Genomic DNA, 56,422 nt, shown 5'->3' on the forward strand with positions numbered 1-56,422 from the left:
TTTTCTGGGACAAAGCCGCTATTGGGTTTTGAAACCAGCCTCGAAACTGAGGGCAGACACAATACCGATTCATGGCATTACCCATTCCGATATTGCGCAAGCCCCCGATTTGATGGATGTGTTGCCGTGCCTGCTCGAGATGATGACGAACCGTGTGGTGGTGGCCCACTGCGCAGGCATTGAGTCGAGTTTTCTAAGCGCTGCGCTTCAATACCGGATCGGCGAGGGCATCGTATTTCCGGCCATCGACACCATGGGCATCGAACGGCATTTTTCAAACAATCAGCACTTGGGTCTCTTTGCCCGCATGTTCAGAAAAAACCAGGCGGGTTCCTTGCGCCTTGCCGATGTACGCAGCCAATACAAGCTTCCTTTTTACAGACCACACAACGCCTTGCTGGATGCGTTGGCCTGCGCCGAATTGCTACAGGCACAGATTCAATACCATGGCCTTGACGCACGCCCGGTCAGCCAGATTTTGCCATTGAGATAAGGAGAACAACACCAATGACCACCTCTTTAAAGCCGATACGCTGTGCAGCTGCACTGATGTGTTTGTCCCTGAGTTTGCCTGCGGTGGCCCAGGAAAGTGCCGCCGAGTTGAAAGAGCGGATCCGAGTACTTGAAGCACAGCTTGAAGAAAGCAAACGTGCCTTGGCCAAGGCTGAGCAAGAAAATAAGGTGGCTGAAACCGCCTCGACTGAGCCCGACACCGACATGGCTTTTGACCTGGCGGGTGGCCGATTGAAAGTGGGCGGCGCGGTGCGCGTGAATTACACCGCAGGCACTTACCCGAAAGACACTGGAGGCGGTGAAAGCAGCCGTGCCTTCCCCGATGGTGGCAATGTGGGGTTGGACACTGCACGCATTAATCTGGATTACGAGAACGGCAACGTGCTGGGCAAGTTCGAGTATCGCTTTTACGATGGCTATGGTGGATTTGGAACGGGCTATCACATGTTGCACACCGCCTGGTTGGGCTACAACTATGCCAACGGCAGCCAGGTGCAAGTGGGCGTGAACAGGGTGCCGTTTGGTCCCGGTCCCTATGGCGTTTCGCAAAGTTTTTTCTTCGATCAGCACTACTATGTGGGCCTGTCTGATGACATGGACTTGGGCGTGAAGTATTCATGGACCACAGGCGACTGGAAATGGGACGCCGGGTATTACCTGCAGGATGAAGGCTCTTACAAAGGCGGATCCAAAAAAGCAGACCGCTATTCCTATGATGTGATTACCGACGGTGCGGGCAATGGTTATGCCGAAGAAAACCAGTTGAACCTGAGGGGGATTTACTCCACCAAGCTGGCCGGTATTGATTCTGATTTGGGTTTCTCGACCCAGTATGGCCAGCTTCGCGGCGAGGGTGTCAATGCCCTGGGCAATCCAACGCAAGATGGCGACATGTCGGCCTATTCACTGCACATGGTGAACAAGTGGAACAACTTCACCTTGGCCACACAGGGCACCTATTATGACTACGATGTACAGCAGGCGGGGGTGCCCAATCAGGGCGAGATTTTGATGGGAGCATTTGCATTTCCCACCGCTGTAGCGCAGAAAGCATTCATACCGGCAGTGTCACTAAGTTATTACCTGGAAACACCCTCGATTGGCTGGTTGAACTATGTGATTCCGTTTGCAGAATACAGCTCGATCGTGAAGGATGAAGCCGGTTTCAACGACAGCGAGCTGTACACCATTGGTGCGGCGTTTGGCACTGCTGGGGGCTGGTACACCTATGCGGAATATGCCACCAGCAACGGCAACGATTTTATTGGCGGTGACGGTGGTTTCAACAGCCGCTTTGGTGCTAACCCGGACCAGAAGCGAAACCACCGGTTCAACATCAATTTTGGATACTACTTTTAATCAAAGGTCCTCGAGCGGATGCCTTCCTTGGAATCTTGGTGTCAGAATGTCTTCGATCACAGCGTGGTCGATTTCGCGCAACGATGCCGGTTTCCACTTCGGAGACTTGTCTTTGTCCACCAACAGCGCACGCACACCCTCTGGGAAATCAGGGTGTGCGCAGCAACCCACTGATGCCTGATATTCCAGCCTGAGTACGTCGGCCAAATCGGCGTTGGCATGGCGTTCCATGAGTTCATACGACAAGGCCGCCGAGGTGGGTGAGCCGTGTGCATACGCCTGTGCGGCTTTGGCCAGCCAGGGTTCAGAATGGGTTTGCATGACCCGCAATTCGGTGTCGATGTCGTAAAGGTTGTTGTGGTTCATTACATCGTCGATTGCTTCAGCATGCGTGTGTAATAAGGGCTCTATGGGCTGCGTGGCGAATGACTTCAGCAATGCAGTCAGCAATTCGCTGTCTGCGTTTCTATTGCCTTGCCAAGTGGTTTCTTCAATTGCTTTCAGCACTTCGGAAAACTGACCGTGTTCAATCACCGCGTCTGCCCAATCACCAATCATGGCATCACCTGCATTGATCATGGCGCCAGTCAATGCCAGGAATAAACCGGTTCGTTTGGGCATACGGTGTAAAAACCAGGTGCCTGCAACATCCGGGTACAAACCGATGTGAATTTCCGGCATGGCGATTCGTGCGTTGGGGCTGACCACGCGGTGCGATGCACCCACCATCAGGCCCACGCCGCCGCCCATTACAATGCCGTGCGCCCAACACAACATCGGTTTCGGGTAGGTGTGAATGCGGTAGTCCAGGCGGTATTCACGTTCGAAAAATGCTTCTGCTTCGGGTGGTACCACACCTGCTTCGACCCGCTTGCTGGCGTGGTGCAAACTCACCACGTCGCCACCGGCACAAAAAGCTTTGTCGCCCGCTGCGCTCAGTATCACGCCTGCGATTGAGTCGTCTTCGGCCCACGCCTTTAACTGCGGATCGAGCAGGTCGATCATCGGCAGCGTGAGTGCATTCAGGGCGGCTGGGTTGTTCAATACGGCATGGCCAAATACATGGCCACTGGCGGTTTTGAAGGTGCTGAAGAGTACAGGTGCGGACATGCTGGTAAAGCCAGGTGAGTTGAAACAGGACTGCAAAAGATACACCCATTCCGAGTGCAAATAAAAAAAGCCCGGTGTTTTCACACCGGGCTTTTTTACTGTTGGATCAAATTAATGGTGCAGATCAAAACGATCGGCATTCATCACTTTGTTCCAGGCGGCCACGAAGTCGTTCACAAACTTCTTCTCGGCGTCGGCACCTGCATAGACTTCACACAGGGCACGCAGTTGCGAGTTGGAACCGAAGCACATGTCGGCCAGGGTACCTGTCCACTTCACTTCGCCTGTCTTGCGGTCACGACCTTCCAGCACGCCATCTGCACTGGTTGACTTGCTCCACTTGGTGCTCATGTCGAGCAGGTTGGTGAAGAAGTCGGTGGTCAGTGCTTCGGGGCGCTTGGTGAACACACCATGCTTGGCACCGCCCACGTTGGCGTTCATGGCGCGCAGGCCACCCACCAACACAGTCATTTCAGGTGCAGTCAAGCCAAGCAGGCTGGCCTTGTCGATCAAACGCTCAGCGGCTGTGCCTTCCAGACCCTTGCGGGCATAGTTGCGGAAGCCGTCAGCTGTGGGCTCCAATACTTCAAAGGAATCCACGTCGGTTTGGTCTTGCGTTGCATCGGTGCGGCCCAAGGCAACAGGCACTTTGATGTCATGACCAGCCTTCTTGGCCGCGGCTTCAACACCAGCGGCACCAGCAATGATGATCAGATCAGCAAGTGAAATTTTCTTGCCGTCTTTCGCAGAATCGTTGAATTCGGCTTTCACTGCTTCAAGCTGCTCCAACACTTTGCTCAATTCAGCTGGGTTGTTCGCTTCCCAGTTTTTGTGAGGTGCCAGGCGAATGCGTGCACCGTTGGCACCGCCACGCTTGTCACTGTTGCGGTAAGTCGATGCAGAAGCCCATGCTGTACGCACCAGTTCTGCAATGCTCAAGCCACGGCTCAACACTTTGGACTTCAGCGCGGCAACATCAGCGTCATCAGCCAGCTTGTGGTCCACTGCGGGCACTGGGTCTTGCCAAATCAAATCTTCTTTCGGCACCAGTGGGCCGATGTAACGGCTCTTTGGACCCATGTCGCGGTGAGTCAGCTTGAACCATGCGCGGGCGTAGGCATCGGCAAACTCGTCTGGGTTGTTCAGGAAGTGACGAGAAATTTTCTCGTAGTCCGGGTCCATGCGCAGTGCCAAGTCGGCCGTGGTCATCATGGGCGCGTGGCTCTTGTTGGGGTCGTGTGCATCTACAACAGTGCCTGCGCCTGCGCCACCTTTTGGCTTCCACTGGTGTGCACCAGCCGGGCTCTTGGTCAGCTCCCAGTCGTATTTGAACAGGGTTTCCAGGTAGCCCATGTCCCACTTGGTGGGGTTGGGTTTCCAGGCACCTTCAATGCCGCTGGTGGTGGTGTCGCCCGCTTTGCCCGAACCGTGCTTGTTGATCCAGCCCAAACCTTGCTCTTCAATTGGTGCGCCCTCGGGGGCAGGACCAACCAGTGCGGGGTTGCCCGCACCGTGGGCTTTACCGAATGTGTGGCCACCGGCCACCAACGCTACAGTTTCATAGTCGTTCATCGCCATGCGGGCGAATGTGGTGCGAATGTCGTGTGCAGACAGCTTGGGGTCGGGGTTGCCGTCCGGACCTTCGGGGTTCACGTAGATCAAGCCCATTTGCACAGCGGCCAAGGGGTTTTCCAGGTCGCGCTTGCCGCTGTAACGGCTATTGGCTTTGTCGCTGGTGGCGAGCCATTCTGCTTCGGGGCCCCAGTAGACTTCTTCTGGCTCGTACACGTCTTTGCGGCCAAATGCGAAACCAAAGGTTTTGAAACCCATGGTGTCCATACAGTAGGTACCGGCCAAGGTAATCAGGTCAGCCCATGACAACTGCTTGCCATATTTCTGCTTGATGGGCCACAACAGGCGGCGCGCTTTATCCAGGTTGCCGTTGTCAGGCCAGCTGTTCAAAGGTGCAAAACGCTGCATGCCGGTGCCAGCACCACCACGGCCATCGGCGATACGGTAGGTACCTGCGGCGTGCCATGTCATGCGAACGAAGAATGGACCGTAGTGGCCGTAGTCGGCAGGCCACCAGTCTTGCGAATTGGTGTACAGCGCTTCCAGGTCTTTCAGAAGGGCAGGTACGTCTAGCTTTTTGACTTCTTCAACGTAGTCGAACTCTTCTCCCATGGGGTCTGTCAATGGGGAATTCTGGTTCAACAATTTAATGTTCAAGGCGTTGGGCCACCAGCTTGCGTTAGTGGGTGTGCCGGCAATCGCTGTTTTAGGACCGTCGCCCGTGAAGGGGCACTTTGCATCATTTGACATACTTCTCTCCTTTGTTGCCGTTAATTATTAACTGCTCAATTGAGTGTAGGGGGCTAAATCCTATCAATCAAGTTGTTTTTATAAATTTGCTCTATAGGCACTGACAATTGATATTTTCGACCGCCCGCATGTCTTCCATATTAATCCTGAAAAAAAAGTCGGTCACTCCTCCTCAAATGAATCATATTTTTCAGACAGGAAGTCAATCAATGCGCGCACGGCGGGCAGCATGCCGCGCCTGGAAGGAAACACCACATGAATGATTTCCCGCCGGGGCGACCATTCAGGAAGCAATTTGATGAGTTGTCCCTTGGCCACCTGCTCGGGCACCATCAGGTTTGGCAACTGAACCACGCCCACCCCAGCCATGGCGCTGGCGCGCAGGGCAGTCATGTCGGTGGTGACAAGCCGGGGTGAAAAAGGCACCACCACCCGTTCGCCATTGGCATGCGTCAGGCACCATTCAAAACTGGTTTGCACATGGCCTTGGGTTTGCCCCAAGCCAAGGCTGGGCCATTCGAGTAAATCCTTGGGGTGTTTCGGCACGCCCATTTTTCGGACCAGACGCGGCGAGGCCACCAGGCAAAGCCCCCGGTCGGACAACACTTTGAGCACGAGGTCGCTGCTGTCCAGGGGCAAGGGCCGAACACGTATGGCGAGGTCAACGCCTTCTGCAACCACATCCACCCGTCTGTTGCTGGCCTCCATGTGCACAGTCACTTTCGGATACTTCACCAGAAACTCGGCCAGCATGTCGCCAATGTGAGCATGCAGTAAGGCAATGGGGCAGGTCATGCGGATCAGGCCACGTGGCTCGGAATGATTCTGCTCGATCAGTTCCTGGGCGCTTTCTGCCTCGATCAACATGGCTTTGCAGTGCTGGTAGTAGGTTTTGCCAATTTCGGTGATGTGCAGTTTGCGCGTGGACCGATAAATCAACTGGGTATTCAGGCGTTTTTCCAGTTCGGCTATGCGCCGGCTGACTTTCGATTTCGGCACACCCAAGGCACGCGCAGCCGCCGAGAAGCCATGGTGTTCAACCACCTTGGCAAAGTAATACAAGTCGTTAAGATCCATGGGTATTGTCCTTTAGCGTTCTACTGGCGAAACAATCTGTTGAATTTTTGATGTCTTATCGATAACTGTTCACTTTGCTAGCATATTGCCATTATTCACTGTCAATATGTAAAGGAAACAATCATGAGCAAGCCTTACGTTCGCCTTGATAAAAACAATGCTGCAGTGCTGTTGGTCGATCACCAGGCTGGCCTGCTTTCGCTGGTGCGGGACATCGACCCCGATCGTTTCAAAAACAATGTGTTGGCATTGGCTGACCTGTCGAAATATTTCAACTTGCCCACCATTTTGACCACCAGTTTCGAAACTGGCCCGAACGGCCCGCTGGTGCCCGAACTGAAAGAAATTTTCCCCGATGCGCCTTACATTGCCCGCTCTGGACAAATCAACGCATGGGACAACGAAGAATTTTTGGCGGCGGTTAAAGCCACTGGCAAAAAGCAGTTGATTATTGCCGGTGTGGTGACTGAGGTGTGTGTGGCATTTCCCACCTTGTCTGCCTTGGCCGAGGGCTATGAGGTGTTTGTGGTCACCGACGCATCGGGCACATTCAATGAGCTGACCCGCGATTCCGCCTGGGAGCGCATGACAGCCGCCGGCGCACAACTGATGACCTGGTTTGGCGTGGCCTGTGAATTGCACCGCGACTGGCGCAATGACATTGAAGGTTTGGGTGCGCTGTTCTCGAATCACATTCCGGACTACCGCAACCTGATTACCAGCTACACAGCACTGACGAAGTAAGCGCAAAGCGGTATGATTTTGGAATGAATCCAATCAAACGCATTGAACTTCGAAGCGCCGATTTGGGCGAAGGCATGTTGGTGAAACGTGCCTTGCCCAGTCGCCATCAGCGCATGGTGGGGGCGTGGTGTTTTCTGGACCATGCAGGCCCAGTGAACTTTGCGCCCGGCAAAGGCATGCATGTGGGTGCCCACCCGCACACTGCTTTGCAAACTTTCACCTGGCTGATTGATGGTGAAGTGCTGCACAAAGACAGCTTGGGCAATGAGTTGATTATTCGCCCAGGCCAGGTGAATTTAATGACGGCAGGCCGAGGTATTGTGCATACCGAGGATTCGGTGGTGAACGGTGGCCGCTTGCATGCTGCGCAATTGTGGATTGCATTGCCTGAAGCCCTGGCCGATTGCGATCCTGATTTTGCGCATTATTCCGAGTTGCCGGTTTGGCATTGCGACGGTGTTCAGTTCACACTGTTGGCGGGCAGCTATGGCGATGTGCAGGCACCCACTGCAGTGCATTCGCCCATGCTGGGCATGGATTTGTTCAGCTTGACTGGTGGTGCAGTCACTCTCGATTTGAATCCTGAATTTGAGTACGGATTTTTGCCATTGACTGGGCAGGTGAGTGTGCAAGGCGAAACCTACACACCTGAAGAATTCGCTTACCTTGAGAAAGGTTCAGAAGGCCTAGAGATAATACTTGGCGCCGATACGCGCGTGTTGTTGCTGGGCGGCGAGCCGTTCAAGCAGCCCGTGCAAATGTGGTGGAATTTTGTGGGTCACAGCAAAGAAGCCATTGCCCAGGCCCAGCGGGCTTGGGAGCAGGGCGATGCGCGTTTTGGTGATGTGGGAGAAGCTCCGCGTTTGAAAGCCCCGACCTTGCCCTGGTAATAAATCATTTTTCAGGGTTATCCATGAGCCGGGCTGGCTGTTCGCATTTGAGCCACCATGCTGAAGTCGATTACAGTAGAAGAATCGACTGACACGGAGTGCCCCATGGATTTTTCCCTGACCCCTGCGCTGAAATCACTTCAAGACGAGGTGAGAACTTTCATCGCAGAACAAATCATTCCACTTGAAAAAGACGCACGCCAAACAGCGCACGGTCCCACCGAAGCGCTGCGCGAAGAATTGGTGAGTTTGGCCCGCAGTGCCAGTTTGCTGACCCCCCATGCATCCGTGGAATTGGGTGGTCGGGGCTGGAGCCACATTCAAAAAGCAATTGCGTTTGAAGAGGCGGGCTACTCCACCTTAGGCCCCACGGCCATGAATATTCATGCGCCCGATGAAGGCAATATTCACTTGCTGGAAGTAGTGGCCACGGATTCGCAAAAAGAGCGCTGGTTAAAACCCATGGTGCAGGGAAAAATTCGCTCGTGTTTTGCCATGACCGAGCCTGCACCTGGCGCTGGTGCTGACCCTTCGATGATGCAAACCACCGCTGTGAAGGACGGCGACCACTATGTGATTAACGGCGACAAATGGTTTATCACCGGGGCGGAAGGCGCAAGCTTCGCCATCATCATGGCGAAGATGGAAGACGGCAGCGCCACCATGTTTTTAAGCGACATGAACGCCCCCGGCATTGAGTATGTGCGCACCATGGACGCGATGGATGCCTGCTTCACTGGTGGACACGGAGTGTTGAAGTTCAACAATTTGCGTGTGCCTGCCACCGATGTATTGGGTGAAATTGGCAAGGGTTTTCGGTATGCGCAAGTGCGCCTTGCGCCCGCCCGTTTAACCCATTGCATGCGCTGGTTGGGGCAAGCCCGCCGCACGCACGACATTGCACTGGACTATGCCCGAAAGCGGCAGGCCTTTGGTGTGCAACTGGGTGCGCATGAAGGGGTCAGTTTTATGTTGGCCGACAATGAAATGGATTTGCACACTGCGCGTTTGCACATTTGGCACACCGCCTGGATGCTGGACCAGGGCGAGCGTTGTAATTTTGAATCCAGCCGTGCCAAGGTGGTGTGCTCAGAGGCCGAATGGCGTGTGGTGGATCGCAGTGTGCAAATTCTGGGTGGGCAGGGTGTGACCGGCGAAACCATTGTGAGCCGAATTTTCACCGACATGCGCGCCTTCAGGATTTACGACGGCCCCAGTGAAGTGCACCGATTCAGCATGGGCAAAAAATTGATTGCGGGGTTGCATTGAAATGAACCACACAGATTTGTTTTCAATGCAGGGCAAGCTGGTGCTGGTGACAGGTGCTTCCAGCGGGCTGGGCAAGCATTTTGCACATGTACTGGTGCAGGCCGGTGCAACCGTGTTGCTGAGCGCACGCAGCGTGGACAAGTTGCAGCAGGTGCTTGCCCAAATTCAGGCAGAGGGCGGCAAGGCATTTGCGGTGGCCATGGATGTGAGTAGCTCAGCTTCGGTAAACAATGCCATGGCACACCTGGTTCAAATGTACGGAGTGCCCGATGTGCTGGTGAACAATGCAGGGCAATCGATTGCCAAACCCATGCTGGAGCAGACCGAAGCGGACTGGGACCAAATACTGGACACCAATTTGAAAGGTTGCTGGCTTGTGGCCACTGAACTTGCGCGTGCACTGGCTGCAGCGGGTAAACCGGGTGCCATTGTGAACATCGCCTCCATTTTGGGCGAGCGGGTGGGGGGCTCAGTGGGGCCGTATGCCATTTCAAAAGCTGGTTTGGTGCAGGCCACCAAGGCCATGGCGCTTGAACTGGCCCGCTACAACATTCGTGTGAATGCCATTTTGCCTGGCTATGTGGCCACCGACATGAACAGCGATTTTTTGCACAGCGAACTGGGCGACAAATTGCGCAAGAGAATTCCCTCCCGGCAGTTTTGTGAACTCAGCGATTTGACCGGGCCACTGCTGTTGCTTGCTTCGAATGCAGGTGCAGGCATGACTGGCGCGTGTGTTGCAGTGGACCGTGGCCATTTGGTCAGCGCATTGTAGGGCGGTGGAATGAACGAAACACAGAAGGCATCACTACAAGGTTTTTTGGCCACAGCACTGGCTGCGGACACTGTGAAAATCGTGAAAGCCGCACTGCTTTCAGGCGGTGCCGTGCAAGAGAATTGGGCGCTTGATTTGCAGGTGAGTGGTGGAGAATATTCCGGGCTGCTGAATACCGTGTTGCGCTGTGATTCACCCACCGCAGGTGTGGCGATTAGCCATGGTCGTGCTCAAGAATTTGCATTGTTGCAAACCGTGTTCAATGCCGGGGTGGCTGTGCCTCAACCGCTGTGCCTGTGCACAGACACCGCAGTGTTTGGCCGCCCGTTTTTTATAATGCGAAGAGTAGGTGGTACGGCGGCGGGTCATGTGCTTGTGAAAAACCTTGCTTATGCGCCGGATCGCACCGAGCTTGCACGCCGCCTTGGGCGAGAATTGGCACGCATTCATTCGGTAAAGCCACCTGTTGATGCGCTTGGCTTTTTGCATGCTTACACCGAGTCGCCTGCGCAGTACCGAATCAACACCCACCGTGCTTTTCTGGATCAACACCACACCGCCTACCCAGCTTTGGAGTGGGGTTTGCGCTGGCTGGAACGGCACGCGCCACCGCGCAATTTGATCGCATTGGCACATGGTGATTTTCGCACTGGCAATTACATGGTGGATGAGCAAGGCCTGACCGGTATTCTGGATTGGGAATTTGCCGGGTGGAGCGATCCGCTGGAGGACATTGGCTGGTTTTGCGCCAAGTGCTGGCGTTTTGGTCAAAACGATTTGCAGGCTGGCGGCATCGGCGAGCGTGCGCATTTTTACGAAGGTTATGAAGCAGAGTCGGGTCGCAATATTGATCGCGATCAAATTCATTACTGGGAAGTGATGGCCCATGTGCGTTGGGCTGTAGTGGCCATTGAACAGGCGCAGCGCTTTACTTCGGGTCAGGAAAACTCTTTGCTGCTGGCCTTGACCGGACACATTGTGCCTGAACTGGAATGGGAAATTTTGAACATGACGGAGCACAACCATGCGTGAACAACCCACCGGTGAATCGCTGTTGCAATGCGCCCGCGATGTGTTGAAAAACAATGTGCTGCCCATGCTGCAGGGCGACGCCAAGCGAGACGTGTTGATGGTGATGAACGCGATGTCCATTGCGCAGCGTGAACTGCAGCAAGGTACGGCACCTGATGAACGCGAACAGCAGGCGCTTGCGCAATTGCTGGGGGAACCTGTGTTTGATGTGGCGCAGGCCAATCGTGAACTTGCGGCTCGCATTCGTGCAGGGGTTGCAGACCCGGAAAGCACTGAACGTGCGGCGGTGCTGAATCATTTGCGTGAAGTGGGCAAAAGCCGCTTGTTGGCCAGCAACCCCAAAGTATTGAAAGGCGAATCCGCATGAGTACCTTGGTGTTGATGCGGCACGGCCAGGCTTCCTTTGGCGCGGCGCGCTACGATGCATTGTCGGAAGTGGGGCAGGCGCAGGCACGTGCCACCGGGCAGTGGATGAAAGCGCATGGCGTTACACCGGACAAAGTGTTTCATGGCCCCCGTCAAAGGCAGGCGCAGTCTGCCTCTTTGCTGTTGAGTGAAGCTGGTTTCAATTCACCTGCGTTAGAAAACCCGGCGCTCGACGAGTTTGCCGAAGGCGAAGAAATTTTCAATGCTGCAGAACAATTCTTGGGTCGGTCCATGGCCTTGAATGCAGGGCGCGAACGAATCGAGATATTGCGCGATTACGATGCAACTTGCCGTGCCTGGGGCAATGGTGAGCTGGAAATTCCCGGGCGACTCAGCCTGGTGGATTTTCGTGAACGTCTTGGCGATTGGCTGAATGATTGCACCAGTGGACAACAAGCCTCGGGACAAACCCAACTGGTTGTGACTTCGGCGGGGTCGATCGCCGCGCTGGTGTGTGAAGTGATGAACCTTCCCAACGCCAGTTGGTACAGCCTGTTGCGCGTCATTCGAAATGCATCGCTCACTGAAGTGTTGTATTCGAAGGGCAAATTGAGCTTGTTAAGTTTCAATGGCGCAAGCCACTTGCCCCCGCATTTGAGCACGTCAATGTAAATTCATTGTTGCGTGTCTTTGTTTTAGTCTGCCTGCTCACCCCCCGCTGCATTGCCATGGCTGACAAGCTCCCGTGCAGGTCGCACTTCAATGGAGCCATAACGGGCAGGTGGAATTTTCTCGGCCAATTCAATGGCTTCGTTCAGGTCTTTGGCTTCCAGCATGTAAAAACCGGCGAGTTGCTCTTTGGTCTCGGCAAAAGGACCATCTGTGGTGTGCGTCTTGCCGTTTCGAACCCGAACCGTGGTTGCAGTGTTCACGGGTAACAAAGGGCTGCCCGTGATGAAATGCCCATTGCGGCTCAAATTTTCGACACAGGCGATGCATTCGTTGTTCAGCGAATCCCATTCTTGCTGCGACATGCGGTTCATGATGTTTTCGTCGTAGTACACCAATGCCAGGTATTTCATGTTGGGTCTCCGTAGCGAGAGTCTTCGCGAAGTGATTCTTCGATTGGTCGCACCTCGATTGTGCCCAATCGTGCAGATGGCCATCGAGCCGCAATTCGCAAGGCCTCGTTAAAATCATGGGCTTCGATCAGAAAGATTCCACCCAACTGTTCTTTGGTTTCGATGAACGGGCCATCGGTGGTGATCAGCCGGTGATCCCTGATTCGCACCAGTACCCCATGCTTGGCACTTTGCAGGGCGTGTGTTGCAATCAGGTGACCACTGGCTTTCAATGAATCTACATAGGCCAAGGTTTCCTGTCGCAAAGCCAGCCACTCCTGGTGCGGCATGGCTTTGAACAGGGCTTCTTCCTCATGGGCAAGGCACAGGTACTTCATTGCACATCACCCTGAAAGTTGATCATCCATGGAATACCGAAACGATCCACCCACATGCCGAAACGTTCTGCCCAGAATGTTCGTTCGAGTTTCATGGTGATGGTGCCGTTATGTGACAAGGTGTCATAAATTTTTTCTGCATCGGTTGCATTGTCCACCGTAATTTGAACGTGCATGCCTTGCGGTTTGGTGTACATGCCCGGTGGCGCATCGCAGGCCATCAAAGTCCAGGGGCCGATTTTCAATTGGGCGTGCAGAACCTTCCCATGCCAGTGATCGGGGACATAATTCTCCGCATCGCTGCCTTCAAAATACATGCAGCATTCAATTTCGCCGTCCAGTGCATCCGCATACGCGGCCATCGCCTCCTCGCAATTGCCGTCAAAGTTCAAATAAGAACACATGATTTCAGGTCGTTTCATGATCGACTCCTTCTTCAAGGTTGGGCATCGAAAATGGCTTTGCCAGATTCGGGATCGAAGGGGGAGGAGTAATGCTCGTGCGCAATTTTCCATTCACCGTTCTGGTGTCGCATGCACACTGTGGCCCGCATCCATCCGATATTTTCCTTGCCGAAATCTTGCACCGATCCGCATCGGGACAGGTAATGGCACAGCGCCAGGTCTCCTGAAGTGTGAATGGCCAGTTGGTGAATCTCCATGATGATGCCGCCACCACACAGTTCCATGCAGTACTTCCAGTGGTCCGTGTAATCGGCTTTTCCAACGATGTGCAGCGCTTTGACTGCGTCAAACGACACAATGTCATCGCTGTAGTGGCTCATGATCCTGTCCAGGTTTTCATCGACTACAGCTTGCTGCCAGCTATCCAGTACTGCCTTGATTGCGTTCATGCTCACTCCTTTGTGGTTCCTTGGGTTGGTGCTTCATGAATTAGTCGAACGGCCAATCTGCAAATCGACAATCGATCAAAAATTTTTTATTTACTCTTTCAAAGCGTTGATGCGATTTTGTAGAAAACGTTGCTCCGGTCCTTGCCGGGTCAGTCGAAGTGCGGCCTGGTAGGCGTCTGTGGCCTCGTTGAGTCTGCCCAAACGTCGGCACAAGTCCGCGCGAGTGGCGTGCGCCAGGTGGTACTCGGTCAACTGACCTTGCGCAAGCAATTCGTCCACCAGTGCAAGGCCTGCTTCGGGGCCGTCGCGCATGGCCACTGCCACAGCGCGGTTCAGTGCAGCCACCGGTGAGTGGGTGTGTTCCAGCAGGGCGTCGTACAGCCCCACAATTTGTATCCAGTCTGTTTCCTCGGCGCTTGGCGACTCAGCATGCACCGCACTGATCGCAGCTTGCAGGGTGTAGGCACCGAAGCGTCGCGTGGCCAACGCCGCCAGAACCAGCTCGCTGCCTTCCCTGATCTGGGCCTGATTCCACAATTTGCGATTCTGGTTTGCCAGCAGAATCAAGTCGCCTTCAGGGGTGCTGCGTGCTGTGCGGCGCGAGTCGTTGATCAGCATCAACGCCAGCAGACCCATCGCTTCGGGTTCAGGCAATAATTCCACCAGCAAACGCCCCAGTCGAATGGCTTCACTGCTCAGTTCCTGGCGAATCAAGGCATCGCCAGCTGAAGCGGAGTAGCCTTCATTGAAGACCAGATAGATCACTTGTAAAACCGCATGCAGACGCTCCTGAAGTTGCTCTGCTTGTGGCACTTCGTAGGGAATTTTGGCATCGCGGATTTTTGTTTTGGCACGAACAATTCGTTGGGCCATTGTGGATGTGGTGCTGAGAAATGCGCTGGCTACCTCTTCTGTCGAAAGACCGCACACCTCGCGCAGGGTGAGTGCAAGCTGCGCCTCGGGTGACAGGCTTGGGTGGCAACAAACAAAAATCAGTCGAAGGCGGTCGTCTTCGATGCTGTCATCCGCGTAATCCGGTTCATGGTGCAATTCTTCTGCCAGTGTGTCGGCGACCTCTTCATACGAGGTATCAAATTTTGCGCGCCGACGAATCTGGTCAATGGCTTTGAATCGGGCTGTTGAAACCATCCAGGCGCGGGGGTTTGCCGGTATGCCATCGCGCTCCCATTGCTGAATCGCAATTGAAAAGGCCTCTTGCATCGCTTCTTCAGCCAAATCAAAGTCGCCGAGCAAGCGAATGAGTGTGGCCAGAATTCGCCGTGATTCCTGCCGGTAAAACGTGTGAAGCCATGGTTGAAGGTCGGTCGTCATTGCATTGAATTAACATTGATTAATACAAATGATAATAATTATCATTATAATCGTTGAATCTTCCCCTTTCTCTTATCTTCTCATGAACTTTATCGAACCCAAATTAAACGTCTTGACCGTGGCGGTGTTGACTGCCTTGTCCTTTCCAGTATTTGCCCAAACCACTGAGTTGTCTTCCGTTCAGGTCAATGCCAGTGCCGATGCCTCAGCCGAGGGCCTTGCACCGGAATACGCAGGTGGCCAGGTGGCCAAAGGCGGCCGTGTGGGTTTGTTGGGTACCCAATCGAACATGGACACGCCTTTTAACCTGACCAGCTACACTTCAAAGTTGATTCAAGACCAGCAAGCGGCCAATGTGGGCGAAGTGCTGCTGAACGACCCGGCGGTGCGTGTTGCGCGCGGCTTTGGCAACTTCCAGCAAGTGTATTTGGTGCGCGGTTTGCCGATTTTTTCAGACGACATGTCGTACAACGGTTTGTATGGTTTGTTGCCACGCCAGTACCTGGCAGCGGAATTGATTGAGCGTGTGGAAGTGTTGCGCGGTGCGAATGCGTTTTTGAACGGCGCTGCGCCCGGTGGCACAGGTTTGGGTGGTGCCATCAACGTGGTGCCCAAACGTGCGCCCAACTACGACATCAATCAGGCCACACTGGGTATTCAGGACGGCGGAGAGGCTTATCTTGCAGGCGACTTTGCGCGCCGCTTCAACGACGGTTCGACTGGCGTGCGAGCGACCATTGCCAAACGCGACGGCGACACCAATGTTGAAGGGGAATCGCGTGAGCTGACCTTGTTCGCATTGGGTGCAGATTTCCGCAGCGACAAACTTCGAATTTCCGCAGACCTGGGTTACCAAGAGCACAATTTGCAGGCCTCGCAGCCCAATATCACGATTGCAGCGGATGAGGCCATTCCGCCCACACCGCGCGCTGACCGGAGCATTGCACAGCCTTGGACCTTCTCCAATTCAGAAGACACTTTTGGCACTGTGCGCGTTGAATATGACTTCAACGACACTGTGACTGCTTGGCTGGCTGGTGGTATTCGGGAAGGTGTAGAGGCTGGCAATTTTGCCAACCCAACGGTGGATGAGCCCAATGGCGACTATGATGCCAACCGGTTTGCGAATGTGCGTGAAGATTCTGTTCAAACCGCCGAAGCCGGATTGCGTTTCAAGTTCAACACCGGTGCAGTGAAGCACACCGTGAGTACCTCGGCCATGATTTATGAGTTGGAGTCAAAAAACGCCTTCAATTTTTATGACAGCTTTTCAGGCAACATCTACAATCCACAGCCTGTGCCAGAGCCCACGGTGGTGACGTTTCCAGGCGGTAGTTTCAACAGCCCTTTTGTTACAGAAACCAGCAAAAACTCCAGCTTTGCAATTGCAGATTCAATGGCCTTCTTGAATGAAAAATTGTTGCTGACTTTGGGCGCGCGGCATCAGGAAATCGAAGCGATGAGTTTTAATGCGGCGGACGGTTCACAGTCAGCCAGCTACTCGGAAAGCGCCACCACACCGGTTGCCGGCGTGGTGTTCAAGATTAACCCGCAGTATTCGGTGTATGCCAATTACATTGAGGGTTTGGTGAAAGGCGAAACTGCGCCGCAGACTGCAAACGGCCAGGCCGTGACCAACGCAGGCACCGTATTCAAACCTTTCAAAACCGAGCAAGTTGAGTTGGGTGTGAAATACGACGGTGGCAACGTCGGTGGCTCGGTGTCGGTGTTTCAAAGCGAGAAGCCCAGTTACGGCATTGACAGCACCAACACCTTCTCTCAAATTGGTGACCAAACCAATGAGGGTCTGGAAATTATGGCGTTTGGCAAAGCCAGCAAAACCGTCACGGTGCTGGGCGGCTTGAGCGTGTTGAACACCGATGTCGATGGGCAGGATGCAATTGGCGCACCTTCTGCACAGGCCAATGTGGGCCTGGAATGGAGCCCTGAGCAGGTGCAGGGACTGGCGTTTGAAACCCGCGCAATTTACACCAGCAGCCAGTACGCTGATGCAGCCAATACGCAGGAGGTGCCTTCATGGACTCGTCTGGATTTGGGTGTGCGTTATGTGATGCCGGTGGGCAATGATCAGGCACTCACACTTCGTGCACGTTTGGACAACGTGACGGATCGCAACTACTGGGCATCCGCAGGTGGCTTTCCAGGCTCCGGCTACTTGACCATTGGCAACCCGCGTACCCTGACTGTGTCGGCTTCGCTCGACTTTTAATCTGACTTGACCATACGCACATCGAGTTGCCCTGAACGCACATGCAGGTCGCGTTGCGGGAAAGGGATCTCGATGTTGTGTTTGCGAAGTTCAGTTTCAATTTCCCACAAAAACAAAGCCTGCGTGCGTTTGGGTCGTGACATCAGTTCATTGCCCACCCAAAGTACCAATTCAAAATTCAAACTGTTGTCACCAAACTCAACCAGCCAAACTTCAGGCTTGCGGGTGGGGTTGTCAGTAATCGCGCCTTCAACGCGATTGGCTGCATCCAGTGCAGCTTGTCGCACCTGTTCCTTTTCGCAACCATAGGCCACGCCGAACGGAACATGAATTCGCCGAAACTTTTCACTGAAACTCCAGTTGATGACTTGCCCATTGATGAATTCAGAATTGGGCACAATGATGTCCACATTGTCGCGTGTCGTGATGCGAGTAAAGCGCAAGCCTATTTCATTGACAACGCCAGTGGCACCCGAGGACATTTCCACGAAGTCGCCGATCTTCAGGCTGCGCTCCACAATCAGAATGATGCCCGACATGAAGTTGCTGAAAATATTCTGCAACCCAAAGCCAATACCTACACCGATTGCACCGCCCAGGAAGGCCAGACCACTCAAGTTAAAGCCGATGTAGGACAGACCCATCAATGTGCCCACAACCCAGATGGTGTAGCGAAGCAGTCTGCCCAGCAGGTACATCGTTGACTCATCAATGCCTTTGTAGGTTTTGCCTTTGGTGGTGCGTTGAATGATTTTTTCGACTGTGGCGGCCCCCCACCAAGCCAGCACAATGATGAACAAGAGCCCACAATGCTGGCCATTGAAAATGTACTTTCTTCGGAATTGAACAGAGGCGTGGTTAGCCACTGGTAAGCCAGTGACAAGAACTCGGGCATGGATTCCATGACTTTCCTGTTTTGTTAATGGACACATTATTTTTAGTTTTAACATCGAAAAGGCCTCGAATACTTGGCTGTGGAGCATATTGCGCTGCAAGGTTGACCCTCGCTCGTGATTCATTCAAGATGTAACTGCTCAGTCACATCTGTGTTGCTGTACCCCATTGCGCCCGCTTCGCACGCCTTACTGGAACAACACAATGCTCACCCGTTTTCTGCCTGTTTCGCTGGTCTTGGCCAGCCTGTTTGCTGTTAGCCAAGCCCAAGCCCAGGTCAAAGGCCCGGAAATTCCACCGAACTTGATTGGAGATGTGTCGCGGCAACTGATGAAAGAAATGAAGCCGTTGGACAAGCCGCTTCACATCAAGATTTGCATTTTCGATATTTTGGGCAAGGCTGGGCCCGTGTTCAGCGTGGCTCAAGACATTGCATTGGAAGCACGCAAGTGGAATGTGTTTGCTGAGCTGATTCCCCACACCAATGAAACTGTGGCCACCGAATCGTTTCGTACCGGGCAATGTGAGGCTGTGGGTATTACCACGCTGCGGGCACGCCTGTTCAATCAGTTCATGGGCAGTTTTGATGCGGTGGGTGCGCTGCCATCGTACGATCATGTCAAAACTGCATTGCAGGTGTTGATGGGCAGCGATGCCTTGTACGACTTGTCGATTCAAGGCAAATACCAAGTGGTGGGCATGGCCCCGCTGGGTGCAGCGTATGTCATGGTCAACGATCGTTCAATTGATTCCATCGAGAAAGCCGCTGGCAAAAAAGTGGCAGTGATGGATTGGGACAAAAGCCAGGCCAAAATGATTCAGCAGTTGGGTGCGCAGGCCGTGCCCAGCGATATTACAAATTTCGCACAAAAATTCAACAACGGTGTGGTGGATATTGTGGCTGCGCCCGCTGTGGCTTTTGCACCGCTTGAGTTGTATCGTGGGCTGGGCACCAAGGGTGGTGTGTACAAAATGCCGCTCTTGAATGTGACCGGTTCAGCGATTATTAACCGCACGCGGTTGGAAAAAGAAATTCCAGACCTGGATGATCGCTTGAAGAAGATGCGCAAGTTTGGCTTGGGCTTTATTGACCAGGCGCTGGACGCAGTGAGATTGATTGAAAAGCAGGTGCCCGCCAAATACTGGATGAATGTAACGCCTGCGGATCAGGAAAAATACAATGTGATGATGCAGCAGGCGCGTGTGCAGCTCACGCAAGAGGGTGTGTACGACAAACGCATGATGAGCCTGCTGAAAAAAGTACGTTGCCACCACACACCCAGTGCTGCGGAATGCAGCACGAATGTGGAATGAGCCGATGCACACTGTGCTTCCTTACTGCCTGAGGTAACTGGCCGCTTGGCGCTGGGCCAGGCGAATCAAATCACCTTGTGCAATCGATACATCAATCAGGTGAAAGCCCCAGTTCATGCCACCAATGAATTCACCGGGATAGTCGTCTGCACGGGGATCGTCGGGGTCTGCAACAATGCTTGCTTCAAGATAACTGACGCCATTGGGCCCCACCTTGCATTCCCCTTTGATTTGCCCTGGCATGGAATAGTAGGGCGTGGGAATGGTCAGGTTGCTGATCGGATTGGCATACGGCCCACCGGGTCCACGGGGTATCAGCAACAGCCTGAACACTGGGGGCTGTTGGCGTGGAATGATGGGGAACAAATCCGACTGACCACCCGCCAATGCTGCCGGGTTGGTGCACAGCGCTTGTGTGCCTTCCTCGCTGCTCAAGCCAAAACGTGGGTCTTCAAGCTGCGGGTCTCCGGCACGATAGGTGACAAAAGCCACCACACAGCCCAACTGGCTGCCACTTCGGCAAGCGGGTACTTTCTGGAAAGAAGCACCCACATCTCGACCTGTGGGCACCAGCACATTGGTGCCGGGTATGTGGGCAGAAATGAAACGACTCATCAGCTCGGGCCGGGTTTCAATTTCTTCAGCAATCAGTCTGCGCAAAATACCTGAACCCTGTGAATGACCGACCAGAATGAATCCACGTCCTTCACTTTGGTTGGCGATGTATTCCTTGAAGGCGTCCAGCACATCGGCATAGGCCACCTCGCCCGCATTGGGCGCAATGTCGATGCCACCCAGTGCGCCTGTGAAAGTGGTCAGGCCCAGCGCGGTCAAGGTGCGTTGCCGGTACACCGGTGCAAATTGGCGGCACACTTCGCCGTATCGGCCAAATTGAAGGGCGGTGGTTTGTTGCTCTTGCAGATCGTCATTCAAATCTGAATTACCCGCCAGGTCGATACTGGTTGTGGGGTACACGTAAAAGCAATCTACCTGGGGTGCCGTGGCGGGTGTATAGCTGAGCGTTGTGGCAGTGGCATCGGCGGCCACCGCAGTGCTGTCAAAGTTGCCGTTACACACGTTGCTGGTCCCCATCAAGTCGGGGTGACACAACCAATTGCTGGTGCCGGTGTAGATCGTGCTTTGATAGCCCGGAAACGGGTTGGTGGTGTTGGCGGCACTCGCGCCCACGCGTGTGCCTGAACTGTTTGTGCTGCTGGAGTCGCCGCCACAGGCAGACAACATCAGTGAAACCACTGCTGTACTCATCAAAAACCTGTAATTCACAATGTTCTCCCGTCACTGCATGTGGCCCCGGTGGCCGTTACATCAAATGCTTCGCTGACACCTTCAAACTCTTGAGGTGATCCTGCTGGCACTGCCACACCACGGTGTTTGATTCGGTACTTGCCAGCGGGCGTGTTGGCCGGAATTTTCCATTCCGCCAAGGCGGTGGACACAAAGCCGGGCAGGGGCACAGGGCTGAGGTAAGGTGTGGGCTCGAAAGGTTGCCAGCGGAACAGAAGTTCGGGCGCGCGGTCGTGGGTGAAACTTTCCCATTCACCTTTCGCATTCATTCGCTCCACTTCGACAATCGCCAATCCCCGGGTTTTCATATTGCGGGGGTGCGCGCTTTGAAATTGAGCCGTCACGGTGTTGCCAGCAGCCACCGTGGGTGTGGGTTGTGCCAGTACATCACCAAATGCAGCACCAGGTGCCTGATCAAATGGCACATAGGGTGGGCGCGGAATCGGGTTGCTGGTCACCGTGCGGGGTGGGCCAGCGGGCGGCTGGTTTTGCAGCGCCAAAGACATTGCCAACCTGCGGCTTTCCTGTTGCACGGCAGCCAGGGTCCAGGGCCCAAACTGTGTGGAAGCGCCTTCGTACTGCTGAATGGAATATTCTTCGCGTGTGGTCAGGTAGTTCACAAAGTCGTTGCTCAAACCACTGATGATCACCTGATCAATACCCTGCGGCTCCAACACTTCCAGCACTGTTTGGCGAATGCGTCGTCCGGCCATGGTGGTGATTTCCCAAGGCAAGCCCAATACGGCTACATTGCCAATGGTGAACAACTGGAATGGCAGCACATTGTTGCTGAAGTTCAGGGGTGGGCCAAGCACAAACAGCACCGGTTTTTCAGCTTGGCAGCTTAAGCTGGTGCCCACCGGTATGGCGTCAAAAGGCAGATCGTTCAAATTACACAGCACTGCGGTGGCCAACACTTCCGGTGGCAGCTTGCCTGCGGCCAGCGCAGCCAGGTCGCGGGTGAGGCGGGCCGGGTCGGTGCGGCCGTTGCAGCTTGCACCTTCCACGGTGGGGCCGGGGCCATCTTCTGCACCTGCACCAAACGACACACCCATGGCGGCGGTGCAGGTTTTCTTCACCGCACTGTTCAGCGATTCCGGGTGGCGCAGTGAATTCAACACCACAGGGTCGGTAATTTCAACCTCGTCCATCTTCACGTGAAATTGTGCAAAGTTCACGCCACCCCTCACCATCTGGTTGGCATCGCGGTACAAGGTCAAGGCTTTCGCAAGCTGTTTGCTGCCGTTGATTTCAACCGCTTTCAATTCGTCGGTAGAACCGCCGCGTTCTTCAAATGGTTTGTCCTTGAAAAAAATATTGGGGCTGCTGTCGCCTTCGTCGGTTTGCGCGAATGCAGCGACGAAGGTGTCTCTTCCAGCAGGTGCTTCATACTGCGTGCCCATCAATTTTTCAAACGCCAGTGCCGCCCAACCTTTGTTGTCGGAAGAAATCAAAGGGTTGGTATTGCCCGTGGTGGTGGGGTGTACACCAAACCAGTTGATTTGCCCAATCGGTGTGCCATCGGCACGGCGCAGTTTCAAAAGCGCCATTTCCTTGTTCACATTCTGGCTTTCACCGCGCTGGTTCAAATACTGGTTGCGTTCTTCTTGCGGGTTTTGGTCGTAAGCAATCGCAGAGCGATTCACGTTGGCATTGAGCAGTTCACCGTTATTGACCAATAAGCGACCTGGTTCCGGGTTGGCTTGCAGGTTGGCGTGTGCGCGGCGAATGGCCTCCACAATGCCATCGACAATGAAGTTGTAAACCTCTTCATCGTGCCCCAGCCGGAAGGCATTGAATGCGGTGAAGTGTGCGTAGCCGCCCGGCCCGGCATGGGTGTGGGTGGCATTCAGCATGATGTTTTGTTCGTTGTAAAAGCCGGCCAATTCCGTGTCGGCGGCCACCTTGTTCAGCACCCCTTGGCGCACAGCATGGAAAATCATGCCCAGGTCGTTGACCACATACACCAAGCGTTTGCCGTTGCAGGGGGAACCAATCACATAGGCGCGTGAAAACTGGCGTGTGTGTAATCCAAGGCTTGCATGGGTGGGGCTTTCATAACCCATCATCACGGAACCCGCTGCGGGGCCGGTAATGTCGACAATGCCTGTCCCCATGGTAAACGCAGTGTTGTTTTTGCAAGCGCCACTGTTCAAACCTGTGCTGGGTTGAATGTTGCTGTTGGGCGTACTGGCCGGGGTAATCGAGGGTCTGTCTTGCCCCTCACCAATCAATAAGTTTGGATCGGTCAGCGCGCACTGCAAACCCGCAGTATCAACAAACTCATTGTTGCCGGGGTTTTCATTCGGATTGGTGCGGCCATCGCTGACAGCCGGGTTGTTGCTGTTGCCCAGGCAGCCTGCCAGTGAGGCCAAAGCTGTCAGGTAAATCAGGGCGAAAACAGCGCGGTGCAGGGTGCTTTTCATTGGTGGGTGTTTTTCTGTGTGTGGTGTCTCCTTGGGTTCTTACTGCGCAGTTTGGTGCGCAGATTCAGCGGGGGCGGGCAAGCGTTGACCTATGTCGTGTAACCGACACTAGTCACTTTTGAATCCAATTTGGCAGGAGCACAGTAAAAACTTAAAAACCATAACCACCATTATAATTTTAAGACATGATCAAGACACCTCGCCATGTGGTGGCTCTTGCAGCTTTGGGGATGCTGCTGGCCGCCTGTACTTCAGAAGACAACCCTGCAATTTCCAGCAATTCAGTCACCGCGATTCAATCTGCCGGGCAAGCACAGGGCAATGCAAACGTCGCCCCGAACTCTGCTGTCGAACACGATTGGTCTGCACCAATTGATGGATTAACACCTGCTCAACGAACCCGGTTTGAGCAGGGCAAAGCGATGTTCGAGAAAGTGTTCACACCCAGCAGTGGGCTTGGAGCGGTGTTCAATGCACAAAGCTGCGTGGAATGCCATGGGCAACCGGCGGTGGGCGGTACCGATGCCACCAAAACCATTCAGCGTTTTACCACCTTGCTGGCGCCGCACTTTGCTGTGGGGCTGGTGACACAGGCCGATGGTGCGCCCCATGTGCATGCACGCTCGGTGGCCACTGAATTTCCCGATGAGGTGCCGGGTTGTGTGTTGGGTGGTGAGCGCGTTCCTCCACATGCCATGGCCAGCACCACGCGGGTAACCCCCCACCTGTTCGGTATCGGATTGCTGGAGAATATTCCAGACAGCACCTTGATCGAAAATGGTTTGGCCAGCGCACAAGCCAATCCCGAAGTGAGCGGTCGCCCTGGTTTGATGTTTCCCGGCGGTGTCAACGATTTGAATGCAGCAGACCAGTTGGTGGGCCGTTTGGGGGCACGCGGTTTTGTGGCCGATGTGCAATCATTCACACAAGGCGCATTTTCAACTGAACTGGGCATTGCCACTTTCCACCCCTTGTTTGCCGCACCTGTGCGGCCCAAGGGCAACCTGGCCACAGCCGATTGCACACCCTTTGTGGGTGAGGCAGTCAGCCTTGCCGAAACCCAGGCCACGGCTGATTTTCAGCGCTGGCTGGCGCCACCCCCCAAGCCTGATTTAAAAGGCATTTCCTTGCGTGGCCAGCAGTTGTTCAACGACATTCAATGCAGCAGTTGCCACACACCGATGATGAAAACATCGCCCATGGCGCCCGCACCCTTGAATGACCGGGAGGTGTGGTTGTATTCCGATTTGCTGCTGCACGACATGGGGCCGGCACTGGCCGACAATGCACCCGAAGGTTTGGGCTTGCCCAATGAATGGAAAACAGCGCCGTTGTGGGGTGTTGGTCAAACCGACAAACCCTTGTTGCACGATGGCCGTGCTGGCCGGGATTTCGTCAAAGCCATCGATTTTCACGGCGGTGAAGCTGAGGGCGCAAAACGCCGCTTTCAGGACTTAAGCCCTGAAGATCAAGCGGCGTTGATTGCATTTCTGAAAAAGCTCTAAGGCGTATTAGAAGGTGTTGTTGACCAACACTTCGTCAAGATTGAGCTGACCAGGTTTTGGCCAGGGCGCTTTGGTGCCCTTGCCGATCGCCACCATAGGCCCCATGACATGGTCGGCAGGCAGGTTGATCAACTTGGCCACAGCTTCAATGTCAAAGCCGATCATGGGGCAGGAGTCCAGACCAATGCCCTTGGCTGACAGCATCAGGGTTTGCATGGCCATGCCGATGGAGCGCTGTGCTTCGTCGCGTTGCAACCACTCGCGACCGTCGTGGAATGGGCCCATCCATCCGACTAGCAAATCGGCCACTTCCTTGGGTGCCTGCTCCCAGTAACGGGCGGGGTTTTTCTGCCAGGCCTTGGTGTCGGCGGTCATGATGACCAGCAAGGACGCGTCGGTGATTTGGGCCTGGTCATTGCCCAGTTTGCGCATTTCAGCCCGCAATGCTTTGTCGCGTACCACCACAAAACGCCAGTGCTGAATGTTGAAACTGGTGGGCGCCTGAATGGCTGCCTCAAAAAGCTTCTTTTCATCATCTGCCGAAATGACATGTTCGGGATCAAAGGCCTTGATGGCTCGGCGTTGATAAATTGCGTCGAATAATTCCATGTACTGCTCCTTGTGTACTGCTTTAGAACTGCATAAAAAAAGCCGGAACCCTGGAGGGGGATCCGGCCAATAGTGTACAGGCTAAAAGGGGAACGTCGCTTATTTGGCCAAGCGACGCGCCTGTGACACTGCGTAGCTGCCTGCCCGTGCTGCAAGCAAAGGATCATCCGATCCTTCAATGCCGGTGGGCAATACCAGTGGGTTGAAATTGATGCCATCGCATGTGGATTTGTCGGTGACTGCTGTTACCTTCAATCGACCAGCAATAACTTTTTTACGATCGTCGGGCCAGGCCACTGTGGCATTGTCCGTGGGGTCGCCGGCCTGAGCCAATTGCAGCACCATGTCGAATTCCACTGGAATTTGCGACACTCGGCCTTTCAGTTCGTCTTCAAGAAATACCTTTGGGTACGTTGCCAATTTGTCGTCAGCAATGAATTCCTGGCCAGTTACAGGCACAAACATCCACTTTGCAAACTGGGTTTTGCCGGCAGCATTGGTGAATTTAAATGCGTTGGTGCTCCAGTAATTCACAGCGGCATAGCTGGCAGGTACGCCAGTTTTTGCAACCCATTCCATTTGGGGTTTGAAGTCGGGGTACTTGGCAGCAGCAGCCGCAATTTTTGCAGGGTCAGGTTTTTTGGTGGCAGGGTCGGGTTTGCGTGCTTCAAGGAAGGCCAGGAAAGCGTCGGGTGTGGCTGCGGTAAAGAAAGGCGCTGAAATGTTGGCCATCAGCCACTGTTCGCCGTTGGGCAGGTCGAACTGAGCCGCCAGGCCACGCACGCCCTTGCCGTTTTCAGGTGCATTGGGATTGCCACCACCCACGGAGAAACGCAATGTGACTGGCACGGGTTTGCCAGAAAACACGGATGCCTTGGAAATGGCCGAGGCTGACTTGTTGCCCACAAATTCGCCTGCTGCACACACACCGCGTGCGCCAGAACGACGCGCTGCATGGGTGCCAAATACACCTTCCAGGCCGTCCACCAAGTTCACCGCATTGGCGGGTTCGCTGGGAATTGCGGTCTGAGCGACCGCTGCCTGTGTACCAAGGGCGGCCAGTGCCGCAACAACTGCAAAACCAATCGCTGTTCTCATTTCCTGCATCCTTCTTGTGATGGTCATCAATCTCGCAACCCACCCGGTTGTTCGGGTGGTCTACGCTATAGATCGCTGGTGCAGGAAGGAAGTTACAGTGTCACAAAAATATAATTTATTGCGTGGGCAGCAAGTTCTTGATCACTGACTCGGCCACACGCTGGTTCATGTAACGCGGTACGGCGTAAGTAAAGCGGGCCTCTGCAATCGCAGATTTGGCAACAGCCGGGATATCGGCGGCTTTTAATGCATCCAGTTGTGTGGGAATTCCAAATTTGGCATTCATTTCACGAATACGGGCGATGAAAGCGCGAGCCAAATGCACGTCGTCAGCGCCTTTGTCCCCAAGGCCACAAGCCCTGGCAAGAATGGCGAGGCGGTCGGCACAGTTGGGCAGGGAGTAATCCAGCACATGCGGCATCACAATGGCGTTGGCCAGGCCATGGGGGGTGTGGTACAAGGCGCCGAATTTGTGCGCAATGCCGTGCACATAACCCACGCCTGCTTGCGTAAATGCAATACCCGCCAGGTGTGAAGCACGTGCCATTTTTTGGCGAGCTTCCAGATTGCTGCCATCGGCCACAGCCGTTTCCAGATGCTTCATGATCAGCTGAGTTGCTTCGAGCGCTTTCTCGTCGGTTTTACGCGTGGCATTGCGTGAAACGAATGCCTCCACTGCGTGTGTTAGCGCGTCCATGCCCGTGGCTGAGGTAATGTGCGCGGGCAACCCAGTCATCAGAGATCCATCAAGTGCGGCCGCAGTGGGTAGCAGGCGAATGTCCATGGCGGCCACTTTGCGCTTGTTTGCTGTGTCGCTGACCACAGCGGCAATGGTTACCTCAGCACCTGTCCCAGCCGTGGTGGGCACGGCGAACAGAGGAATCATGCCTTTGTGCACTCGCAGCAAACCGGTCAGCTTCAACACGGGTTTGTTGTTTTTTGCGCGCGCACCAATCATTTTTGCTGCGTCTATGGGGCTTCCGCCGCCCACGGCCAAAATGGCCTGGCAGCCGTTTTCCATCAACATGCGGTATCCGGCTTCAATTTGTTCAACTGTGGGGTTGGGCTCTACACCGTCATAAATCACGTACTTCACACCCTGGGTTTCAAGCTCGGCTTTCATTTTGTCCAGCACACCAAGCTTGACCAACACCGCATCGGTTACCACCAATACATTGCGATGACCTGCATCAGCCATGTGCCGAACCAGTTCAAGCGAGGAATTAGTCCCTTCGAACATGCGGGGCCATTTGAAAGGCATCAGTGCTGTAACCACTTTGAAAATGGCCATGTAAATGCGTAAAGCGAGCACTTCGAGTGCATGCAACATGCGGGTGTCTCCTGATTCTTATTGGGGGTTAACAATTGTTACTATGATTGTACAAAGAGTAGGCAGTGTAGAGGCAGAGGAAATATTCCACTTTTCTTGACGATCGGGAAAATTTCACGAGCGCTTTACTTCATGCTTGCCGCACTGTTACCACCAACAATCAGAGACATATTTCATGAAGCACCGTTGTACCCCCTTGATTGCCGCCCTGGCCACGCTTGGTTTTGCTGCCTCAGCCTTAGCTCAAACTGAAAATCTGGATGATTTCGTGGTGTCTGCCACCCGCGAAGCTCGTGATTCGTTTGAAGTACCAGCCTCGGTCGACAAGATCAACCAGAACACGCTGGAGAAAGCAGCCAGCTTTCAGGTGAATTTGTCGGAAACGCTGACCCGTGTGCCAGGCTTGGTCATCAACAACCGCAACAACTTTGCGCAAGACCTGCAAATTTCCATTCGTGGTTTTGGGGCGCGGGCCACTTCCGGGGTGCGCGGCGTGCGTTTGTTTTCTGATGGCATTCCAGCCACCATGCCCGATGGTTCAGGGCAAATTTCGCATTTCAGCCTAAGCTCGACTGAATCCATTGAAGTGTTGCGCGGTCCTTTTTCGTCCCTGTATGGCAACTCTTCGGGTGGCGTTATTTTGCTGACCACCGAGAACCCGCGCGTGGGCACCGAGCTTGAGTTGAACCAGATTTTCGGCACCGACAGCACACGCAGAAGCGGCATCAAGCTGAACAAAGGCAATGAGGAAGTGGGCATTGTGATTGATGCGTCCACTTTCAGAACCGATGGCTACCGTGACCACAGCAAAGCGCGCCGAGACAATTTCAACAGCAAATTGGTGTGGAATTTAAGCAGCGACACACGGCTTAGCTGGGTGGTCAACTATGTAGATATTCCCCTTGCGCAAGACCCGGCTGGCCTCACAGCTGCCCAACTGGCCAGCAACCGCAGACAGGCAGGCACGAATACGGTCGCCAACAACACCAACAAAACGGTGGAGCAAAGCCAAACCGGGATTGTGTTGGAACACAAATTCAGCCCCAGCACGAATGTGACCTTCAGCCCCTATTATGGCGACCGAAAAATTCGTCAGGTGTTGGCCAGCACAGCAGTAATCGATTTGAAAAACGAATACAGCGGCGCTGACCTTCGCTTTGGCCATCAAACCAGCCTGCTTGAGAAGCCGCTGTTTTTGAACGCTGGTTTGACCGTGGGCGAACTGGAGCAGGCAAGGCTGGGCTTCTTCGGTGCCAGCACCACACCCAACCGGGACGAAGCCAACACCGCCAGCCAGTTCGACCAATACTTGCAGGCGGAGTATTTTTTCACCGACAAATTCAGTGTGTTGGGCGGTGTTCGAAATTCATCCATTGAAATTGAATCGAACGACCAGTTTTTGAGCAATGGCGACGGCAGTGGCAGCAAGAAGTACGACGAAGTCACCAGCAATATTGGTTTCACCTATCGGTTGCAGCCCAACATCAACACCTACATTTCTTATGGCGAGGGTTTCGAGACGCCCACCTTGTTGGAAACCGCCTATTTGTCTGTTGCGCCACCCAGCCCCAACTTCAACTCGCAATTGGAAGCTGCGAAAAGCGAGCAGCTTGAAGTGGGGGTGAAAGCCAAGTTTGGCGCCACGCGGGTGAATGCAGCGCTGTACACGGTTGATACCGAGAATGAAATCGTGGTGCTGTCTGCAAACGGCGGTGCCACCTCATTCCAGAATGCAGGCTCAACCAGTCGGGAAGGGGCTGAACTGGCCTTGCAGCACGCAATCAACAAGCAATGGCAGACCAATGTGGCAGTGAATTACATTCGTGCCACCTACGACACCTCGGTCAACAGCATTCAGGCCGGTAACAGCCTGCCCAGCATCCCGAAGAAAACCTTCTTCGGTGAATTGGTGTACAAACCCTCAAGCCTGTACGAGGCCGCCACTGAATTGCGCTATGTGGACAAACTGTTTGCCAACGATGCGAATGATGCCTTCGCACCTTCCTATTCCGTGGTGAACTTGCGCGCCAGCAAAGACTGGCCTTTGGACGGTGGCTGGAATGTACGCACCTACGCCCGTGTTGACAATGTGTTTGACAAGGAATACGTCGGCTCTGTAATTGTGAACCAGGGGGCAGGGCAGTTTTTTGAGCCTGCCAGCGAGCGCCAGTTTTTGTTGGGTGTGACCTTGGGTTTGAAGTGGAAATGATTTGGCATGTAACTGGCAGGTAACTTTAGAGCGCTCACACCACGCATGCTGGGGTGAGCGCTGTTAGAATCTGACACACATAATTTTCACAATCAGGTTCACCGCCATGTCCAACGCACTCAGCCTTCGTCGCATCAGCCACATGTCCAGCAATGGCTGGGATCGTTTGTTCAAATCAGAATCCATGGTGCGTGCAGGTTTACAGCCGTTTGAAATTATTCACCAAAGCGGTATTCACAGCGTTCGCCACTACCTGCCCCTGACGGAAGAAAGCATTACCGTGGGCGATGAAACACTGCCGGTGAGCAAGAAGCGCAACACAATTCCGCTGGTGCTGATCGCCCCCTTGGCCGTGAACATGTTTGTGTACGACCTGCTGCCCGAGCGCAGTTTCGTGCGCTACCTGATGGCGCAAGGTTTTGATGTGTACCTGATCGACTGGGGCAAACCCACGCGCAAACAGGCTGGGTTGACGCTTGAAAATTACATCAAGGAGTTTTTGCCCGCGTGCCTGAACGCGGTGCGTGAACACAGCGGCTCCAAAAAGCTGAACCTGCAGGGCTGGAGCATGGGTGGTGGCATGGCCTTGGCCTACACCGCCTTGTTCAAAGATGAAAACATCAACAAAGTGGTTACCTTTGGCACGCCGATCGACGGCCATGCCAATGGCGCAATTGGTCAGCAGTACAAGCGCCTTGCACACCTTCTGAAATCGGCCCGCATCAACTTCCGCAAAGTGCCCGCCAAGTTGTTGTACACACCGGGTTGGGCCAACGTGATTGGTTTTAAATTGCTCGACCCTGTGGGCAGCCTGAAGGGTTACTGGAATCTGATCTCGCAATTGCACGACCGAGAATTTGTTGCTCAGCACGCCAACCAAGCTGCATTCATTGACAGCCTGGAAGCCTACCCCGGTGGTGCCCTGCGCGACTGGTTTGCCAGCATTTGGCTGGAAAATGAAACTGCGCATGGTCACTTCAAGGTGGGCAAGGCGGTTGCGAATTTCAAAGACATTGCCTGCCCGGTGTTGGGCATTGCAGGCAAATCAGACAACCTGGCCAATGTGGCGTGTTGCAAGCCAATTACCAAGGTGGTGGGTTCTGAAAAATCAGAATTCTTCATCGGCCCGGGTGGTCACATTGGCATTATGAGCGGCAAGGAATCGCCCAATACCATTTGGGCGAAAACCGTGAGCTGGTTGAACGGTTAACTTGTTATTTCAAGGGATACGCGTTGTTCGTGAACTTCAACACCATGAAGCCGTTGTCCTGGCAGGTTACCCAAATTTGATCGCTGCCCACAAAGCGGGGCGGCGAGCTGCACCAGTCAGTGCTTAGATCACCCCCAATCGCGCTGGTTGCGTGTTCAGAGCCTGCCAACTGTGCTTTTTTCTCCGACTGCGCAGGCGGGTTGTAATAGGCAATTTCCCTGGCTGCCAGCGGGTTGCGAATATCAAATACCCGCACACCGGATTGAAAATAGCCACATGCAATGGCGGTCGGGTTCACTTTTCTATCCACGCCGCAGTAGTGCCCCTCGTAGCCAAAACTTCCATTGTTCGCAGTGTCGGCCTCGCGAATGGCCGCGTTCTCTTCCGAATGAATTGCCAGTTTCAGTTTGGAAACCACAACGGGAGCAGTCTCATCTGAAATATCAATAATTCGTGCAGCGCCGGCACCACCCTCGTCCACTGCGATCACAAACGGTTTGCCGTTGTACGAAACAGGAATGGTGTGTTGGCTCAAGTCCCCATCCTCCCAGTACACGCTGCCAACCTCGGTCAACATGGGCACTGGGTCGCGGTTTTGAATGCTGCTGGTGTCCAGAATAATCACACCGGGCGGGGTAAGTGAAGTCAAATACATGCGGTTGCCGTCTTCACTCAATTCAAAGCCGTGGTTGCTGGGCGAGGCAATGGTGGCGTACAGAATTCTGGGGGAACTTGGATCGCTGGTGTCAATGGCAGTAATACTGCCCGGGTTCAACCCAGTGGCCCAATAAGTATTTCCATCGGGTGACCACGCGCCCTCATGGCCTATCAAGTTGGCGGGCAGGGTCAGGTTGGCCGCAAAAGAATTCAGCAAGACGGGGTTCGCACAATCAGTGCCAATGTCGTAAATGTCGAAAAAACCGGCACTAAGCACCGGCCCCACCGCCACACCGCCCAGCAAACCGCGTGCCTCATTCACTTTCAGTGATTCCCAAGGGCTTTGAAAAAATGCCGGGCTGGTGAGGTTGGTTGACAGCACCGGATTGGCCGGATCGCGCGCGTCGATTACCTGAACCCCTTGTGACACTTTGGTCGGAATGCCCGAGAATGTGGTGCCCATGTACGAACAGGTTTTGTAGGAGGGATTCACCCATGTGCTGCCCTCGCCCTGGTACTGCCCCACCAGTTCCATATTGCACCGGTAGCCTTGTTTGCTGCGTCCGCTTTCCCGGTCGGCCAGTGGCACTTGCCCCTGAATACCTGTTTCAGGCACCGAGCCGGCCCCGCATTGGGCGGGTTGCACGAAACTGGCACCCATCACTTCACTGGGTGTCGTTCTGCTTGAGTTTGTTGGTCCAACACCCTCTGAGCCGCATGCAGCCAACACAGCAGTACCAGCGAACAAAGCCGCGAATTTTGTGTATTGCATTTTCCCTGTCTCCCCATCTGTTTTTTATTTATCCTGGGTTTGCGCACTTACTGATTTCTGACAGTTCACCATCTCCCTACAAATCTTCAGCGTTTGCCATTGAAAATATTCAGATCGGCATTGCAATATTGCGATTCAATATTCCGCATTGATTTGTTCAAGCAGTTTGTTCATCAACGAGATTTCCGCGGCCTGCTCCCGAATGATGGATTTTGCCAAACCCTTGACCAGTAAAGATTCCCCGTTATTCACTGCAAAGCGTGCCATGGGAATGGCCGCTTCGTGATGCGCAATCATTGCTTCCAGAAATCGTCGTTCAAGATTTTGGCCTGTCATTGCTCTCATCTCGTTGAATTGATCCACATTTAACATTCCAGGCATTGCGCCTTTGCTTGCTTTGCATTGCGCGATGTACAGCAGGTCTTGCACATTGCTCACATTCTTTGCATCTTCAACCCAGGCCATTGCGCCCTTGGCTGGTGGGGTTATTTGCTGGTTCCACGCATTGAGCCAGCCTTTCATTTGCCCCATTTCCAGAAGTTGTGCGGTCAATATGCCATTGGCCAGCAAATCCAGATTGGGCGACACCTTGCCCTTCACCAGCATGGCCATGGAAATGGCCTGGTCGTGGTGAATGATCATGCTTTGCGCAAAGCCAATGTCGATTGCGTTGGCTTGTGCGCCTGACTGGTTTGTTGTTGTTTCGGTTGTGCTGATTTCAAGCGCTGGTATGGCGCGGGTCAAAGCCAAACCAGCCGCCAGACCAAACGAGAAAATAAAGACAGCGTAAAAAAGTTGTTGTTTCGACATAAGGCGCAAAGTGGATTTCATGGTTGTGTTTTCGTACTCAATCTCTTACTGAAGGGAACGTTCGTTTGGATGTAGTATCCAAGAAGCAGAGGGCAGTAGCGTGGGAGGTGGCATGCTGAAATACCGACGAACAATTCTTCAGGCCAGTGCAGGGCTTTTGATTGCAGGCCCTATGCTTGCGCAACGCCATGTGTTGGCGCAAACACCCGAATGCACAGACAACCCCACACCTCGTCAAATTGAGGGTCCGTATTACACCCCGCAAACGCCCCGCCGCAGCAATTTAACCGACGGTTTGCCCGGAGAAATTCTTCTACTCGAGGGCCGGGTGTTAAGCACAACATGCCAGCCTATCCCAAACGCAATTGTGGATTTGTGGAGTTGCGACGCCAAGGGTGAATACGACAACGCAGGCTTCAAACTGCGTGGGCACCAAATCACAGATGCGCAAGGGCGGTTTCGTTTTGAAACCCTGATGCCCGGTTCATACGGCAATTCCAGTTTTCGGCGCACGCCGCATTTGCATGTGAAAGTGCAAGGCCCCGGCACACCCTTGTTGACCACTCAGCTTTATTTTCCGGATCAACCTTTGAACCAGCGCGACGGCTTTTTCAGCCCGGCTTTGCTGGTGAAGTGGACACGCAATCAATCACAGGCTGTGTTCGATTTTGTATTGCCTGTTCAGGCGAAGGGATAGTTTCAATGGCAGTACCCTCAACAATTGTATGTGCCCTGTGCATGGTTTTATTGGCCACAGCCTGTGCAACACAAACCCCGCAGCAAACTGCCCCAACCGTGTGGTTAATGGGCGAGGTACACGACAACCCCCAGGCCCACCAGGCGCGTTACGAGATCATCGCCAACAAGGTTGAAGCAGGCTGGCGACCCGCCATTGCCATGGAGCAATTTGATCGTGAACATCAGGGCCTGTTGCGAACTGCGCAAGATCAATGCAAGCAGGCAAGCTGTATTACATCGCAGCCTTGGGTCGAGGCATGGCAGTGGGAGTTCTACGAACCGCTGATTCAACTTGCACTGGACCATCAACTGCCCTTGTTGGCGGCCAATGTGTCAAGAGAGGATGCAAACCGCATCGTGAAAGGCGGGTACAGCGCTGCGCTAGACCCGGACACCATTGCGCAATATGCACTGAACAAGCCCTTGCCGCAGTCGCTGGCCGAGCAGCATCGCCAAAATATTATTGAAGGGCATTGCAATATGCTGCCGCCACAGGTGGCCGAGAAAATGATTGCTGCACAAGTGGCCCGCGATGTGTGGATGGCCAAGGTGATCGAACAGCAAGCACAGCAACGTGATGTGGTTTTGATTGCAGGCAATGGCCATGTGCAAAAAGATGTCGGCGTGGCGCAGTGGTTGCCCGTTACACTACAACAAACAACAACCGTGTATGGGTTCATTGAAAATTCGCAGGCAGAGGGTTCCGGGCAGTTTGATGTTCTGGCCAAAGTGCCATCGCATCCCCGCGAAGACCCCTGCGAGGCTTTCAAGGCCATGATGAAAAAATAAGCCACACACTGGCGGGAGACTCAAGGGTGGGAAAGTCTGTATTTGTTAATTGGGCTGGCGCTGCCATCGCCTGCGCAATCTTGTTGTGTTCAACACCGTTGAAAGCCAATGGGTTCGAAGACTTTGACGATGCTGAATTGATCGATCACATTGCTGGCAGCGTGGCTCGCGGCTATGGTCGCATGCACGGTTATTCCGTTGATTTCAAATTGATTGGAAAGGAAACGCCGCATCAGTCGCCTTTGCTGGTTCAATACAATTCGCGGTTGAAGCGATGCACATTTTTTATCAGCACTCGCGACAAAACCTGGCACAGCTTTGAGCAATATCTTGAATTTTTTGATGGCTTGCCCAAACAGGTTGTTTACGAGGCCTTTTTTGCGCACGAGTCGGGCCATTGCGTGCAAATGAAAGAGCAAATCGATTTCGGGCCGGTGCGCCGCAGGCACCGCGAAGAATTGTATGCCGATGTATTTGCCCTGTCGCATGTTGAGCGCTATTTCCCCAAGCATCGCAAATCATTTCAAGAGGCCCAACTGAAAATGCGCCGTGCGGCGCTGGGTATTCAAAATGAATATGACTTTTACAAAGAGTTGTTGAGGTTGCATTACAGCCCCAACCTTCAATCTGCACTCAAGATAAAAAATCCGCAGGACCGGGCCTATTCAATCGCCAAAGCAGTGGATCTGTTGTAATAATTACTTATCGTGATAACAAACGAAGTTTAATTCCCAATGAAGCAGGAGTAGTGAGCATGGATCAACTGAAATTTGGTTTGGCACAGAAAATCAATGAGACAACCGTCAGTCGCCGGGGCTTTTTGCTAACCTCGCTGGCCGGTGGTTTTGCAGTGGCATCCGAGCCACTGTTTGCACAAGCCATAAAAACTGACACCCAGGGAATTACGGCAGGTGAGGTGAAGGTGCCTGTCAAAGACGGTCAAATTCCAGCCTACCGCGCGATGCCTGCCAAAGGCGGAAATTTTCCAGTAATTCTCGTGATCCAGGAAATTTTTGGTGTTCACGAATACATTCAGGATATTTGTCGTCGGCTGGCCAAGCAGGGTTACTACGCGATCGCTCCCGCACTCTTTAGTCGTGAGGCCGATGTGTCCAATATGAGCCTCGATGCGATTTTGAAAGAAGTGGTGCCAGTGGTGCCAGACGCTCAGGTCATGAGCGACATTGACTCAACCGTTGCGTTTGTCAAAGCCAGTGGCAAGGCCAATACAGCACGCCTGGGTATTGTGGGGTATTGCTGGGGTGGGCGCACCGTGTGGTTGTACGCCAACCACAATGTGAATGTGAAAGCTGGCGTTGCCTATTACGGTTTGCTGGCGGGGCTGAAAGGGCCTAACAAGCCAGCGGACCCTGTGGATGTGGCTGCAAATCTGAAAGTGCCGGTATTGGGGCTGTATGCTGGTGAGGACAGTTTTGTACCCGATGAAGTCGTCGATCAAATGCGAAATGAGCTTGGAAAGAGCAGCAGTGGGTCTGAAATAGTGGTGTTTCCTGCGGTAAACCATGGTTTTCATGCCGACTACCGTCCTACCTATGACAGGCGAGCCGCCACTTATGCCTGGAAACTGACTTTGGACTGGTTCAAAGAGCGTGGTGTGTAAAAAAACATCGGCTAGACGAGGTAGGTTTGAGTCAAATTGACTGTGTTTATTCAGGATTGTCTTGAATTGACTTAGACAAGGATGACTCAAACCGCTCAAGCGATTACACTTGAAATACCCCAATCGTCTGGTTAAAACTCCAAGAACATGAAAACCGAGAATCCTTTAGCGCTAGACAACCAGCTTTGTTTCTCCCTCTACTCCACCTCATTGGCGATTACCCAAGTCTACAAGCCACTGCTGCAACCTTTGGGTTTAACCTTTCCCCAGTATCTGGTCATGATGATTTTGTGGAAAGAAGACGGCGTCAGTTTGATCAATGTGGCTCGCCAATTGGGCCAGCAGCCCGGCGCGCTCACGCCTGTCATCAAACGTATGGCAGAGCAGGGACTGTTGACCCGCAATCGCAGCGCAGACGATGAGCGACAGTTGCAAATCTACCTGACTGACGAAGGCAAGCGGATTCGCGACAAGGCGCTTGATGTCTATGCCTGTGTGGTTGAACAATGCGGCATGAGTGTTCAGGAAATTCATCGTCTTAAATGCGAACTGGATGCCTTGCGGGAGCGTTTGCTCAAAGCCTGAGTGCTTGATGTCGCTTGCTTATTGCGATAACCTTCTTGGAAGCGGATTTTTTGGAATAACAATTCTTTAATAGTTATCGCGATAACTATCTGTTTGTTCATTCACCCAATTACAGGAGAAATTCATGGAAGTTGTTTACTCTACCAAGGCCACATCCACGGGCGGTCGTGAAGGCGGTTCAGCCACAGACGATGGTCGTTTGAAAGTGCAATTGAGTACACCCAAAGAGCTGGGCGGTGCAGGTGGCCCGGGCACCAACCCTGAGCAATTGTTCGCAGCCGGTTACTCAGCCTGCTTCATTGGTGCAATCAAGTTTGTGGCTGGTCAGGACAAAATCAAGTTGCCCTCTGAGCCCGAAATTACCGCAACTGTAGGCATTGGTGGCAACCCCAAAGGCGTCGGTTTTGCGATTACTGTGGACATGAGCATCAAGCTGGAAGGCATGGACAAGGCCGCGGCCAATGCGCTGGTTGAAAAGGCCCACCAGGTGTGCCCCTACTCCAACGCAACCCGTAACAATGTGGATGTAAAGTTGACCGTGGTGTAAGCAAGCACAGCCACTGAACCGTTGACTAGCGGTGGGCTTTGGTGAAAGCCCGCCGCTTTTGTTTTTTTGCAGGGAATCATGAATGCAGCACAACTATGCCAAACCCGCGTGGGTGAACAACGCCAAGGGCGAAGTACGATGCGCGGGGTTCGAACTGGAGTTTGCCGGACTTGACCTTCAATCCGCAGCTGAAGCAGTGGCCAAAGCCTTCGAGGGCGAGGTCATTCAAGACACCCAGGCCGAGTGTCAGGTAAAACATCCCGAGTTTGGTCATTTCAAAATTGAACTGGACTGGAGTTTTGCAAAGAACATGGCCCGCAAACGCCTTGAAGAACAAGGTGCCAACGAAGATGCCGTGCTGGCCTTGATGACGGACCTGGCTCGTCAAATTGTGCCTTTGGAGGTGGTTTGTCCGCCGGTTCCGGTCAACAGGCTTTCGGTGCTCGACGACATGGTGACAAATCTTCACGCTGCGGGGGCCCTGGGTACTTCCGATTCACTCATTTATGCGTTTGGTGTTCACATCAATGCCGAGTTGCCAGATCTGAAACCCGAGACCATCGTTCCCTATTTGCAAGCCTACTGCGTGTCTCAGCACTGGTTGATGAAGGCCCACAAAGTGGACACTTTGCGCCGTTTGACTCCCTACATTGACACCTATCCGAAACGGTATGTGGAGCTGGTCATGGCTTATGGTGCCAATACACCCCTGGTGCAAATCATTGATGATTATCTGCTGCACAACCCCACACGAAATCGGGGCATGGATTTGTTGCCGCTGTTCAAGCAAATCGACGAAGCACGTGTGTCGGCCGCAGTCAGTGACGAGCGTGTGAATGCACGCCCGACCTTTCACTATCGATTGCCCAATTGTGAAATTGAAAACCCTGGCTGGAGCTTGACGAACAGCTGGAATATTTGGTGTGTGGTGGAACACCTGGCCGCTGACCCGGTCACACTGAAGTCCATGTGCGAGCAGTGGATGGACTACAACAAAAATTTAATCAATTTGAAGGAAGAGCCTTGGCACCAGGAACTGGCGCACATTCACGAAAACCTGTTGTCGGTGTAACCGGCAATGCGAAGTGGTGGTCGCCCTCGTGGTTCAGCATTCGGCTGGCGGTGTGGTTGGCAGGAGGCCAGGCTCGACGCATCAGCGTGAAGCACAACTGGCCCATTTCGCAAATCGACGCCTTGATCGTGAGTGGCGGAGACGACATACACCCCTCCCTGTATGGCGAGGAGGAGGCGCCCAAAGCACACTATGATCCCGATCGCGATGCACTGGAACAGGCGCACATCGCCTGGGCATTGAAGCATGGCTTGCCCATGCTGGGCATTTGCCGCGGCACGCAGCTGATCAATGTGAGTTTGGGCGGAAGCCTGCACATCGACATTCGGGCAAAGCGGAAATTAACCTCGAACCGGGGCACAGTACTGCCTCGAAAAACAGCAGCCTTGCGGGCCAGCAGTTGCCTGGCGACGGTAACCCGTGCCAGCCGCTTGAGGATCAACAGCCTGCATCACCAGGCCATCGATGAACTGGGCAAGGGCATTCGAATTGTGGCCCGTGACCTTGATGGCTTTGTGCAGGCCATTGAACCCGAGGAGGAATGCCAGTGGCTGGGTGTGCAATGGCACCCTGAATATTTGTTGTACCGCCCGCAACACAGGCGCCTGTTCAAGTGGCTTGTGCAACAATGCAGCAACAACAAGCCAGGCAACTGACTGATTCATGTCCTACCTCATTTTGTTTTCATCAGCTTTTCTGGCGGCCACCATTTTGCCTTTCTATTCCGAGGTGGTGCTGTTTGCCATGATTCGCGCCGGCGAGCCGGCAGGCCTGCTGCTTGCAGTGGCCACTTTGGGCAATACCTTGGGTGCGGTCGTGAATTGGGTACTGGGGCGCTACCTGCTCCATTTTCAGCATAAAAAATGGTTTTACTTCAAACCTGCGCAAATCGAGAAAATGCAAGCCTGGTTCCAGCGCTATGGGGTTTGGAGCCTGTTGTTGGCGTGGATGCCGGTGGGTGGCGACCCATTGACGCTGGTCGCCGGTATCATGCGAGTAAATCTGTGGCTGTTTATCGTGCTGGTGGGCATTGGTAAATCGCTGCGTTACGTGGCCGTGATTTATTTTTCGGAAATGTCGGTGGCCTGGTTTTAGTTTCATCCCAAGAAAAAGGAAATGGTGTTGCCATGAATCCCAGTGATTTGCCCAATCTGGACACAGCAAGTTTTAAACAACCCGATCGTGAGTTGTTGGGCGACACTTTGTTGCACCCACCCCGCATTCTGATTTTGTATGGTTCATTGCGTGCACGCTCTTTCAGCCGTTTGGCGGCTGAAGAGGCGGGACGCCTGTTGACGTTGATGGGTGCCGAGGTGCGGTTTTTCAACCCCGATGGCCTGCCCCTGGTGGATGAAGCCAATGAACAGCACCCCAAGGTGCAAGAATTGCGTGAGTTGGCAGATTGGTCGGAAGGCCAGGTGTGGAGCTCGCCCGAGCGCCACGGCGCCATGACTGGTGTGATGAAAACACAAATTGACTGGCTGCCTCTGACCGGTGGTGCGAAGCGGCCCACGCAGGGCAAAACCCTGGCTGTCATGCAAGTGTGCGGCGGCTCGCAGTCGTTCAATGCCGTGAACCAGTTGCGTGTGTTGGGCCGGTGGATGCGCATGATCACCATTCCCAATCAATCGTCGATTGCCAAAGCATTCATGGAGTTTGATGATGCAGGTCGCATGAAACCTTCGGCGTACTACAACCGCTTGGTCGATGTCATGGAAGAACTGATGAAGTTCACTTTGTTGACGCGCGGCCATGCGCAGTATTTGGTGGACCGCTATTCCGAGCGTGTGGAATCTGCGGAGGAATTGTCAAAGCGTGTAAACCAAAGAAGTATCTGATCAACAGAGAACTCAACCGGGAACACAACGGGGAACAGACCATGTTCAAAACCATTGCGTGTTTGATGCTGCTTTGTTGTAGTGGTGTGTTGCATGCCGGTTCGGTCACGGTGGCTGCAGCGGCCACCTTGCGTTATGCACTGAATGAAATTTCACCTCAATTTACCAAGGCCACCGGGCACACTTTGAAGCTGGCCTATGGCTCGTCGGGCAATTTTTACAGCCAAATCAAACAGGGTGCGCCGTTCGATGTATTTTTGTCGGCCGACATGGTGTTTCCCCAAAAACTGGTCGATGAACAACTGGCTGCACACCCGGCAGTGCCCTATGCAGAAGGGCGACTTGTGTTGTTGTTGCCCAAAAAAAGCCGCTTGAAAGCCGATGGTACTTTGGCAGACCTTGCGGCCGCATTGAAGGATGGGCGTTTGAGCAAATTGGCCATTGCCAACCCCACCGTGGCACCCTATGGCACGCGCGCGCAAGAAGCATTGATGCACGCAGATTTGTGGGCAGCGGCAAAGCCTCGCCTCGTCATCGGGGAGAACATAGGCCAAGCCACACAATTTGTGGCTTCAGGCGCTGCACAGGCAGGGTTGGTGGCCTTGTCACTTGCACTGGCGCCCGAGCTGGCTGCACGCACCCAATATGCGGCAGTGCCCCGTGAATGGCATCAACCCTTGGTACAGGGCATGGTATTGATTCAGCCCAACAACCCAGCGGCAAAAGCGTTTGCAGCGTATATGAAAACCGATACAGCGCGTTCAATACTCAAAAAATACGGCTATGACGAGGTGCAAGGGCGATGATGGACTGGTCTGCATTTTCGCTGTCCATTCAATTGGCGCTGGGCACCTTGTTGGTGTTGTTGCCTGTGGGCCTGCTGGCAGGGCGCTGGCTGGCCCGCACGCCTTTCAAGGGCCGAACCTGGATTGAGGCAGCCATTTTATTGCCCCTGGTGTTACCACCCACGGTGATGGGCTATTACCTGTTGGTGGCCCTGGGCGGTGGCTCGCCCGTGGGGCAATGGCTTCAAAACACTTTGGGTATCTCGCTTACCTTCAATTTTGCGGGCCTGTTGTTGGCCTCCGTGTTGTTCAACATTCCCTTCATGTTGCAGCCCATTCAGCGCGCCTTCGAATCCATTCCCCACAATTTGAATGAGGCTGCACAGGTGAGCGGTTTAAGCACATGGGCTATTTTTACCAAGGTGGAATTGCCTTTGGCCTGGCCGGGTATTCTGTCGGCCATGGTGCTGACTTTTGTGCACACATTGGGCGAGTTCGGCGTGGTGCTCATGATAGGTGGCAGCATTCCCGGTGAAACACGAACCCTGGCCATTTCAATTTATGACAGCGTACAAAGTTTTGATTTGAATGCTGCCAACACCATGTCAATGGCGCTGTTGATGTTCTCGCTGGTTGCGGTGGCTGCATCGCTGTGGTTGTCTGGCCGAAGAAGGCGCAAACCATGAGCAAGGCCTTGCTTGTCAACATCGAACAGGAAAAACCCATGTCCCTGCGCGCAAGTTTTACTTGCGAGGCGGGGCAGTTGCTGGCGTTGGTGGGGCCTTCAGGGGCGGGAAAATCATCCATTTTGCGCGTGCTGGCAGGGTTGATGAAACCGTCAACTGGCTACATTGAGGTGGGCGGGCAGCAATGGTTGAATACGCAACAAGGTATTTTTCAAACACCCCAGCAACGCCGGGTAGGTCTGGTGTTTCAAAACTATGCCCTGATGCCACATTTGAGCGCAGCGGCCAATGTGGCGCTGGCCTTGCAGCACTTGCCCAAGGGCGATCAAATTATTGAATCGGTGCAGTGGCTTAAACGCGTTCGCCTGACCGCCGATGAGGCCATGCGCAAACCAGCCCAGTTGTCGGGTGGGCAGCAGCAGCGTGTGGCTTTGGCCCGTGCCTTGGCCCGAGATCCACAGCTGTTGTTGCTGGATGAGCCTTTCTCTGCGGTGGATCAAATGAACCGGGAAGGTCTGTACCGCTTGTTGGCTGAACTGCGAGCCGATCTGAATATTCCGATTGTGCTGGTAACCCACGACTTGAACGAGGCCCGCATGTTGTGCGACAAACTGGTGGTGCTGGACCAAGGGCAGGTCTTGCAAGAAGGCCTGGCGTTTGATGTGCACCGCAGGCCGCGCAATTCCCGCGTGGCCGATTTGGTGGGCATTCAAAACCGGTTTCAGGGTGCCTGGCTTGGGCCTTCGGATCAGCCTGGCTTTGGCAATTTGCAATGGACCCGCGCACTGGATACCCAGCAAGCAACACCTTCCAACAGTTTTCAGCTTCGGGTGAAAGACAAGGGAAAAATTCCAGCGGGTTTTCCGGTGAATTGGGTTGTGCATGCTGATGGCCTTGCACTCAAGCCAGCTGCCTACAATTTGAGGCGCGAAGGCTTTGTGATTTTGCCTGTGCATGTGCAAGCGCACCGTGACCTCGGTGAACTCAGCCTGATTGACCTGACCATGGAGGTGCCGCCATTCGAAACTTTGAAAATGGCAGTGTCGGGCGCGCAGCGTTTGGGCCTGAAGAAAGGCGAATCCTGTGTGGTGGAAATGGATTCGGGATTAATCCACATCATGCCCAAAAAACACCGGCAGTAAAAAGCGCAAGAGTTGTTAGGTAAAGTATGTTAATAAGTAAGTAACTGATTTACAAGGTGAATCTGAAAGTGTTGGCTTGAAGTATGAAGGTTTGGAGACAATTCAAACTTACAAGAAAACATGAGCAAAACACGACACACCGCACTGGCGTTCAGCACGCTGGCCTTGCTTTTGGCGGGCTGTTTGGGCGGGAACGATTCCACCACCTTGGCGGGGGGCGATGGCCCCACGATAACCAACCCCAATGAAGAAACGCCGGTCGAGCTGGAGCCCGGTGATGGCATTCGTGTTTTGTCCAATCGTGCCGACCTGATCAGCGATGGCAATGCTCTGGTTGAAATCACTGCAGAAGACCCGGCCAACCTGCAAAATGTGAAAGTGATGCTGGGCACGGTCGATGTCAGTGATCAGTTTGCCCTGCGAGAAAATGGCCGTTACATGGGCCGTATTCAGGGCTTGGCCCTGGGTGAAAACCGCCTCATGGCGGTGTTGAAAAACACGGGCCGCATTGTAAGCACCATCACCAACCATCCGAACGGCGGGCCGGTGTTTTCCGGACCGCAATTGCAACCCTGGACGTGTACCAACGAAGGCGCAGTGGATGCCCAATGTAACCAGCCTGCCGTGTTCAGTTTTTCATATGTGCCTGCCAACAAGTTGCAGCATGTGTTGACCAATTCGAATTTCCAGGAACAGGAATTTGCGCCCACCTTCCTGCCCTACGATCCGGAGAATCCGCCACCGGCCAGTGAAATTGCAATGACTACGACCGACCACGGCGTGACTGTGCCTTTCATCATTCGCACCGAGCGGGGCGTACAAAACCGCGACCGCTACCAAATTCGCACGCTGTTTAACCCGGCCGAGGACTGGCAACCCTGGAAGCCCCAAGCGCAGTGGAACGGCAAAGTGCTGGTTCACCATGGCGGTAATGTGGGCGTAAGCTATGCGCCTGGCAACCCGCCCAATGGCGATATTTCCGGTACAGCCCCTGATGGCGCGGAGTTTTTGCTGGGTGACAGCATCACCGTGGCTTTGGGGCGCGGGTTTATTGCCACCTCCACTGCCATGGCCAATTTGGGTCACAACGTGAATTTGGTGACCGCCGCTGAATCACTGATGATGGTGAAAGAACGGATTGTTGAGCAATATGGCGAAATTCGTTACACCATGGGCACCGGTTGCTCGGGTGGGGCCATTGCCCAGCAGCACATTGCCAATGCCTACCCTGGTATTTACCAAGGCATTATCGTGCAGTGTTCATATCCCGATGTGTGGACTACAGCCACCCAGTTCGCCGATTACAACCTGTTGAATTCTTATTTTGGCAATCGTTATCCCGGTGTGAACGAAGCTGAAAATTCTCGCCAGTTTCCGCAGTTTGCGACCAACTTCTTGCCTTATGTGCAGTGGAGTGCGGTGTATGGCCATTTGCCGGTTAACCCGGTGCTGTCAGACAACGCTTTCTTTCCCAAGGCCTACCCTTATGCACAAAATTGCCGTGGCTTGAATGGCGCAGCCATGCCTTACGACCCGGTGAATAACCCGGGTGGTTTGCGCTGTGGTTTGATCGATTACATGAGCACCCAGTTTGGCTTTAGAACGCCTGATGTGTGGAGCGAGAACGAGAAAAAAATCGGGCGCGGATTCGGTGGTATTCCACTGGACAACGTGGGTGTGCAGTATGGCCTGGGTGCTTTGAAGCAAGGCACCATCACTGCAGATCAGTTTCTGGATTTGAACCGCAACATAGGCGGTTTCGATGTGGACATTCAACGTGTGGCCAACCGCACTGTGGCCGACCCCTTGGCTTTGGCCAACTCATACAAAACTGGTGCAGTGAATACCGCTGAACATTTGAGCAATATTCCAATTATCGATTTGCGCGGTCCCGACCCCGGCATTGCGCACGACGCTTTTCACAGTTGGCAAATGCGCGCCCGTTTGAATGCCACGCAGGGCCACTTCGACAACCATGTGATCTGGTTTGGTCAATTGGTGTTGGCAGGCGATTCAACATACAGCACCGAAGCTTTGTTGGTGATGGACCGCTGGCTAAGCCAGATTGAGGCCGATGACAGCAACAAGCCTTTGCCCGAAAAAGTAGTGGCCAACAAGCCAGCGGCTGCGCGTGACAAATGTTTGTCGGCTCAAAGTATTTATGCCGACGACGGCCCCTTTGTACCCCTAAGCGGCAATCTGTTTTTCCCAGAGCCAATTCTACCCATGGCCAATTCCAGCAGCATTCCAAAGCCACCACCCGAGGCGGGTCAAATTTTTGATCAGTTGAGCAATCAGGTGTGCGGGCTGGATTTCTCCGCTTTTGATCCCACAGGCATGTCGGCTCAACTGACCGGCCCAATTGCCGAGTTGCAACACGTGTTGGTACAAACCCGTTTCGGCACCCCTCGCACGGTGGCGGGCGATGACATTCGCACACTGGCCAACAAATGTGTGTTGAAACCTGTTGATGCGGCAGATTATGCGGGTGTGGTGCCCATGGCCGACCCGGCCGCTTTTGTGGCCCAGGTGAAGGAAATTTTCCCGCAAGGCGTGTGCGACTACACCAAGCCGGGCGTGGGCACGCAGCCCACACAAACCTGGCTGCGTTACGGCACAGCCACTGAAAAGATCATTGGTGGTGTGCCCTTGCCCGCGAGGCCTGCGAACTCGGGGCAGGGATGGGCTTCACCCGCATTTCGTAGTTAAAGTTTTCGATTGTTAACTAATTCAAAAGATAAATTTATCAATTGAAAGAGAAGAGGGGACTTTACCGCTGTACTGTCCCCTTGTTTTTATTTCGACACTGGCACACTGGGCAGTAATCAATACATTAAAACTGCTCCATCTTGAACTTCGAACAAATCACCCCTGATGTACTGGAGCACAGCCCCGTTGGTTTGATGCAGATTGATCACCTCGGGAAGATCCTTTCACTCAATGCGTTCTGTGCAGACCTGTTTGGTTATACAGCGAGTGAACTCCACAGCCAGAATTTCGAGTTACTGCTGCCAGCCCATTTGCGTGCAGCTCATTCCGAACTATTTAAAGGTTTTCTACAGTCCTCCCACGGTCGAATGATGGGTCAGGGAACCGGGCAAAAATACTTCCCAGCCTGTCGCAAATCTGGCGAAGAAATCATGGTTCAGATCGGTTTGAATGTAAACCGAGAAGGCCCCTGGCCAGTGGTTACTTTGGCCATTGCCGATGTGACTGAAAAAGCAAGGCTTCTTGCTGAGTTGAAACATGGCAACGAGCGCCTGCGGCACAAAACAAAAGAGTTGATGCAGGTGATCCGCCAGCAGAACCACTTTCTGAACGTGGTCAGCCATGAACTGCGCACCCCTTTGAACAATTCTCTTGAAATGCTGAATCAGCTTTCCGCAACGCAACTGGACGAAGACCAGGCCGAGCTTTTTCAGGATCTTGACAAGGCTAATATTGACGTTACCCGCAGCGTACGGATGCTGATGGATTACGCCGACAGCATGTTGGGTGATTTGCAATTGGACGATGAAGAATTCGATTTGCGGGCCCTGTGGCTTGATCGATTGCGTTTGGTACAGCGTGCCCACCCTGGGCAAATTCATTTGCTTCAGACGGTGGAGCAATTTGAGTTTGATCCTATTGTGTTGGGCGACAAAGTCAGGATAGGTCGAATGATGCATGGTTTGATCGACAACGCCATGAAGTTCTCTGACGCCAACCGCATTCAGGTCGAAATCGCATTTCACTCCCAACCTGAACCAGGCTTTCATTTTCAGGTGCGCGACAACGGCATTGGCATGGCTTCCGGGCTGATTGATTCCCTCGGTACACCTTTTGCGAACCAGTCGGAACGCCGCACCCGTGGTGGCGGCGGCATGGGAGTCGGTTTTTACCTCACGCACAAGTATCTGGAAATGATGAACGGCCGGTTTCAGATACAAAGTGAGCTGGGCAATGGCACCTGTGCCGGTTTTCAGATTCCGCTCAAGCTGGTGGGGCGAGCCACCGCCCAGTCGATTGCTGCACACAACCCTGAAAGCGATTTGCCTTTGAACAATTTGAAGTTGTTGTTGGTTGAGGACGACCCCACTGTGGCGAAGATCAATGCCATTCGCCTGCGTAAACTGGGCGCCCAGGTGGTGGTGGCCGGCAATGGCAAGGTTGCGGTGGACATGCTTCAAGACAAAAGTGTCAATGTGGCGGCCATTTTGATGGACCTGCACATGCCGGTGATGGATGGTTTCAGTGCCACACGTCACATTCGTGACATGGTGGAATATGTTAAAACTCCCATCGTGGCTGTAACCGCAGGCTCGCGTTTGGCTGAATATGCCCGGGCCATGGCCGCAGGAATTGATGCCTTTTATTCCAAGCCATTCGAGCCCAATGTGCTGGTTCAGTACTTTAAGGCGCGCGGTGTAATTCGCTAGTACAATGTAATTTTATTACCTCGGGTGATGTCCCTTGTGTTCATGAATTTACTTGATCGAATCCGAATGGCGCTGGATCAGTTTTCCAGTGCCGAGCATGCTGTTGCAACGCTGGTGTTGAAAGATCCCAGTGGTTTTCAAAAAATGCCGGTGACCGAGTTGGCCAAACGAGCAGGGGTCAGCAGCCCTTCGGTGGTGCGTTTTTGCAGAACGCTGGGTTATGAAGGTTTGAGTGATTTCAAACTGAAACTGGCTGCCAGCATGACCGAAGGTGTGCCCTTTGTTCACCAAACGGTACAGGCCAGTGACACTGGCGAAACACTGATTCAAAAAGTACTCGACAACGCCATTCATACACTGCGCACATTTCGAAATACAGCACCAGCCAAACCAATCGACAAAGCTGCCCAGCTTTTGGCGAAAACCATTGCCAAAAAAGGTCGACTGGTTTTCTACGGTGTGGGCAATTCCGGCTTCGTGGCCTTGGATGCCGAGCACAAGTTTTTCCGCATGGGCTGCACCGCGCATGCTTATTCAGATGGGCATTTGCAGATCATGGCGGCGTCGATGTTGAACAAGGGCGATTGCCTCATCATCATTTCAAATTCAGGCCGTAGCCAGGACTTGCTCGACGCGACCCAAATTGCACGTTCAGCTGGCGCAAACACCCTTGCGATCACAGCGTCGGGCTCGCCATTGGCACAAGCGGTACAGGTGCATATTCCGGCTGACCATGGTGAGTACTACGAGCAATACAGCCCCATGGTGTCGCGCCTGTTGCATCTTTGTATCGTGGATATTCTGGCCACGCAGGTGGCTATTCAATTGGGCGACTCAGTTCAGAAAAACATGGCGCGATTGAAGAAGAACCTGATTGAAAGCCGTTACACCAAGTGAGTGGCGTTGGCGAAATTTTCCGCCAAAGCTTTGAAGCCTGTTTCGCAAGCGACAAGGCTGACGTTCTCAAACCCCGGTTTGTTGGGAAACCTCTCGTCGGCCTGTGCCGAGCACACCAACAGCACATTGCCTTGTGCGCCGCCAAAACAGGGCATGGTGGGTTTGGCCAGTGGCAATTCAATGCTTTCAATGAATTCACCGCGCTCACTGAAGCGCTCCAGGCGGTAGCCCTCGAGAATGGCAACCCAATAGCTGCCGTCGGCAGAAAAGCAGGCACCATCCGGCCGTGCCGTACCTTCTGTGTATTGCTTGATCAATTGTTGATTGCTTAACTCACCGGTCTTGACCGAGTAGTCAAATCGCCAAATGCATTTGTGTCGGGTGTCGCTTAGAAAAGCCGAATTGCCCCTGGGTGAAAATGCAAGGCCGTTGCCCACTATCAGGTCAGCAATTTTCAGTTCAGCCTTTCCTGACTCAATGCAATACAGCGCAGCGCTTGCAGGGCTGCGTGCATCGACCAGTGTCGAAATCCAGATTCTTCCCGCTGTGTCGGCCCGGCCATCGTTGAAGCGGTGTTTGCCCGAATCAAATGGCGCATTCAGTTGAAGTGTGCAGGTATCACCTTCAATCAGCCAACCACCTTGCCTGCCCAGTGCCACCCAAGTATTGGCTTTCGCAGTAGGCAGCACACAGCCAATTTCATCGGGAAGTTGCAGGGTGTGCAAGTTCTCTGGTTTCGGCTTGAAAATATCGGCTTGGTTCAATCGGTACAGGGTGCGTTTGTTGATGTCCACCCAAGCCCAGCTACAGTGTGCATATCGTGGGCTTTCGGCCAGGCTGCATGCTGGCAAGGGCAGGGCTTGCCAATGCATCACGGCGCAGCGTTTTTCAGAAAACGGTTAATCATGTGGGCGGTCACCGGGTTGTCTGCAGGCACATGGCCGGGCGGCACGCTGTGCTCCAGTTGCTCGGCAATACCCTTGCCCAACTCAACACCCCACTGGTCGAAGGGGTTGATGTTTTGCATGGCGGCTAGGGCGGCGGTGCGGTGTTCCCAGAGGCACAGCAGTGCGCCCAGCGAATAGGGCGTGAGCGAATCCATGAACAACATTTGCACCGGGCGGTTGCCTGGGCACGACTTGTAATTGAATGACGGATCGTTCATTTCTTCGGGGGAATTCAAACGCCCCACCGAGAAGGCTTCCGACTGCGCCAAAGCATGCGAGAGCAGCACCTGGTGAGATTGCACTTCATCGTGATCGGGTTGCACCACGGCAATCAATTCTACTGAGCTGGCAATTTTGCTTTGGTGAAGCATTTGAAAAAATGCATGTTGTCCGTTGGTGCCCACATCGCCCCACAAAATTGGGCAAGCGGGTCGATCAAGCAATTCGCCTGCATTGTTCACGCCTTTGCCCAGCGATTCCATCCACAGCTGTTGAAGGTAGGGCACCAGTTGACCCAGGCGAGAATCATAAGGACTCAGCATCAGCGAAGCCACACCGTGTTCCAGGTTGTACAGGTCGCTTAACGCAAGCAGGGTGGGAATGCACTGGCTTGCTTTGCTTTCCAGCACATGGCCGTCCATCAGCGCAGCACCTTCCAGCAGTTCATTGAATACCGGGTTGCCGTGCACCATGCGCACGCCAATTGACACAGGTCCCCACAGTGAGTAACGCCCACCCACAGTTTCGCTGAATTCAAATACCCGGTCAGCCGCTACGCCCAAAGCAATCGCTTTGTTGGGTTTGCAGGTTGCGGCCACCAAGGCTTTGGGGCGGTAGGCAGGGCCTGCGGCATCCAGCCATTTGAAAATATGCTGCGCGTTGTGCAGGGTTTCTCGGGTGGAAAAGGATTTGCTGGCAATGATCACCAGCGTTGTTTTTGGGTTCAGTGCAGCCAGCGCAGCTTTCATTTCATGAAAATCCACGTTCGCTGCAAAGCGGATTTTCAAGGCAGGTGTTTCGCCCAAATCCAGTTTGCTGAACACGTCGTTGAGCAAGCGCGGGCCCAGGTCAGAACCACCAATGCCCAGATGCAAGACGCTGTCGTAACGCACACCGTCGGGTGTGGTGTAGCGCCCGGATCGAACCTGATCCACGAAGGCTTCCATCTGCGCTTGCACTTGCCTGGTCAATGCCAGTTCATCACGACCATTCACCACCAGCGACACTGGCAAGTGGTAGGCCTGCGCATTGCAGGCTGCACGCAAGGCCCAGTGGCCAGCAGGCCGGTTTTCGGTGCTGTTGACCACTTCGCCGTTGAACATGCGGTGAATGAATGTGGACAAATATTGATTTGCGGGTGTTTTCTCAAAGTTCAACACATGGCTGGCGTTGTACAGTTGCCGATCCAGATTGATGTGTATGGGGCCAACACTGCGGGATAGAAAACCGGGATTCAAGGCGGATGTATTCATGAATAGGCATCAATAAAAAAAGGCGCTAAATACAAGCTTTAGCGCCCAGTTTCGCACGACTTCAAGTCAGAGTGTTTAATGTGCCCGCAAATTTGAATCAGGGCGTACTTTGGGGCTCAGTCATGAATCCCAATTTCTCAATGCCTGCACGTTGCGCAGCGGCCATCACTTGCACCACCTTTTCATACTCCACCGCCTTGTCGCCCTGAATGCGCAACTCGGGTTGTTTGTCTTGTTGGGCCACAGCCTGCAAGCGAAGCTCCAGGTTTTCGAAGGTGAGTTCTTCATCGTTCCAGTTCAAGGTGCCGTCACGCATAACACTGAGCGTAACCACATCGGGTTTCACTTCGGTGGGTTGCTGGCTGGCCTGTGGCAAATCCACTTTCACGGAATGTGTAATCACTGGCACGGTGATGATGAAAATAATCAGCAGCACCAGCATCACGTCCACCAGGGGCGTCATGTTGATTTCGCTCATTTCCTGCTGATCGTCGTAAGAATTGAACGACATGGCTTACGCCTCCTTTTTCAAGGGCATGGTGCGCACGGCAGAGTCTTTCTGCATGGGTGAGCCGGTCAGGAAGTAGGCGTGCAACTGGCGCGCAAATCGGTTCAGCTTGCTGAGCAAGCCTTTGTTGGCGCGGGTCAATGCGTTGTAACCCAACACCGCTGGAATGGCCACAGCCAATCCAAATGCGGTCATGATCAGCGCCTCACCCACTGGGCCCGCCACTTTGTCGATGCTGGCCTGGCCAGAAACGCCAATGCCCACCAGCGCATGGTAAATACCCCACACCGTTCCGAACAGCCCAACAAACGGTGCTGTAGAACCCACAGAGGCCAGAATGGACAGGCCCGATTGCAGCTTTTCAGCGGCTTCGTCCATGGCGCCGCGCAGTGCTTCGCTCAACCAATCCGCAAGGCTGATTTGCCCGTGCAAGTCGTCTTTGTTGGTGCTGTGGTGGTTCACCGCAGCCTGGCCTTCAATGGCCATGTGGTGAAACGGATTGCCGGTGTCTTTGCCCAGCACTTGCAGGCCCTCTGCAAAGCTGTGGGTGTGCCAGAATTTGTCAACCGCACCGACATTTTTGCGCAGGCGGTACAGACGAATGCTGCGGGTGATGATGACGTACCACGACGCAATCGACATGATCAACAACAGCAATGCCACACTTTTAATGACCCAGTCGCCTTGGGCCCACATGGCGGCCATACCGTAAGGATTGTTTTCCATTTCAATAAACCTCGCTTAAATTCAATGTTCTCAGTTATTCAATACAAAAGAAACCGGTTGTACATACCAAAACGGAATTGGCTTATCGCCTCGTTTCGCGGGCACGTACTTCCAGGTTTTCACAGCCTGAAGGGCTGCGTTGTCCAGTCGCGGAAAGCCGCTTGAGCGGTTCAATTTGATTTCACCCACACTGCCATCGGGCAGGATGTAAACATCCAGCATGACCCGGCCTTGCTCGCCCAATCTGCGCGACAGCGCGGGGTATTGGGGTGCCGGGTTGTTCAGGTGCGCAGCATCCGTGCGGGGTGGCGTCACCGGCGCGGGTGCCTCGGGGGCGGGGGCCGCCTGCACAGGCGGTGCGGGTGGAGTGGGCACCACTGGCGCTGCTTGTTGCACAGGCTCGGGTGCCACTTCACGCACAGGCTCTGGCCTTGGTGTGGGCTTGGGTGTTGGTTTTGGTACCGGCTTGGGCTCGGGTTTCACCACCGGTTTGGGCTCAGGCTTGGGTGGTGGTGGCACAGGTTTTGGCGGTGGTGGTGCTGGCTCGGGTTCAGGGGCCACCAGTACGCCCACCACGCTGGGCGGTGTAATCACAGGGTCGCTGACACTGAGCTGTTGCGCAGCCCACACCAAGCCCAACACATGCAACAGCACAACACCGGTGAAGGTGAGGGCGTTGCTCATGGTTTGCGTGTTGTTGCTCAAGGGAGCACTCATTGGAACGGACATGGTGTTCAACGTTGTGTTCATTGAGTCAATTGCTTCGATCTTGCTTGCGGACTATTGAATCAGCAAGCAATTTTCATGCACTCCAATATTGTGAATGAGAATTAATATCAAGAAGAGTTTAGCAGAAAAAAGCACTGGCTTGCGGCGGCTGGCTGGTGCGGGAGGGTCTTTCCGAGCGAGGAAGGCCTACCGGTGAGGATGCCAACTGTTGCGAAGAAGGAGATTTGCGGTAGACCCACGGCAATCTCACCCGGAAAGATTTAAACGATAAGTGTTCTCATTATTATTTATCTTATTGATTTTAGCAAGTGTTTTTTTAAAAGGCGCTTCAGAAAAGGGTTTCAGGCCACTTGGTGCACGTTGTACACTGTGGGATTGAGTTGATTTTGAATGCAAGGGAGAAGAACTATGAAAGGTTCGAACAAGGTTATTGCTGCGCTGAATGCGCAGTTGAAAAACGAGCTGACAGCAATTAACCAGTATTTCCTGCATTCGCGCATTTTCGGGAATTGGGGTTTGGACGTACTCAAGAAAAAAGAGTACGAGGAATCAATTGGCGAGATGAAACACGCCGATTTACTGATTGAACGTGTGCTGATGCTGGACGGGCTGCCGAATCTGCAGGACCTGGGCAAGTTGATGATTGGCGAGAACACCCGCGAAATTCTGGAAAGCGACCTGAAAATGGAAAGCGCTGCCCAGGTCACCATCAAGGACGGGATCAAAGTGTCTGAGGAAGAGCGCGATTATGTTTCTCGCGACATTTTGAAAGTGATTCTGGAAGACACGGAAGAGCACATCGATTGGCTGGAAACCCAGCTGAGCCTGATTGACCGGGTTGGTCTGCAAAATTATGAGCAGTCCATGATGGGTGTTTCAGAGTAATTTCTCTAAAGATTTTCAAGATGCGTTGAAAAAACACTTGATTATAGTAATGCGAATCATTATTATTAATTTCAAGTTCAACGCATTTTGAGGTCCTCCCGTGATCGTATGCATTTGTGCCAATGTTAGCGACCGTACCATTTCCGAGGCTGTTCGCAGCGGTTGCGGGTCTGTAGATGACATCACCATGAAAACCGGTGCTTGTTCAGGTTGTGGCCAGTGCCGCATGCACTGTCAAAGTGAAATTGATGCGCACAATACGCTGGTTCAAGTCAGTGAAATGAGCCAGCAAACAGTTTGATTTCTAAATTCTGTCGCCTGGCTTAATTCCCCACCTTAGCTTCCAAATTTCAAAACTCTCGCGGTTGACCTGGCATGGCCTGGCTCACCCAATGCTTGTTCAGGGCTTGGGGCGCTTGACTCCGTAAATCGTCTTTTCGCAGCTTGCCGCGGTAACACAGTGCCGGCCTCGTTGCGAAACTGGTCGAAATAATCCAGCCAGGGTTGAACCTTTGCATTTGCTTGCGTTTTGCCTCCACATTGTTCTATGAATTCCTGATCGGTACGCCTGGCTTTGTAATCGGCCAGGCAGTCCGCCAACATGCCAACTTGCACGCCATGAATGGAATGCGGGTTGAACTGGTATTTTAGAAAACCCGGGGTGCTGGAAGAGACGATGTCTATTTTCAGGTCGGGTGCATTCTCGCGTGTCATGTGCAACACATGCGCGAAATTTGCGTCGCGTTTCAAATTCAGTTTGCCCAGTGTTTCCGGATTGGCCAGTTCTACCCGGCGAATTGCAGTGTCATTGACAACAACATCAAGATCATGGGGAAGGGGCAGTTTGCATGTGGCGTTGGGGTGTTCAAGTGCATGAAGATGCATGGCAGCGCTACCCACAAGGGTGTAGTTGCCGCGCCCGCCTAGCAGGGTGTCGAGGGCATGAACCAGTTTGTTCGCGTTGACGCCGGGGAGCGCGGATTCAAGGGCTGAGGCAATCTGGATAGCTAGGGTTTGGCTTGTTTGAGTACGATCTGGTGAGGAATGAAGGGACTGAGTGTGACCAATGGCTGATGAAGGGTTCATTTTGATTAAGTGCTTTAGGTTAATCGAAGTAGGTAGCCTTCTCAGCCCAAGAGTTCAACTCTCAATTGAGATAGATAGTTTCTGGCGCAGCATGCATCAAAAAATTCTGGTGTGAAATATTCCATGCATAAGCACCCGCCAGCGTAAAGACCAGGTAGTCACCCAAAGCCAATTCCTGAACTGGTAGTTGCTGGTGCAGGCGGTCTTTCGGGGTACACAGTTGCCCCACCACATTCACGGTTGAATTGAGCACAACGGCCGCGTTGCGGTTGCGGTGCACCCACACCGGGTGGTTGTGGCTTTGTGCCGCAGGGGTCCGAAAGTGGTGTGTGCCGCCTTTGCCGATCGCAAACCACTGCCCATGACTTTGTTTCAGATCGATTACTTCCATCACGTAGTAGCCACAAAATGCGCTTACAAAACGGCCGCACTCAAACCTGATTTGCCGGGTTTGCATGTCATGTTGTGTGATCAATTCATCAAGCCGATTGCAGAATTCCGGCCAGTTGAATTGTTCATCCACGCACTGATAGTTCACGCCGATCCCGCCGCCCACATTGATCACTTTGCAGCGAATGTGCCATTGCGATTCCCATTGCCGGGTGATTTCGAAGTACCGTGTCATCAATTTCAGATGATTTTCGACTGACAACTGATGCGACATGGAATGAAAATGAAATCCTGCAAATTCAAGTTGTGGTGATTCCTGAAGCAATGCCAGCGCTGTGCCAAGGTCGCAGGGGTCGAGCCCAAAGGGGGTGGCTTGACCGCCCATTTGAAGTTTGCTGCTTGCTATGCCTTCAAGCGTAATATTCATGCGCAACATGATTGTTTGGGTTTGATCCGTGTGAGCGCAAAGCAATGCAAGGCGCTTCAGTTCGGTCAGGCTTTCCACGTGAATACAGGCCACCTTTTGGTGTAGTGCCTGTTGCAAATCGTCAGTGGTTTTGCCGGGGCCACCGAAAATCAGTGGTTTGCCAAATTGCTGCTCATTCAAGTGGGCCAACTCGCCTGCCGATGCAGCTTCAAACCCGTCAACGTGTGGGGCCAGCGTGTGCAGCAGGTGCACATCAGGGTTGGCTTTGGCCGCGTAATACAGTTCGCAATTGCGGGGCAGGTGCCGTTTCATGTGTTGCGCATGCGCAGCCAGTGCGGGCAAGTCGTACACATAGGCACACCAGGGTGATGTGCCTGACTTGGCCTTTTCAACAAGCAGTTTCTTCAATGTGTTTGTCATGGTGTTCAAGCAGGGGGTGTGAAAGGAATGTGTAGTCGGAAAGGCGATCGGCCTTTTTGAACAAACGTGTTTTGAGGTTGTTCTTCGATGCAAGCGTTTGGCCTTGCAACAAACCGGAAAGCGTCTGGGGTGTACCCAAGGCATGGCTGGTCTGCTGTATCCGTGTGGCAAGGCATTGCCACGCACGTTGTTCAAGCCCCGGTGTGTGCTGGCAGGCGTGGAAAATCATCTCGGCAATGTTGTT

General features: G+C 53.6%; 56 protein-coding genes (2 of these 56 running past the window's edge). 32 read left to right on the forward strand and 24 right to left on the reverse strand.

Features of this window, described 5'->3' with window-relative positions; translation table 11 throughout:
• Together FCS97_RS06780 and FCS97_RS06785 are read left to right on the forward strand one after the other, a co-directional pair.
• A protein-coding gene (locus FCS97_RS06780; protein ID WP_138517628.1) for a 3'-5' exonuclease crosses the window boundary here: on the forward strand, nt 1-493 show its 3' portion. Its footprint begins 254 nt before the window's first position; only the last 493 of its 747 coding nucleotides appear in the window; the start codon falls outside the window, past its left edge; it ends in the stop codon at nt 491-493.
• 14 nt (nt 494-507) lie between these two features.
• Nucleotides 508-1,872, forward strand: coding sequence for a hypothetical protein (locus FCS97_RS06785; RefSeq protein ID WP_246065927.1), 1,365 nt, complete (start codon nt 508-510; stop codon nt 1,870-1,872).
• Here FCS97_RS06785 and FCS97_RS06790 read toward each other — a convergent pair whose 3' ends face one another.
• From FCS97_RS06790 to FCS97_RS06800, 3 genes are all read right to left on the reverse strand, one after another.
• The gene (locus FCS97_RS06790; RefSeq protein ID WP_138517629.1) at nt 1,873-2,982 is read right to left on the reverse strand and encodes an enoyl-CoA hydratase/isomerase family protein; all 1,110 of its coding nucleotides are present in this window, start codon (nt 2,980-2,982) and stop codon (nt 1,873-1,875) included.
• 111 nt (nt 2,983-3,093) lie between these two features.
• Nucleotides 3,094-5,304 (reverse strand): catalase/peroxidase HPI, encoded by a 2,211-nt coding sequence (gene katG / locus FCS97_RS06795; protein WP_138517630.1) that lies wholly within the window; start codon nt 5,302-5,304, stop codon nt 3,094-3,096.
• A 162-nt stretch (nt 5,305-5,466) separates the two neighbouring features.
• The gene (locus tag FCS97_RS06800) at nt 5,467-6,381 is read right to left on the reverse strand and encodes a LysR family transcriptional regulator (protein ID WP_138517631.1); all 915 of its coding nucleotides are present in this window, start codon (nt 6,379-6,381) and stop codon (nt 5,467-5,469) included.
• 123 nt (nt 6,382-6,504) lie between these two features.
• Here FCS97_RS06800 and ycaC point away from each other — a divergent pair, with 123 nt between their 5' ends.
• From ycaC to FCS97_RS06835, 7 genes are all read left to right on the forward strand, one after another.
• Nucleotides 6,505-7,125 (forward strand): isochorismate family cysteine hydrolase YcaC, encoded by a 621-nt coding sequence (gene ycaC / locus FCS97_RS06805; protein WP_138517632.1) that lies wholly within the window; start codon nt 6,505-6,507, stop codon nt 7,123-7,125.
• Between the two features lie 23 nt (nt 7,126-7,148).
• Entirely contained in the window at nt 7,149-8,015 is an 867-nt protein-coding gene (locus FCS97_RS06810; protein WP_138517633.1) for a pirin family protein, read from the forward strand.
• A gap of 105 nt (nt 8,016-8,120) precedes the next feature.
• Nucleotides 8,121-9,284 (forward strand): acyl-CoA dehydrogenase family protein, encoded by a 1,164-nt coding sequence (locus FCS97_RS06815; RefSeq protein ID WP_138517819.1) that lies wholly within the window; start codon nt 8,121-8,123, stop codon nt 9,282-9,284.
• Between the two features lies 1 nt (nt 9,285).
• Entirely contained in the window at nt 9,286-10,059 is a 774-nt protein-coding gene (locus FCS97_RS06820; RefSeq protein ID WP_246065931.1) for an SDR family NAD(P)-dependent oxidoreductase, read from the forward strand.
• Nucleotides 10,060-10,068: 9 nt separating this feature from the next.
• A complete protein-coding gene (locus FCS97_RS06825) occupies nt 10,069-11,091 on the forward strand; it encodes a phosphotransferase family protein (RefSeq protein WP_138517634.1) in 1,023 nt (340 codons plus the stop codon).
• Nucleotides 11,084-11,458 (forward strand): DUF6285 domain-containing protein, encoded by a 375-nt coding sequence (locus FCS97_RS06830; RefSeq protein WP_138517635.1) that lies wholly within the window; start codon nt 11,084-11,086, stop codon nt 11,456-11,458. The genes FCS97_RS06825 and FCS97_RS06830 overlap by 8 nt, the downstream gene beginning before the upstream one ends.
• On the forward strand, nt 11,455-12,129 hold the full coding sequence (locus FCS97_RS06835; RefSeq protein ID WP_138517636.1) for a histidine phosphatase family protein: 675 nt from the start codon (nt 11,455-11,457) through the stop codon (nt 12,127-12,129). The genes FCS97_RS06830 and FCS97_RS06835 overlap by 4 nt, the downstream gene beginning before the upstream one ends.
• Nucleotides 12,130-12,152: 23 nt before the next feature.
• Here the strand turns inward: FCS97_RS06835 and FCS97_RS06840 are convergent, their stop codons facing one another.
• The 5 genes from FCS97_RS06840 to FCS97_RS06860 all read right to left on the reverse strand — a co-directional run bounded on the left by FCS97_RS06840 (nt 12,153) and on the right by FCS97_RS06860 (nt 15,101).
• A complete protein-coding gene (locus FCS97_RS06840) occupies nt 12,153-12,539 on the reverse strand; it encodes a YciI family protein (protein WP_138517637.1) in 387 nt (128 codons plus the stop codon).
• The gene (locus FCS97_RS06845; RefSeq protein WP_138517638.1) at nt 12,536-12,916 is read right to left on the reverse strand and encodes a YciI family protein; all 381 of its coding nucleotides are present in this window, start codon (nt 12,914-12,916) and stop codon (nt 12,536-12,538) included. The genes FCS97_RS06840 and FCS97_RS06845 overlap by 4 nt, the downstream gene beginning before the upstream one ends.
• On the reverse strand, nt 12,913-13,338 hold the full coding sequence (locus FCS97_RS06850; protein ID WP_171035195.1) for a VOC family protein: 426 nt from the start codon (nt 13,336-13,338) through the stop codon (nt 12,913-12,915). The genes FCS97_RS06845 and FCS97_RS06850 overlap by 4 nt, the downstream gene beginning before the upstream one ends.
• A 14-nt stretch (nt 13,339-13,352) precedes the next feature.
• On the reverse strand, nt 13,353-13,769 hold the full coding sequence (locus FCS97_RS06855; protein ID WP_138517640.1) for a YybH family protein: 417 nt from the start codon (nt 13,767-13,769) through the stop codon (nt 13,353-13,355).
• 90 nt (nt 13,770-13,859) lie between these two features.
• Nucleotides 13,860-15,101: an RNA polymerase sigma factor gene (locus FCS97_RS06860; RefSeq protein ID WP_138517641.1), complete on the reverse strand. Its 1,242-nt coding sequence runs from the start codon at nt 15,099-15,101 to the stop codon at nt 13,860-13,862.
• An 82-nt stretch (nt 15,102-15,183) separates the two neighbouring features.
• On the opposite strand from FCS97_RS06860, the gene FCS97_RS06865 reads away from it, so the two are divergent.
• Complete coding sequence (locus FCS97_RS06865; protein WP_138517642.1) at nt 15,184-17,331, forward strand: TonB-dependent receptor; 2,148 nt, start codon at nt 15,184-15,186, stop codon at nt 17,329-17,331.
• Here FCS97_RS06865 and FCS97_RS06870 read toward each other — a convergent pair.
• Nucleotides 17,328-18,131 (reverse strand): mechanosensitive ion channel family protein, encoded by an 804-nt coding sequence (locus FCS97_RS06870; protein ID WP_212746440.1) that lies wholly within the window; start codon nt 18,129-18,131, stop codon nt 17,328-17,330. The genes FCS97_RS06865 and FCS97_RS06870 overlap by 4 nt on opposite strands.
• Before the next feature lie 298 nt (nt 18,132-18,429).
• Here FCS97_RS06870 and FCS97_RS06875 point away from each other — a divergent pair, with 298 nt between their 5' ends.
• Nucleotides 18,430-19,539, forward strand: a complete 1,110-nt coding sequence (locus FCS97_RS06875) for a putative solute-binding protein (protein ID WP_138517644.1) — start codon at nt 18,430-18,432, stop codon at nt 19,537-19,539.
• A 21-nt stretch (nt 19,540-19,560) separates the two neighbouring features.
• Here FCS97_RS06875 and FCS97_RS06880 read toward each other — a convergent pair whose 3' ends face one another.
• A complete protein-coding gene (locus FCS97_RS06880; RefSeq protein WP_138517645.1) occupies nt 19,561-20,805 on the reverse strand; it encodes a DUF3089 domain-containing protein in 1,245 nt (414 codons plus the stop codon).
• Between the two features lie 14 nt (nt 20,806-20,819).
• The gene (locus FCS97_RS06885; protein WP_138517646.1) at nt 20,820-23,270 is read right to left on the reverse strand and encodes a neutral/alkaline non-lysosomal ceramidase N-terminal domain-containing protein; all 2,451 of its coding nucleotides are present in this window, start codon (nt 23,268-23,270) and stop codon (nt 20,820-20,822) included.
• A 185-nt stretch (nt 23,271-23,455) separates the two neighbouring features.
• Here FCS97_RS06885 and FCS97_RS06890 point away from each other — a divergent pair, with 185 nt between their 5' ends.
• Nucleotides 23,456-24,775: a di-heme oxidoredictase family protein gene (locus FCS97_RS06890; RefSeq protein WP_138517647.1), complete on the forward strand. Its 1,320-nt coding sequence runs from the start codon at nt 23,456-23,458 to the stop codon at nt 24,773-24,775.
• A gap of 6 nt (nt 24,776-24,781) precedes the next feature.
• Here FCS97_RS06890 and FCS97_RS06895 read toward each other — a convergent pair whose 3' ends face one another.
• The 3 genes from FCS97_RS06895 to FCS97_RS06905 all read right to left on the reverse strand — a co-directional run bounded on the left by FCS97_RS06895 (nt 24,782) and on the right by FCS97_RS06905 (nt 27,812).
• Nucleotides 24,782-25,384, reverse strand: a complete 603-nt coding sequence (locus FCS97_RS06895; protein ID WP_138517648.1) for a nitroreductase family protein — start codon at nt 25,382-25,384, stop codon at nt 24,782-24,784.
• A gap of 99 nt (nt 25,385-25,483) precedes the next feature.
• The gene (locus FCS97_RS06900) at nt 25,484-26,482 is read right to left on the reverse strand and encodes a catalase family peroxidase (RefSeq protein WP_138517649.1); all 999 of its coding nucleotides are present in this window, start codon (nt 26,480-26,482) and stop codon (nt 25,484-25,486) included.
• A 115-nt stretch (nt 26,483-26,597) separates the two neighbouring features.
• Nucleotides 26,598-27,812 (reverse strand): iron-containing alcohol dehydrogenase, encoded by a 1,215-nt coding sequence (locus FCS97_RS06905; protein ID WP_171035196.1) that lies wholly within the window; start codon nt 27,810-27,812, stop codon nt 26,598-26,600.
• A 175-nt stretch (nt 27,813-27,987) separates the two neighbouring features.
• On the opposite strand from FCS97_RS06905, the gene FCS97_RS06910 reads away from it, so the two are divergent.
• Together FCS97_RS06910 and FCS97_RS06915 are read left to right on the forward strand one after the other, a co-directional pair.
• Nucleotides 27,988-30,021 carry a TonB-dependent receptor family protein gene (locus FCS97_RS06910; protein WP_138517650.1) on the forward strand — a complete coding sequence of 678 codons (2,034 nt, stop codon included), beginning with the start codon at nt 27,988-27,990 and terminating at the stop codon, nt 30,019-30,021.
• Nucleotides 30,022-30,127: 106 nt separating this feature from the next.
• A complete protein-coding gene (locus FCS97_RS06915) occupies nt 30,128-31,231 on the forward strand; it encodes an alpha/beta fold hydrolase (RefSeq protein ID WP_138517651.1) in 1,104 nt (367 codons plus the stop codon).
• A 4-nt stretch (nt 31,232-31,235) separates the two neighbouring features.
• Here the strand turns inward: FCS97_RS06915 and FCS97_RS06920 are convergent, their stop codons facing one another.
• The gene (locus FCS97_RS06920) at nt 31,236-32,660 is read right to left on the reverse strand and encodes an LVIVD repeat-containing protein (RefSeq protein WP_138517652.1); all 1,425 of its coding nucleotides are present in this window, start codon (nt 32,658-32,660) and stop codon (nt 31,236-31,238) included.
• Between the two features lie 135 nt (nt 32,661-32,795).
• The gene (locus FCS97_RS06925; protein ID WP_138517653.1) at nt 32,796-33,491 is read right to left on the reverse strand and encodes a DUF305 domain-containing protein; all 696 of its coding nucleotides are present in this window, start codon (nt 33,489-33,491) and stop codon (nt 32,796-32,798) included.
• A 91-nt stretch (nt 33,492-33,582) separates the two neighbouring features.
• On the opposite strand from FCS97_RS06925, the gene FCS97_RS06930 reads away from it, so the two are divergent.
• From FCS97_RS06930 to FCS97_RS07005, 16 genes are all read left to right on the forward strand, one after another.
• On the forward strand, nt 33,583-34,167 hold the full coding sequence (locus FCS97_RS06930; protein WP_138517654.1) for a dioxygenase family protein: 585 nt from the start codon (nt 33,583-33,585) through the stop codon (nt 34,165-34,167).
• Nucleotides 34,168-34,172: 5 nt separating this feature from the next.
• A complete protein-coding gene (locus FCS97_RS06935) occupies nt 34,173-34,997 on the forward strand; it encodes a ChaN family lipoprotein (RefSeq protein WP_138517655.1) in 825 nt (274 codons plus the stop codon).
• Nucleotides 34,998-35,023: 26 nt separating this feature from the next.
• Complete coding sequence (locus FCS97_RS06940) at nt 35,024-35,692, forward strand: hypothetical protein (RefSeq protein WP_138517656.1); 669 nt, start codon at nt 35,024-35,026, stop codon at nt 35,690-35,692.
• A gap of 59 nt (nt 35,693-35,751) precedes the next feature.
• The gene (locus FCS97_RS06945; protein ID WP_138517657.1) at nt 35,752-36,618 is read left to right on the forward strand and encodes a dienelactone hydrolase family protein; all 867 of its coding nucleotides are present in this window, start codon (nt 35,752-35,754) and stop codon (nt 36,616-36,618) included.
• Between the two features lie 147 nt (nt 36,619-36,765).
• A complete protein-coding gene (locus FCS97_RS06950) occupies nt 36,766-37,203 on the forward strand; it encodes a MarR family winged helix-turn-helix transcriptional regulator (protein WP_138517658.1) in 438 nt (145 codons plus the stop codon).
• Between the two features lie 124 nt (nt 37,204-37,327).
• Complete coding sequence (locus FCS97_RS06955; RefSeq protein WP_138517659.1) at nt 37,328-37,750, forward strand: organic hydroperoxide resistance protein; 423 nt, start codon at nt 37,328-37,330, stop codon at nt 37,748-37,750.
• A gap of 82 nt (nt 37,751-37,832) precedes the next feature.
• On the forward strand, nt 37,833-38,822 hold the full coding sequence (locus FCS97_RS06960; RefSeq protein ID WP_138517660.1) for an amidoligase family protein: 990 nt from the start codon (nt 37,833-37,835) through the stop codon (nt 38,820-38,822).
• Nucleotides 38,774-39,478 carry a gamma-glutamyl-gamma-aminobutyrate hydrolase family protein gene (locus FCS97_RS06965; RefSeq protein WP_246065940.1) on the forward strand — a complete coding sequence of 235 codons (705 nt, stop codon included), beginning with the start codon at nt 38,774-38,776 and terminating at the stop codon, nt 39,476-39,478. The genes FCS97_RS06960 and FCS97_RS06965 overlap by 49 nt, the downstream gene beginning before the upstream one ends.
• Nucleotides 39,479-39,485: 7 nt before the next feature.
• Nucleotides 39,486-39,917: a YqaA family protein gene (locus FCS97_RS06970; RefSeq protein ID WP_138517661.1), complete on the forward strand. Its 432-nt coding sequence runs from the start codon at nt 39,486-39,488 to the stop codon at nt 39,915-39,917.
• A gap of 32 nt (nt 39,918-39,949) precedes the next feature.
• Nucleotides 39,950-40,660 (forward strand): arsenical resistance protein ArsH, encoded by a 711-nt coding sequence (arsH, locus tag FCS97_RS06975; protein ID WP_138517662.1) that lies wholly within the window; start codon nt 39,950-39,952, stop codon nt 40,658-40,660.
• 41 nt (nt 40,661-40,701) lie between these two features.
• Nucleotides 40,702-41,466, forward strand: coding sequence for a molybdate ABC transporter substrate-binding protein (modA, locus tag FCS97_RS06980; protein WP_138517663.1), 765 nt, complete (start codon nt 40,702-40,704; stop codon nt 41,464-41,466).
• Nucleotides 41,463-42,131, forward strand: a complete 669-nt coding sequence (gene modB / locus FCS97_RS06985) for a molybdate ABC transporter permease subunit (protein ID WP_342776956.1) — start codon at nt 41,463-41,465, stop codon at nt 42,129-42,131. Before modA ends, modB begins: the two co-directional genes overlap by 4 nt.
• The gene (locus FCS97_RS06990) at nt 42,128-43,273 is read left to right on the forward strand and encodes an ABC transporter ATP-binding protein (protein ID WP_138517664.1); all 1,146 of its coding nucleotides are present in this window, start codon (nt 42,128-42,130) and stop codon (nt 43,271-43,273) included. Before modB ends, FCS97_RS06990 begins: the two co-directional genes overlap by 4 nt.
• A gap of 120 nt (nt 43,274-43,393) precedes the next feature.
• Nucleotides 43,394-45,982 (forward strand): DUF6351 family protein, encoded by a 2,589-nt coding sequence (locus tag FCS97_RS06995; RefSeq protein ID WP_138517665.1) that lies wholly within the window; start codon nt 43,394-43,396, stop codon nt 45,980-45,982.
• A 140-nt stretch (nt 45,983-46,122) separates the two neighbouring features.
• Entirely contained in the window at nt 46,123-47,691 is a 1,569-nt protein-coding gene (locus FCS97_RS07000; RefSeq protein WP_138517666.1) for a hybrid sensor histidine kinase/response regulator, read from the forward strand.
• Nucleotides 47,692-47,733: 42 nt separating this feature from the next.
• Complete coding sequence (locus FCS97_RS07005; RefSeq protein ID WP_138517667.1) at nt 47,734-48,588, forward strand: MurR/RpiR family transcriptional regulator; 855 nt, start codon at nt 47,734-47,736, stop codon at nt 48,586-48,588.
• On the opposite strand, the gene FCS97_RS07010 is transcribed toward FCS97_RS07005, so the two are convergent.
• From FCS97_RS07010 to FCS97_RS07030, 5 genes are all read right to left on the reverse strand, one after another.
• Nucleotides 48,576-49,460 carry an SMP-30/gluconolactonase/LRE family protein gene (locus FCS97_RS07010; protein ID WP_138517668.1) on the reverse strand — a complete coding sequence of 295 codons (885 nt, stop codon included), beginning with the start codon at nt 49,458-49,460 and terminating at the stop codon, nt 48,576-48,578. The two genes, FCS97_RS07005 and FCS97_RS07010, sit on opposite strands and share 13 nt — an antisense overlap.
• Nucleotides 49,460-51,007, reverse strand: a complete 1,548-nt coding sequence (locus tag FCS97_RS07015; RefSeq protein ID WP_138517669.1) for a glucose-6-phosphate isomerase — start codon at nt 51,005-51,007, stop codon at nt 49,460-49,462. The genes FCS97_RS07010 and FCS97_RS07015 overlap by 1 nt, the downstream gene beginning before the upstream one ends.
• Nucleotides 51,008-51,104: 97 nt before the next feature.
• Nucleotides 51,105-51,518 (reverse strand): ExbD/TolR family protein, encoded by a 414-nt coding sequence (locus FCS97_RS07020; RefSeq protein ID WP_138517670.1) that lies wholly within the window; start codon nt 51,516-51,518, stop codon nt 51,105-51,107.
• 3 nt (nt 51,519-51,521) lie between these two features.
• Nucleotides 51,522-52,241: a MotA/TolQ/ExbB proton channel family protein gene (locus FCS97_RS07025; protein ID WP_138517671.1), complete on the reverse strand. Its 720-nt coding sequence runs from the start codon at nt 52,239-52,241 to the stop codon at nt 51,522-51,524.
• A 30-nt stretch (nt 52,242-52,271) separates the two neighbouring features.
• Nucleotides 52,272-52,991 carry an energy transducer TonB gene (locus tag FCS97_RS07030; RefSeq protein WP_138517672.1) on the reverse strand — a complete coding sequence of 240 codons (720 nt, stop codon included), beginning with the start codon at nt 52,989-52,991 and terminating at the stop codon, nt 52,272-52,274.
• Nucleotides 52,992-53,378: 387 nt separating this feature from the next.
• Between FCS97_RS07030 and bfr the strand changes: the two genes are divergently transcribed.
• Together bfr and FCS97_RS07040 are read left to right on the forward strand one after the other, a co-directional pair.
• Nucleotides 53,379-53,855, forward strand: coding sequence for a bacterioferritin (gene bfr, locus FCS97_RS07035; protein ID WP_138517673.1), 477 nt, complete (start codon nt 53,379-53,381; stop codon nt 53,853-53,855).
• Between the two features lie 100 nt (nt 53,856-53,955).
• A complete protein-coding gene (locus FCS97_RS07040) occupies nt 53,956-54,156 on the forward strand; it encodes a (2Fe-2S)-binding protein (RefSeq protein ID WP_138517674.1) in 201 nt (66 codons plus the stop codon).
• 35 nt (nt 54,157-54,191) lie between these two features.
• Here FCS97_RS07040 and FCS97_RS07045 read toward each other — a convergent pair whose 3' ends face one another.
• The 3 genes from FCS97_RS07045 to FCS97_RS07055 all read right to left on the reverse strand — a co-directional run.
• Nucleotides 54,192-54,941: a hypothetical protein gene (locus FCS97_RS07045; RefSeq protein ID WP_138517675.1), complete on the reverse strand. Its 750-nt coding sequence runs from the start codon at nt 54,939-54,941 to the stop codon at nt 54,192-54,194.
• 61 nt (nt 54,942-55,002) lie between these two features.
• Nucleotides 55,003-56,178 (reverse strand): type III PLP-dependent enzyme, encoded by a 1,176-nt coding sequence (locus FCS97_RS07050; protein ID WP_138517676.1) that lies wholly within the window; start codon nt 56,176-56,178, stop codon nt 55,003-55,005.
• A protein-coding gene (locus FCS97_RS07055) for an IucA/IucC family protein (protein ID WP_138517677.1) crosses the window boundary here: on the reverse strand, nt 56,147-56,422 show its 3' end. Its footprint extends 1,491 nt past the window's final position; only the last 276 of its 1,767 coding nucleotides appear in the window; its start codon lies off the right edge, out of view; its stop codon occupies nt 56,147-56,149. Before FCS97_RS07055 ends, FCS97_RS07050 begins: the two co-directional genes overlap by 32 nt.

Origin of the sequence: Limnobacter alexandrii, from assembly GCF_005871185.1 — a bacterium.
In the GTDB taxonomy this organism is placed as follows: Bacteria; Pseudomonadota; Gammaproteobacteria; order Burkholderiales; family Burkholderiaceae_B; genus Limnobacter; species Limnobacter alexandrii.

What these genes read in the sequence shown, in the direction of transcription:
- FCS97_RS06950 (WP_138517658.1), top strand. Translation starts at nt 36,766, where the DNA reads ATGAAAACCGAGAATCCTTTAGCGCTAGACAACCAGCTTTGTTTCTCC.
- FCS97_RS06920 (WP_138517652.1), bottom strand. Translation starts at nt 32,660, where the DNA reads ATGCAATACACAAAATTCGCGGCTTTGTTCGCTGGTACTGCTGTGTTG.
- bfr (WP_138517673.1), top strand. Translation starts at nt 53,379, where the DNA reads ATGAAAGGTTCGAACAAGGTTATTGCTGCGCTGAATGCGCAGTTGAAA.
- arsH (WP_138517662.1), top strand. Translation starts at nt 39,950, where the DNA reads ATGAATCCCAGTGATTTGCCCAATCTGGACACAGCAAGTTTTAAACAA.
- FCS97_RS06790 (WP_138517629.1), bottom strand. Translation starts at nt 2,982, where the DNA reads ATGTCCGCACCTGTACTCTTCAGCACCTTCAAAACCGCCAGTGGCCAT.
- FCS97_RS07050 (WP_138517676.1), bottom strand. Translation starts at nt 56,178, where the DNA reads ATGACAAACACATTGAAGAAACTGCTTGTTGAAAAGGCCAAGTCAGGC.
- FCS97_RS07030 (WP_138517672.1), bottom strand. Translation starts at nt 52,991, where the DNA reads ATGAACACAACGTTGAACACCATGTCCGTTCCAATGAGTGCTCCCTTG.
- FCS97_RS06890 (WP_138517647.1), top strand. Translation starts at nt 23,456, where the DNA reads ATGATCAAGACACCTCGCCATGTGGTGGCTCTTGCAGCTTTGGGGATG.
- FCS97_RS06860 (WP_138517641.1), bottom strand. Translation starts at nt 15,101, where the DNA reads ATGACGACCGACCTTCAACCATGGCTTCACACGTTTTACCGGCAGGAA.
- ycaC (WP_138517632.1), top strand. Translation starts at nt 6,505, where the DNA reads ATGAGCAAGCCTTACGTTCGCCTTGATAAAAACAATGCTGCAGTGCTG.
- FCS97_RS06945 (WP_138517657.1), top strand. Translation starts at nt 35,752, where the DNA reads ATGGATCAACTGAAATTTGGTTTGGCACAGAAAATCAATGAGACAACC.
- FCS97_RS06935 (WP_138517655.1), top strand. Translation starts at nt 34,173, where the DNA reads ATGGCAGTACCCTCAACAATTGTATGTGCCCTGTGCATGGTTTTATTG.
- FCS97_RS06910 (WP_138517650.1), top strand. Translation starts at nt 27,988, where the DNA reads ATGAAGCACCGTTGTACCCCCTTGATTGCCGCCCTGGCCACGCTTGGT.
- FCS97_RS06955 (WP_138517659.1), top strand. Translation starts at nt 37,328, where the DNA reads ATGGAAGTTGTTTACTCTACCAAGGCCACATCCACGGGCGGTCGTGAA.
- FCS97_RS06820 (WP_246065931.1), top strand. Translation starts at nt 9,286, where the DNA reads ATGAACCACACAGATTTGTTTTCAATGCAGGGCAAGCTGGTGCTGGTG.
- FCS97_RS06850 (WP_171035195.1), bottom strand. Translation starts at nt 13,338, where the DNA reads ATGAAACGACCTGAAATCATGTGTTCTTATTTGAACTTTGACGGCAAT.
- FCS97_RS06840 (WP_138517637.1), bottom strand. Translation starts at nt 12,539, where the DNA reads ATGAAATACCTGGCATTGGTGTACTACGACGAAAACATCATGAACCGC.
- FCS97_RS07010 (WP_138517668.1), bottom strand. Translation starts at nt 49,460, where the DNA reads ATGCATTGGCAAGCCCTGCCCTTGCCAGCATGCAGCCTGGCCGAAAGC.
- FCS97_RS06900 (WP_138517649.1), bottom strand. Translation starts at nt 26,482, where the DNA reads ATGAGAACAGCGATTGGTTTTGCAGTTGTTGCGGCACTGGCCGCCCTT.
- FCS97_RS06800 (WP_138517631.1), bottom strand. Translation starts at nt 6,381, where the DNA reads ATGGATCTTAACGACTTGTATTACTTTGCCAAGGTGGTTGAACACCAT.
- FCS97_RS06865 (WP_138517642.1), top strand. Translation starts at nt 15,184, where the DNA reads ATGAACTTTATCGAACCCAAATTAAACGTCTTGACCGTGGCGGTGTTG.
- FCS97_RS06875 (WP_138517644.1), top strand. Translation starts at nt 18,430, where the DNA reads ATGCTCACCCGTTTTCTGCCTGTTTCGCTGGTCTTGGCCAGCCTGTTT.
- FCS97_RS06785 (WP_246065927.1), top strand. Translation starts at nt 508, where the DNA reads ATGACCACCTCTTTAAAGCCGATACGCTGTGCAGCTGCACTGATGTGT.
- FCS97_RS07045 (WP_138517675.1), bottom strand. Translation starts at nt 54,941, where the DNA reads ATGAACCCTTCATCAGCCATTGGTCACACTCAGTCCCTTCATTCCTCA.
- FCS97_RS06810 (WP_138517633.1), top strand. Translation starts at nt 7,149, where the DNA reads ATGAATCCAATCAAACGCATTGAACTTCGAAGCGCCGATTTGGGCGAA.
- FCS97_RS07005 (WP_138517667.1), top strand. Translation starts at nt 47,734, where the DNA reads ATGAATTTACTTGATCGAATCCGAATGGCGCTGGATCAGTTTTCCAGT.
- FCS97_RS07020 (WP_138517670.1), bottom strand. Translation starts at nt 51,518, where the DNA reads ATGTCGTTCAATTCTTACGACGATCAGCAGGAAATGAGCGAAATCAAC.
- FCS97_RS06855 (WP_138517640.1), bottom strand. Translation starts at nt 13,769, where the DNA reads ATGAACGCAATCAAGGCAGTACTGGATAGCTGGCAGCAAGCTGTAGTC.
- FCS97_RS07015 (WP_138517669.1), bottom strand. Translation starts at nt 51,007, where the DNA reads ATGAATACATCCGCCTTGAATCCCGGTTTTCTATCCCGCAGTGTTGGC.
- FCS97_RS06930 (WP_138517654.1), top strand. Translation starts at nt 33,583, where the DNA reads ATGCTGAAATACCGACGAACAATTCTTCAGGCCAGTGCAGGGCTTTTG.
- FCS97_RS07025 (WP_138517671.1), bottom strand. Translation starts at nt 52,241, where the DNA reads ATGGAAAACAATCCTTACGGTATGGCCGCCATGTGGGCCCAAGGCGAC.
- FCS97_RS06915 (WP_138517651.1), top strand. Translation starts at nt 30,128, where the DNA reads ATGTCCAACGCACTCAGCCTTCGTCGCATCAGCCACATGTCCAGCAAT.
- FCS97_RS06825 (WP_138517634.1), top strand. Translation starts at nt 10,069, where the DNA reads ATGAACGAAACACAGAAGGCATCACTACAAGGTTTTTTGGCCACAGCA.
- FCS97_RS06880 (WP_138517645.1), bottom strand. Translation starts at nt 20,805, where the DNA reads ATGAGTACAGCAGTGGTTTCACTGATGTTGTCTGCCTGTGGCGGCGAC.
- FCS97_RS06995 (WP_138517665.1), top strand. Translation starts at nt 43,394, where the DNA reads ATGAGCAAAACACGACACACCGCACTGGCGTTCAGCACGCTGGCCTTG.
- FCS97_RS06895 (WP_138517648.1), bottom strand. Translation starts at nt 25,384, where the DNA reads ATGGAATTATTCGACGCAATTTATCAACGCCGAGCCATCAAGGCCTTT.
- FCS97_RS06905 (WP_171035196.1), bottom strand. Translation starts at nt 27,812, where the DNA reads ATGTTGCATGCACTCGAAGTGCTCGCTTTACGCATTTACATGGCCATT.
- FCS97_RS06830 (WP_138517635.1), top strand. Translation starts at nt 11,084, where the DNA reads ATGCGTGAACAACCCACCGGTGAATCGCTGTTGCAATGCGCCCGCGAT.
- FCS97_RS06815 (WP_138517819.1), top strand. Translation starts at nt 8,121, where the DNA reads ATGGATTTTTCCCTGACCCCTGCGCTGAAATCACTTCAAGACGAGGTG.
- modA (WP_138517663.1), top strand. Translation starts at nt 40,702, where the DNA reads ATGTTCAAAACCATTGCGTGTTTGATGCTGCTTTGTTGTAGTGGTGTG.
- FCS97_RS06990 (WP_138517664.1), top strand. Translation starts at nt 42,128, where the DNA reads ATGAGCAAGGCCTTGCTTGTCAACATCGAACAGGAAAAACCCATGTCC.
- katG (WP_138517630.1), bottom strand. Translation starts at nt 5,304, where the DNA reads ATGTCAAATGATGCAAAGTGCCCCTTCACGGGCGACGGTCCTAAAACA.
- FCS97_RS06845 (WP_138517638.1), bottom strand. Translation starts at nt 12,916, where the DNA reads ATGAAGTACCTGTGCCTTGCCCATGAGGAAGAAGCCCTGTTCAAAGCC.
- FCS97_RS06885 (WP_138517646.1), bottom strand. Translation starts at nt 23,270, where the DNA reads ATGAAAAGCACCCTGCACCGCGCTGTTTTCGCCCTGATTTACCTGACA.
- FCS97_RS06835 (WP_138517636.1), top strand. Translation starts at nt 11,455, where the DNA reads ATGAGTACCTTGGTGTTGATGCGGCACGGCCAGGCTTCCTTTGGCGCG.
- FCS97_RS06960 (WP_138517660.1), top strand. Translation starts at nt 37,833, where the DNA reads ATGCAGCACAACTATGCCAAACCCGCGTGGGTGAACAACGCCAAGGGC.
- FCS97_RS06970 (WP_138517661.1), top strand. Translation starts at nt 39,486, where the DNA reads ATGTCCTACCTCATTTTGTTTTCATCAGCTTTTCTGGCGGCCACCATT.
- modB (WP_342776956.1), top strand. Translation starts at nt 41,463, where the DNA reads ATGATGGACTGGTCTGCATTTTCGCTGTCCATTCAATTGGCGCTGGGC.
- FCS97_RS06925 (WP_138517653.1), bottom strand. Translation starts at nt 33,491, where the DNA reads ATGAAATCCACTTTGCGCCTTATGTCGAAACAACAACTTTTTTACGCT.